The sequence below is a fragment of the Corynebacterium sp. HMSC055A01 genome (assembly GCF_001809405.1).
Taxonomy (GTDB): domain Bacteria; phylum Actinomycetota; class Actinomycetes; order Mycobacteriales; family Mycobacteriaceae; genus Corynebacterium; species Corynebacterium hesseae.
On sequence record NZ_KV797531.1, the window covers coordinates 1 to 54,510 of the forward strand.

The 54,510-nt window shown below is 62.9% G+C and carries 56 protein-coding genes, 4 tRNA genes and 1 riboswitch (1 of these 61 only partly in view); of the genes, 37 read left to right on the plus strand and 23 right to left on the minus strand.

Annotation, left to right across the window (positions count from 1 at the left end):
• Positions 1–98: 98 nt before the first annotated feature.
• Positions 99–1,334: an HNH endonuclease signature motif containing protein gene (locus tag HMPREF2604_RS01360; RefSeq protein ID WP_083299142.1), complete on the minus strand. Its 1,236-nt coding sequence runs from the start codon at positions 1,332–1,334 to the stop codon at positions 99–101.
• Between the two features lie 196 nt (positions 1,335–1,530).
• Here HMPREF2604_RS01360 and HMPREF2604_RS01365 point away from each other — a divergent pair, with 196 nt between their 5' ends.
• Positions 1,531–2,109, plus strand: coding sequence for an LURP-one-related/scramblase family protein (locus HMPREF2604_RS01365; protein WP_070562521.1), 579 nt, complete (start codon positions 1,531–1,533; stop codon positions 2,107–2,109).
• On the opposite strand, the gene HMPREF2604_RS01370 is transcribed toward HMPREF2604_RS01365, so the two are convergent.
• Entirely contained in the window at positions 2,106–3,161 is a 1,056-nt protein-coding gene (locus tag HMPREF2604_RS01370) for an HAD-IB family hydrolase (RefSeq protein ID WP_227486028.1), read from the minus strand. The genes HMPREF2604_RS01365 and HMPREF2604_RS01370 overlap by 4 nt on opposite strands.
• A 66-nt stretch (positions 3,162–3,227) precedes the next feature.
• Here HMPREF2604_RS01370 and HMPREF2604_RS01375 point away from each other — a divergent pair, with 66 nt between their 5' ends.
• The 9 genes from HMPREF2604_RS01375 to HMPREF2604_RS01415 all read left to right on the plus strand — a co-directional run bounded on the left by HMPREF2604_RS01375 (position 3,228) and on the right by HMPREF2604_RS01415 (position 12,428).
• The gene (locus HMPREF2604_RS01375; RefSeq protein ID WP_070533963.1) at positions 3,228–3,467 is read left to right on the plus strand and encodes a glutaredoxin family protein; all 240 of its coding nucleotides are present in this window, start codon (positions 3,228–3,230) and stop codon (positions 3,465–3,467) included.
• A 104-nt stretch (positions 3,468–3,571) separates the two neighbouring features.
• Positions 3,572–4,948 (plus strand): glutamyl-tRNA reductase, encoded by a 1,377-nt coding sequence (locus HMPREF2604_RS01380; RefSeq protein WP_070562528.1) that lies wholly within the window; start codon positions 3,572–3,574, stop codon positions 4,946–4,948.
• A complete protein-coding gene (gene hemC / locus HMPREF2604_RS01385) occupies positions 4,949–5,839 on the plus strand; it encodes a hydroxymethylbilane synthase (protein WP_070521096.1) in 891 nt (296 codons plus the stop codon).
• Positions 5,840–6,017: 178 nt separating this feature from the next.
• Positions 6,018–7,700 (plus strand): bifunctional uroporphyrinogen-III C-methyltransferase/uroporphyrinogen-III synthase, encoded by a 1,683-nt coding sequence (locus HMPREF2604_RS01390; RefSeq protein WP_070562531.1) that lies wholly within the window; start codon positions 6,018–6,020, stop codon positions 7,698–7,700.
• 85 nt (positions 7,701–7,785) lie between these two features.
• Positions 7,786–8,763 (plus strand): porphobilinogen synthase, encoded by a 978-nt coding sequence (gene hemB / locus HMPREF2604_RS01395; protein ID WP_070562535.1) that lies wholly within the window; start codon positions 7,786–7,788, stop codon positions 8,761–8,763.
• 10 nt (positions 8,764–8,773) lie between these two features.
• Entirely contained in the window at positions 8,774–9,472 is a 699-nt protein-coding gene (locus HMPREF2604_RS01400; RefSeq protein WP_070562539.1) for a hypothetical protein, read from the plus strand.
• The gene (locus tag HMPREF2604_RS01405) at positions 9,469–9,966 is read left to right on the plus strand and encodes a tellurium resistance protein TerC (RefSeq protein ID WP_070562542.1); all 498 of its coding nucleotides are present in this window, start codon (positions 9,469–9,471) and stop codon (positions 9,964–9,966) included. The genes HMPREF2604_RS01400 and HMPREF2604_RS01405 overlap by 4 nt, the downstream gene beginning before the upstream one ends.
• 38 nt (positions 9,967–10,004) lie before the next feature.
• On the plus strand, positions 10,005–11,045 hold the full coding sequence (hemE, locus tag HMPREF2604_RS01410) for a uroporphyrinogen decarboxylase (protein WP_070562546.1): 1,041 nt from the start codon (positions 10,005–10,007) through the stop codon (positions 11,043–11,045).
• The gene (locus HMPREF2604_RS01415) at positions 11,046–12,428 is read left to right on the plus strand and encodes a protoporphyrinogen oxidase (protein WP_070562549.1); all 1,383 of its coding nucleotides are present in this window, start codon (positions 11,046–11,048) and stop codon (positions 12,426–12,428) included.
• On the opposite strand, the gene HMPREF2604_RS01420 is transcribed toward HMPREF2604_RS01415, so the two are convergent.
• The 3 genes from HMPREF2604_RS01420 to HMPREF2604_RS01430 form a co-directional block, all read right to left on the minus strand.
• The gene (locus tag HMPREF2604_RS01420; protein WP_070562552.1) at positions 12,425–14,044 is read right to left on the minus strand and encodes an ATP-binding cassette domain-containing protein; all 1,620 of its coding nucleotides are present in this window, start codon (positions 14,042–14,044) and stop codon (positions 12,425–12,427) included. The two genes, HMPREF2604_RS01415 and HMPREF2604_RS01420, sit on opposite strands and share 4 nt — an antisense overlap.
• Positions 14,045–14,127: 83 nt before the next feature.
• Entirely contained in the window at positions 14,128–15,144 is a 1,017-nt protein-coding gene (locus HMPREF2604_RS01425) for an ABC transporter permease (RefSeq protein ID WP_070562555.1), read from the minus strand.
• Complete coding sequence (locus HMPREF2604_RS01430; protein ID WP_070562558.1) at positions 15,144–15,722, minus strand: ABC transporter ATP-binding protein; 579 nt, start codon at positions 15,720–15,722, stop codon at positions 15,144–15,146. The genes HMPREF2604_RS01425 and HMPREF2604_RS01430 overlap by 1 nt, the downstream gene beginning before the upstream one ends.
• Before the next feature lie 382 nt (positions 15,723–16,104).
• On the opposite strand from HMPREF2604_RS01430, the gene HMPREF2604_RS01435 reads away from it, so the two are divergent.
• A complete protein-coding gene (locus HMPREF2604_RS01435; protein WP_070533937.1) occupies positions 16,105–16,728 on the plus strand; it encodes a Fic/DOC family protein in 624 nt (207 codons plus the stop codon).
• A gap of 9 nt (positions 16,729–16,737) precedes the next feature.
• On the opposite strand, the gene HMPREF2604_RS01440 is transcribed toward HMPREF2604_RS01435, so the two are convergent.
• Positions 16,738–17,577 carry an NAD(P)-dependent oxidoreductase gene (locus HMPREF2604_RS01440; RefSeq protein ID WP_070533936.1) on the minus strand — a complete coding sequence of 280 codons (840 nt, stop codon included), beginning with the start codon at positions 17,575–17,577 and terminating at the stop codon, positions 16,738–16,740.
• Positions 17,578–17,602: 25 nt separating this feature from the next.
• A riboswitch (guanidine-III (ykkC-III) riboswitch) is annotated at positions 17,603–17,673 on the plus strand.
• A gap of 11 nt (positions 17,674–17,684) precedes the next feature.
• On the opposite strand from HMPREF2604_RS01440, the gene HMPREF2604_RS01445 reads away from it, so the two are divergent.
• Positions 17,685–17,999, plus strand: coding sequence for a DMT family transporter (locus HMPREF2604_RS01445; RefSeq protein WP_070521062.1), 315 nt, complete (start codon positions 17,685–17,687; stop codon positions 17,997–17,999).
• A 163-nt stretch (positions 18,000–18,162) separates the two neighbouring features.
• On the opposite strand, the gene HMPREF2604_RS01450 is transcribed toward HMPREF2604_RS01445, so the two are convergent.
• The 4 genes from HMPREF2604_RS01450 to HMPREF2604_RS01465 all read right to left on the minus strand — a co-directional run bounded on the left by HMPREF2604_RS01450 (position 18,163) and on the right by HMPREF2604_RS01465 (position 22,439).
• Positions 18,163–19,458: an ABC transporter permease gene (locus HMPREF2604_RS01450; RefSeq protein ID WP_070562561.1), complete on the minus strand. Its 1,296-nt coding sequence runs from the start codon at positions 19,456–19,458 to the stop codon at positions 18,163–18,165.
• A complete protein-coding gene (locus HMPREF2604_RS01455; RefSeq protein ID WP_070562564.1) occupies positions 19,455–20,129 on the minus strand; it encodes an ABC transporter ATP-binding protein in 675 nt (224 codons plus the stop codon). The genes HMPREF2604_RS01450 and HMPREF2604_RS01455 overlap by 4 nt, the downstream gene beginning before the upstream one ends.
• A complete protein-coding gene (locus HMPREF2604_RS01460) occupies positions 20,126–21,736 on the minus strand; it encodes a permuted SH3 domain-containing protein (RefSeq protein ID WP_070562567.1) in 1,611 nt (536 codons plus the stop codon). The genes HMPREF2604_RS01455 and HMPREF2604_RS01460 overlap by 4 nt, the downstream gene beginning before the upstream one ends.
• 223 nt (positions 21,737–21,959) lie before the next feature.
• Positions 21,960–22,439, minus strand: a complete 480-nt coding sequence (locus HMPREF2604_RS01465; protein WP_070562571.1) for a hypothetical protein — start codon at positions 22,437–22,439, stop codon at positions 21,960–21,962.
• Between the two features lie 202 nt (positions 22,440–22,641).
• On the opposite strand from HMPREF2604_RS01465, the gene hemL reads away from it, so the two are divergent.
• The 7 genes from hemL (at position 22,642) to HMPREF2604_RS01500 (ending at position 29,084) form a co-directional block, all read left to right on the plus strand.
• Positions 22,642–23,976, plus strand: a complete 1,335-nt coding sequence (hemL, locus tag HMPREF2604_RS01470; RefSeq protein WP_070521048.1) for a glutamate-1-semialdehyde 2,1-aminomutase — start codon at positions 22,642–22,644, stop codon at positions 23,974–23,976.
• Between the two features lie 31 nt (positions 23,977–24,007).
• On the plus strand, positions 24,008–24,616 hold the full coding sequence (locus HMPREF2604_RS01475; RefSeq protein ID WP_070521045.1) for a histidine phosphatase family protein: 609 nt from the start codon (positions 24,008–24,010) through the stop codon (positions 24,614–24,616).
• The gene (locus HMPREF2604_RS01480; protein ID WP_070521042.1) at positions 24,616–25,221 is read left to right on the plus strand and encodes a TlpA disulfide reductase family protein; all 606 of its coding nucleotides are present in this window, start codon (positions 24,616–24,618) and stop codon (positions 25,219–25,221) included. The genes HMPREF2604_RS01475 and HMPREF2604_RS01480 overlap by 1 nt, the downstream gene beginning before the upstream one ends.
• On the plus strand, positions 25,218–26,024 hold the full coding sequence (locus HMPREF2604_RS01485) for a cytochrome c biogenesis CcdA family protein (RefSeq protein ID WP_070561619.1): 807 nt from the start codon (positions 25,218–25,220) through the stop codon (positions 26,022–26,024). Before HMPREF2604_RS01480 ends, HMPREF2604_RS01485 begins: the two co-directional genes overlap by 4 nt.
• A 12-nt stretch (positions 26,025–26,036) precedes the next feature.
• Positions 26,037–27,668 carry a cytochrome c biogenesis protein ResB gene (locus tag HMPREF2604_RS01490; protein ID WP_070562573.1) on the plus strand — a complete coding sequence of 544 codons (1,632 nt, stop codon included), beginning with the start codon at positions 26,037–26,039 and terminating at the stop codon, positions 27,666–27,668.
• 141 nt (positions 27,669–27,809) lie between these two features.
• Positions 27,810–28,826 (plus strand): c-type cytochrome biogenesis protein CcsB, encoded by a 1,017-nt coding sequence (gene ccsB / locus HMPREF2604_RS01495; RefSeq protein WP_070562576.1) that lies wholly within the window; start codon positions 27,810–27,812, stop codon positions 28,824–28,826.
• Positions 28,827–29,084: a helix-turn-helix domain-containing protein gene (locus HMPREF2604_RS01500; RefSeq protein ID WP_070562580.1), complete on the plus strand. Its 258-nt coding sequence runs from the start codon at positions 28,827–28,829 to the stop codon at positions 29,082–29,084.
• Here the strand turns inward: HMPREF2604_RS01500 and HMPREF2604_RS01505 are convergent.
• On the minus strand, positions 29,081–29,395 hold the full coding sequence (locus HMPREF2604_RS01505) for a hypothetical protein (protein ID WP_070521026.1): 315 nt from the start codon (positions 29,393–29,395) through the stop codon (positions 29,081–29,083). The two genes, HMPREF2604_RS01500 and HMPREF2604_RS01505, sit on opposite strands and share 4 nt — an antisense overlap.
• Before the next feature lie 43 nt (positions 29,396–29,438).
• On the opposite strand from HMPREF2604_RS01505, the gene HMPREF2604_RS01510 reads away from it, so the two are divergent.
• On the plus strand, positions 29,439–29,780 hold the full coding sequence (locus HMPREF2604_RS01510; protein ID WP_070533925.1) for a DUF4229 domain-containing protein: 342 nt from the start codon (positions 29,439–29,441) through the stop codon (positions 29,778–29,780).
• Positions 29,781–29,788: 8 nt separating this feature from the next.
• On the opposite strand, the gene HMPREF2604_RS01515 is transcribed toward HMPREF2604_RS01510, so the two are convergent.
• Genes HMPREF2604_RS01515 through HMPREF2604_RS01535 form a run of 5 tightly spaced genes read right to left on the minus strand, consistent with a single transcriptional unit; the run spans position 29,789 to position 34,017 of the window.
• Entirely contained in the window at positions 29,789–30,673 is an 885-nt protein-coding gene (locus tag HMPREF2604_RS01515) for a 1,4-dihydroxy-2-naphthoate polyprenyltransferase (RefSeq protein WP_070562583.1), read from the minus strand.
• Between the two features lie 5 nt (positions 30,674–30,678).
• On the minus strand, positions 30,679–31,533 hold the full coding sequence (locus tag HMPREF2604_RS01520; protein ID WP_070562586.1) for a metal ABC transporter permease: 855 nt from the start codon (positions 31,531–31,533) through the stop codon (positions 30,679–30,681).
• Positions 31,530–32,384 carry a metal ABC transporter permease gene (locus HMPREF2604_RS01525; protein ID WP_070447970.1) on the minus strand — a complete coding sequence of 285 codons (855 nt, stop codon included), beginning with the start codon at positions 32,382–32,384 and terminating at the stop codon, positions 31,530–31,532. Before HMPREF2604_RS01525 ends, HMPREF2604_RS01520 begins: the two co-directional genes overlap by 4 nt.
• Positions 32,381–33,091, minus strand: a complete 711-nt coding sequence (locus HMPREF2604_RS01530; protein ID WP_070447972.1) for a metal ABC transporter ATP-binding protein — start codon at positions 33,089–33,091, stop codon at positions 32,381–32,383. Before HMPREF2604_RS01530 ends, HMPREF2604_RS01525 begins: the two co-directional genes overlap by 4 nt.
• Entirely contained in the window at positions 33,091–34,017 is a 927-nt protein-coding gene (locus tag HMPREF2604_RS01535) for a metal ABC transporter substrate-binding protein (protein ID WP_070447974.1), read from the minus strand. Before HMPREF2604_RS01535 ends, HMPREF2604_RS01530 begins: the two co-directional genes overlap by 1 nt.
• A gap of 107 nt (positions 34,018–34,124) precedes the next feature.
• Here HMPREF2604_RS01535 and HMPREF2604_RS01540 point away from each other — a divergent pair, with 107 nt between their 5' ends.
• Positions 34,125–34,814: a metal-dependent transcriptional regulator gene (locus HMPREF2604_RS01540; protein ID WP_070562588.1), complete on the plus strand. Its 690-nt coding sequence runs from the start codon at positions 34,125–34,127 to the stop codon at positions 34,812–34,814.
• Here HMPREF2604_RS01540 and menE read toward each other — a convergent pair.
• The 5 genes from menE to dcuC form a co-directional block, all read right to left on the minus strand.
• On the minus strand, positions 34,811–35,959 hold the full coding sequence (gene menE, locus HMPREF2604_RS01545) for an o-succinylbenzoate--CoA ligase (protein ID WP_070562592.1): 1,149 nt from the start codon (positions 35,957–35,959) through the stop codon (positions 34,811–34,813). The genes HMPREF2604_RS01540 and menE overlap by 4 nt on opposite strands.
• Positions 35,960–35,970: 11 nt before the next feature.
• Positions 35,971–36,132, minus strand: coding sequence for a hypothetical protein (locus HMPREF2604_RS14025; protein WP_158397450.1), 162 nt, complete (start codon positions 36,130–36,132; stop codon positions 35,971–35,973).
• A 26-nt stretch (positions 36,133–36,158) separates the two neighbouring features.
• Positions 36,159–37,139, minus strand: a complete 981-nt coding sequence (locus tag HMPREF2604_RS01550) for a 1,4-dihydroxy-2-naphthoyl-CoA synthase (protein ID WP_070447980.1) — start codon at positions 37,137–37,139, stop codon at positions 36,159–36,161.
• A 369-nt stretch (positions 37,140–37,508) separates the two neighbouring features.
• The gene (locus tag HMPREF2604_RS01555) at positions 37,509–37,970 is read right to left on the minus strand and encodes a DIP1984 family protein (RefSeq protein ID WP_010189741.1); all 462 of its coding nucleotides are present in this window, start codon (positions 37,968–37,970) and stop codon (positions 37,509–37,511) included.
• 260 nt (positions 37,971–38,230) lie between these two features.
• Entirely contained in the window at positions 38,231–39,640 is a 1,410-nt protein-coding gene (gene dcuC, locus HMPREF2604_RS01560) for a C4-dicarboxylate transporter DcuC (RefSeq protein WP_070562595.1), read from the minus strand.
• A gap of 98 nt (positions 39,641–39,738) precedes the next feature.
• Between dcuC and HMPREF2604_RS01565 the strand changes: the two genes are divergently transcribed.
• From HMPREF2604_RS01565 to HMPREF2604_RS01595, 7 genes are read left to right on the plus strand one after another with little or no spacing between them, the layout of a single operon-like run.
• Complete coding sequence (locus HMPREF2604_RS01565) at positions 39,739–40,749, plus strand: o-succinylbenzoate synthase (RefSeq protein ID WP_070562638.1); 1,011 nt, start codon at positions 39,739–39,741, stop codon at positions 40,747–40,749.
• A 48-nt stretch (positions 40,750–40,797) separates the two neighbouring features.
• Entirely contained in the window at positions 40,798–43,149 is a 2,352-nt protein-coding gene (locus tag HMPREF2604_RS01570) for an AAA family ATPase (protein ID WP_070562599.1), read from the plus strand.
• Between the two features lie 10 nt (positions 43,150–43,159).
• A complete protein-coding gene (locus HMPREF2604_RS01575) occupies positions 43,160–43,774 on the plus strand; it encodes a hypothetical protein (protein WP_070562603.1) in 615 nt (204 codons plus the stop codon).
• Positions 43,767–45,458, plus strand: coding sequence for a 2-succinyl-5-enolpyruvyl-6-hydroxy-3-cyclohexene-1-carboxylic-acid synthase (menD, locus tag HMPREF2604_RS01580; RefSeq protein ID WP_070562606.1), 1,692 nt, complete (start codon positions 43,767–43,769; stop codon positions 45,456–45,458). The genes HMPREF2604_RS01575 and menD overlap by 8 nt, the downstream gene beginning before the upstream one ends.
• Positions 45,459–45,902 carry a DUF3592 domain-containing protein gene (locus HMPREF2604_RS01585; protein ID WP_070562609.1) on the plus strand — a complete coding sequence of 148 codons (444 nt, stop codon included), beginning with the start codon at positions 45,459–45,461 and terminating at the stop codon, positions 45,900–45,902. It begins immediately after the preceding gene.
• An 8-nt stretch (positions 45,903–45,910) separates the two neighbouring features.
• Complete coding sequence (locus HMPREF2604_RS01590; RefSeq protein WP_070561630.1) at positions 45,911–47,110, plus strand: glycosyltransferase family 4 protein; 1,200 nt, start codon at positions 45,911–45,913, stop codon at positions 47,108–47,110.
• Between the two features lie 11 nt (positions 47,111–47,121).
• Complete coding sequence (locus tag HMPREF2604_RS01595; RefSeq protein WP_070562613.1) at positions 47,122–47,811, plus strand: demethylmenaquinone methyltransferase; 690 nt, start codon at positions 47,122–47,124, stop codon at positions 47,809–47,811.
• A 5-nt stretch (positions 47,812–47,816) separates the two neighbouring features.
• On the opposite strand, the gene HMPREF2604_RS01600 is transcribed toward HMPREF2604_RS01595, so the two are convergent.
• The gene (locus tag HMPREF2604_RS01600; RefSeq protein WP_070562616.1) at positions 47,817–49,055 is read right to left on the minus strand and encodes a geranylgeranyl reductase family protein; all 1,239 of its coding nucleotides are present in this window, start codon (positions 49,053–49,055) and stop codon (positions 47,817–47,819) included.
• A 93-nt stretch (positions 49,056–49,148) separates the two neighbouring features.
• Between HMPREF2604_RS01600 and HMPREF2604_RS01605 the strand changes: the two genes are divergently transcribed.
• From HMPREF2604_RS01605 to rplA, 9 genes are all read left to right on the plus strand, one after another.
• The gene (locus HMPREF2604_RS01605; protein WP_070520985.1) at positions 49,149–50,153 is read left to right on the plus strand and encodes a polyprenyl synthetase family protein; all 1,005 of its coding nucleotides are present in this window, start codon (positions 49,149–49,151) and stop codon (positions 50,151–50,153) included.
• A 76-nt stretch (positions 50,154–50,229) separates the two neighbouring features.
• A tRNA-Tyr gene (locus HMPREF2604_RS01610) sits at positions 50,230–50,311 on the plus strand.
• A gap of 334 nt (positions 50,312–50,645) precedes the next feature.
• Positions 50,646–50,721 (plus strand) — tRNA-Thr (locus HMPREF2604_RS01615).
• A 34-nt stretch (positions 50,722–50,755) separates the two neighbouring features.
• Positions 50,756–50,827, plus strand: a tRNA-Met gene (locus HMPREF2604_RS01620).
• Between the two features lie 127 nt (positions 50,828–50,954).
• Positions 50,955–51,030 (plus strand) — tRNA-Trp (locus tag HMPREF2604_RS01625).
• 24 nt (positions 51,031–51,054) lie between these two features.
• Positions 51,055–51,381, plus strand: a complete 327-nt coding sequence (gene secE, locus HMPREF2604_RS01630) for a preprotein translocase subunit SecE (protein WP_070561624.1) — start codon at positions 51,055–51,057, stop codon at positions 51,379–51,381.
• 139 nt (positions 51,382–51,520) lie between these two features.
• A complete protein-coding gene (gene nusG, locus HMPREF2604_RS01635; RefSeq protein WP_070533894.1) occupies positions 51,521–52,426 on the plus strand; it encodes a transcription termination/antitermination protein NusG in 906 nt (301 codons plus the stop codon).
• A 165-nt stretch (positions 52,427–52,591) separates the two neighbouring features.
• Entirely contained in the window at positions 52,592–53,035 is a 444-nt protein-coding gene (gene rplK / locus HMPREF2604_RS01640; RefSeq protein WP_070520976.1) for a 50S ribosomal protein L11, read from the plus strand.
• A gap of 97 nt (positions 53,036–53,132) precedes the next feature.
• Positions 53,133–53,837: a 50S ribosomal protein L1 gene (gene rplA, locus HMPREF2604_RS01645; RefSeq protein WP_070520973.1), complete on the plus strand. Its 705-nt coding sequence runs from the start codon at positions 53,133–53,135 to the stop codon at positions 53,835–53,837.
• A gap of 591 nt (positions 53,838–54,428) precedes the next feature.
• Here rplA and HMPREF2604_RS01650 read toward each other — a convergent pair.
• On the minus strand, positions 54,429–54,510 hold the final stretch of the coding sequence (locus tag HMPREF2604_RS01650) for a siderophore-interacting protein (RefSeq protein ID WP_070562621.1). Its footprint extends 713 nt past the window's final position; only the last 82 of its 795 coding nucleotides appear in the window; the start codon falls outside the window, past its right edge; it ends in the stop codon at positions 54,429–54,431.

Sequence of the window (54,510 nt, forward strand, 5' to 3'; positions counted from 1 at the left end):
TTTATCCACACGAAATGTCCCTTAAGCCCCCTTCTATCCGTCATTTCAGACGACCTCTCCGTCGTCTCGCACGACGTCGTTTCAGACGACGACGCCGCTTAGAACGGAATGTCTTCCTGTGGAGCGCTCGGAGTATGGGGTTCCTTGGCAGCGGCCTGCGCTTCCTTAGCTTCCTGCTGGGCAGCTTCCTCTTGGGCGCGCTCGCGGGTGGCCGTGATTTTCTGGGCTACCGTCTGCGCCCACCGCTTCGCTTTCTTTGCCAGCGGGCCGGTCGGCTCCGTCGTGGCCCACGTCCCGTCCTCGTAGAGCCACACCATATCCCCGGTGTGTGGGTCCATGATGTAGTGCGCGCGCCCATCAGTCTTCATATTGTGATGGTGTTGGCACAGGCTGGCCAGGTTGCGCGGGTGCGTGGCGCCGCCGTCGGCATAGTTGATGCGGTGGTCCATCTGGCACAGGTAGGCCGGCCGGTTGCAGCCCGGAGCGCGGCAGGTGCCATCGCGGCCTTCCACATATTTGCGGATGAGCTCTGAAGCTATGTAGCTGGCTGATTCCGGCGGCTGGGAGGACAGGTCGCGCGTGCGTGTGGCGGGCATGTCCTGCGATGTCCATCCATACCCTTGGACAAAGGTAGGAGCGTTGTCGATGTCACTAGCTTGGTAGGTGTGCAGAATGATAGTCGCCGGTGGAGAGATGCTGCCGGCGATGAGCTTCTTTAGGGCATCGGCCTGCGAGAGCCCGTTCTCCTTCGCCGCCTGTTTGATGTAGCCATCCAGAATCATCCCCGTGGCACTGTCCGTGTTGAGCTCAAGGATGCCGCGCTCGCCAGTATCGGTAAAAGTATAAGAGTCCTTCTTCGGCGAATCGCGGAAGGTAAAAGCTTTATTGATGCTCTTGCAAGTATCGCGCACCTTACGCCCAATCTGCGCCGGTGTAGGGAAGACTTGATTCGGGGAGGTAGGGGTGAAGAAGGTGACCAGGGAATCGTCGATAAGCGCGAGCGTTTCCGGAGGAAGCTTGCCCAGCTTTGTCAGGGTGCGGTCGATGGTGATGAGCGCCTTCATGTCCAGCAGAAACTGACTGTCCTGCAGGGCCTTGACCTGCGGTAGTTCCGTGAGGCGGTGCACGGCCAGGCAGCATTCGCTCACGGTGTAGTCACCGACGCCGAGCTTGGCGACGAGCCTCTGGCACGCAACATCAAAATCCTCATCGAGATCTGGCATGGCGGCTACCCATGAGCGATAGTCCGCGCGGCGGGCGGCGCTGCGCTCCACGGCGAGGGTGCAGTCAGGGTTCATATGGGAAAAGTAGGCGGTTTGAGTGGCGGTGTTCACGGTGTCCCCTAGGTTTATGGTATCGCTTGTATGTTCTACGAGCACTATAAGACACGCCCCGGACATCTACTATGACCTGGGGAATGTAGGTGTTTCCTCGAGGTATTTGAGACATACAAGCGCCCTCTTTGCATCAGGTGGGGAGTATTGTCTTCCGGCCCCACAGGAGTCCGCTGCGTACGTATGATGGCGAACTATGTTGCCTAGACTCTTGACCCTTGACAACCTGGTTATCTCACAGACAAAGTCCTTCATGCAGGATCAGTTCCTGATCGCCGATGAACAAGGCGTGCCCGTGGGCACCATCGTGCAGTCGTCGAGCATGAAGGACATGTTCTTCAATGCCTCCCGCAGCCTCGAGGTTGCCTTCACGGATGAGCAGGGCAATCCGCAGCAACCGCTCATGGTGATCAAGGATCCGCCGAACTTCGTGCGGGATACGTATGAGGTGTATTTGCCGGGCGTCGAGAAGCCCATGGCGGTGGTGACCAAGAAGTTCTCCCTGCTGAAGACGCGCCTGACCTTGGAGATGGAGGGCTTCCCAGAGATTGAGATCGAAGGCGATGTCTGGGATTGGAATATCCAGATCAACAGTCAAGGGCAGCCCTTAGCGGAAGTGCGCAACGAGTGGTCGGGCGTGGGACGGTTCCTGGCCGGGAAGAATACCTACAAACTCAGCATCGCGCCGGGGCTTGACCCGCAGCAGCATGCGGGGCTCATCGGTGCGGTCATGTGCATGGATATGCTGCGCACCAAGCAGCAGAACAGCGGCTAGCGGCGCACCATGCGCCAGCTTCCATAGGAGAAGAGAGCGGTGGCCAGCGCTGGGAGGCCATAGGTGCGCACGGCCTTGCGCACGGAGCGGTAGTCGCGGATGAGCCAGCCTTTTTCCTCCGCGATATCGCGCAGCTTGGAATCCGGGTTAATGGCCACGGGGGTTCCCACCATGGAGAGCATCGGGACGTCGTTGGAGCTGTCGGAGTAGGCGGTGCAGCGCTCAAGGTCGAGGTTCTCCAAGGTAGCCAGTGCTGCCACGGCGTGTTTCTTGCCCGAGCCGTGGAGGATATCGCCCACGAGGCGGCCGGTGAAGCGGCCATCTTTTACTTCCGCCACGGTGCCGAGTGCGCCCGTGAAGCCGAAACGCTGCGCCAGAATCTGCGCTAGCTGCACGGGGGTTGCGGTAACCAGCCATACCTGCTGGCCGGCATCGAGGTGCATCTGGGCTAGCTGTTTTGTGCCCGGGTAGGCCTTGCGTGCCATGGATTGGTCCACGATGCTCTCGCACAGGGCCACCATCTCATCCACCGAGCGGCCCTTGACGAACTCGAGCGCCTGCACGCGCCCGGCGGCTACGTCCGCGGCATTCTCCGAACCGGAGACGCGGAATTTGAGCTGCTTCCATGCGATGGGAAGGATCTCAGAAAGCTTGAAGTAGCGGCGGCGCGCAAGCCCCAGCGCGAAGGCTACGAGCGAGGAGCCTTGGATCAACGTGTTATCCACGTCGAAGAAGGCGGCGGCGCCAACGTCCTGGGGGATGTCCGGGTCGGGCTCAGTGATGGAGCGCGAGCCCGCCGATTCGAAGGAGCCCCGGACGGAATCCACGCCAGAGGAAAACGCTTCCAGGTCAATGCCAAAGAGGTGTTCCACCGCCGCGGCTGCCGACGCCTGACCTGCCGCACGTTGGTGCTCCTCACCCAGCGGGGCAAAGGCCTGTTGTTCCAAGAAGTTACGTAGGTTTCCCCTGCTTGCGGTCCAGTTGGCAAGGAACTCGCGGGGAGAATCGGGCATACCGGGAGGCAGGGGGAGGGGCACGCGTTCAGCTTTCATGGGGCGGGCAGACTAACGTGTCCATAGTAAACCGCAAACCGTTCTACGTCCTATCGAGGAGTTTCTATGTCCCACGTCGTCGAGCTGATGGTGCGTACTACGTGTGGCTCTTGCGCGCGAGTGCTCGAGCAGATTACTCCGGTGGTCCAGCAGGCTGGTGCGGAGCTTAACGTGCGCACGGTGGATGAGGATGCGGAGCTGGCCATGGAATATGGTGATCGCGTCCCCGTTGTAGTGATTGATGGGGAGGAATTCTCCTGTTGGGAAGTGGACAACGAGGAGCTAGCGCAGGCGCTGGCGCAGTAGTTTTCTTCGGCGTTCCCGCGAGTTTCGGAAACAAGCAGAAGGCTAGTAGTCTTTTGGATGATCTATGTCATCCAAAGGGATGATAAACAACTGGAGGGTAGTGCATGAGTGTGCTCGTCGTGGGCATGTCGCATCAGTCGGCGCCGGTGGCGCTGCTGGAAAAGCTGAGCATGGACGAGACCGTGCAGAACCATACGTGCCGGGCCATGGTGTCGGCAGGCTCGCTGAGCGAGGCGATGATTATCTCCACGTGCAACCGCCTGGAGGTCTACACCGTTACCAATTCCTTCCACACCGGCGTGCAGGATGTCGTGCGCAACCTCGCTGAAGTTTCCGGCGTGGGGGAGGAGGAACTGCGCTCCTACCTTTATGTTCGCTATGCCGACGCCGCCGCTGAGCACCTCATGATGGTGGCCTCGGGCTTGGACTCGATGGTGGTAGGTGAGCAGCAAATCATCGGTCAAGTCCGTACCGCCTATCAGTTCGCTGTCGAGCAGGGAACCGTCGGGCCGCGTATCCACGCGCTGGCCCAGTCCGCGCTGCGCACCGGCAAGCGGGTGCATTCCGAAACCGAGATCGATGAGGCGGGATCCTCCATGGTCTCTTTCGCTTTCGATCAGGCCCTGAGCCGCATGGGCACGGACGATCTCGACGGCAAGCGCGTGCTGATCTTGGGGGCGGGTGCAATGGCCTCGCTAGCGGCAACCCACGCGGGGCGCTTGGGAGCACACCTGGTTATTGCGAACCGCACCCTGGCTCGCGCCCAGCGCGTGGCGGAACATGCCCATGAAGCGGGCGTCTATGCGGACGTCGTTGAGTTCGCGCACCGCGCCCAGGCTTTGCACGATGTGGACATGGCGATTTCTGCCACGGGCGCCCAGGATTTCACCATTTCAGCGGCCGACGTCGAGCGTTACCACGTGGCCGACCGCGAGCTCATGCTCGTGGATCTCTCCTTGCCGCGCGATATCGATGATGCGGTAGCAGATGTCGAGGGGGTCGACCTCGTTAACATCGAGAGGCTGAGTAATTCTTTGCAGGCGGCCGATACTGACCTTGCCGCCGGCACCAGCCCCCACGCGCAGGCGCGGCGCATCGTCAATGAAGAGCTGGAAGCCTATGCTTCCGAGCAGCGCGTCCGCGACGTCGTCCCGGCGGTATCGGCGCTGCGCAAGCGGGCAGCGAACCTGGTTCAGTGCGAGGTAGCGCGGCTGGAACAGAAGCACCCAGAGCTGGATGAGCGCCAGATGGGAGACATCAACCGTGCTCTCAAGCGCGTTGCAGATAAGCTGCTCCATGAGCCCACGGTTCGTGCGAAGAAGCTCGCAGCCAACTCCGGAACGGTGAGCCACGAGACCGCGCTGCAGGACCTCTTTGGGCTCCAGCTAGAGGGCAGCGGTGTGGCCATTGACGTGGCGGAGCTGCCGGATGCCGCGCAGATGGAAGCCGCGGAAAGCACTAAGGAAGAAAAGGACGCATAGATGTTGACGATCGGCACCCGAGGATCCCTCCTGGCCACCACGCAGTCGGGGCACGTGCAGGAGTGGCTGCAGCAGGCAGGCTATGAGGCAGAGCTGCACATCGTCACCACGCAGGGGGATGTCAACATGGCGCCCGTGGAGCGCATCGGCGTGGGCGTATTTACGCAGGCCCTGCGTGAGGCCGTTGCCCGCGGCGAGTGCGAGATCGCGGTGCACTCCTTCAAGGATCTGCCCACGGCTGCCGACGAACGCTTCGACCTTGTGGTTCCGCAGCGCCAGGACATCCGCGAAGCGCTTATCGCCCGCGATGGCCTGACCCTCAAGGAGCTGCCGGAGGGCGCACGCGTAGGTACCTCCGCGCCGCGCCGCATCAGCCAGTTGCGGGCGCTGCGCCCGGACCTTGACATTCGCCCACTTCGAGGCAATATCGATACCCGCATGGGCAAGGTCACCGGTGGCGAGCTCGACGCCGTCCTCCTGGCCTACGCCGGCCTCGTGCGCGCGGGCTATGCCGATCGCGCCACCGAGGTCTTCGACCCGGAGGTTTTCATGCCCGCCCCGGCACAGGGCGCGCTGGCCATCGAGGCAGTGAAGGGAACGGAGGCTGCACAGGCCATTGCCCTGCTTGCCGACGCCCCCGCCACCGCCGCCACCCGCGCCGAGCGCACCGTGCTCTCCCGGCTAGAAGCCGGCTGCACCGCGCCGGTTGCCGCGGTCTCTCACTGGGAAGGCGAGCAACTGGTCGTGCGCGGCGGAGTCTTCGCCCTCGATGGTTCTCGTCAGCTCATCGCTCAGGCCCAGGGCGAGGCCAGCGAGGCAGAAGAATTGGGGCGCGCGGTCTCCGAGGAGCTCTTCGCACAGGGAGCTGCAGACCTCCTGGCAGCGGAGTAATCGCACGTAATTTTTGCTTTGGGGCCTTTTCCTTTAGTGTGTATCTAGCACACAATCATTGAGAGCAATGATTTAGGCCCCCTTAACTCGCGAGTGAGGGGCTTTCTTGTCTCCATTTCCCGCGCCTGCCACGCGTGGCGCCGGGGCACTCGGAATCCACAAACTAGAAAAGAACCTTATGAGCAAAGCCGTGCCGGATACCCAGCCTGAGCTGGGTAAGTCTGATCTGGGCAAAGTCGTCTTCGTCGGTGCCGGCCCAGGCAACCCCGACCTGCTGACCGTTCGCGCCCGCGAGGTTCTGGAGACGACAGCCAACGTTGTTACCGACGCTGCCGTTTCCCAAGGCGTGCGCGACATGGTGGCGCAGCAGGTGCCGGTTCCGCAGGAGCTTCTCGACGCCGCCGAGGAGGAGTACGAGCGCATCTGCGCCGCCGCGAAGGAGGCGGGTGCGCGCCGCAAGCCGCCGCGACCGGCTCCGCCGACGGCAGCGGTGTTTGAGGAGGCCGCGGGGGACGTCGTCAAGCAACTGCGTGAGGCGCTCGAGCGCGCCGAGGGCCACGACGTGATCCGCCTGGTCACCGGAAACCCGCTCAACCGCGAGTCCATCAAGGCGGAAATCACCGCCGTGGCCAATGCGGGCATGGAATTCCAGGTGGTCCCGGGCATGTCCCTGCCTTCGACGGTTCCGTCTTTTGCAGGTATTGCTCTCGGTGCGACCTATACCGAGGCCGACATCACCGAAGGTGCGGATTGGGACGCGCTGGCCACCGCGACGCAGCCGCTGGTTTTGCAGGCCACGGCAGATGACCTGCCGGTCATTTCCGCCGAGCTGGTGGAGCGCGGGATGCCCGCGGAGACGGAAGCCTACGTCACCGTCCACGGCACCACCCGCCTGCAGCGCACCCACGAGACCACTCTGGGAACGCTGGGCAAGCTCGACGCTGAGCTGCCGGGCGAGCTCGTGGTCACCCTGGGTCGCAGCTTTGATGATCGCTCGAAGTACTCCTGGTGGGAGAACCGTTCGCTCTATGGCTGGCGCGTGCTCGTGCCGCGCACGAAGGAGCAGGCCGCGGCGATGAGCGCCCGCCTGGCTGGTCACGGTGCCATTCCGCAGTCGGTGCCCACTATCTCCGTGGAACCGCCGCGCAACCCGGCGCAGATGGACCGCGCCATCAAGGGCATCGTCGAAGGCCGCTACAAGTGGGTCGTGTTCACCTCCGTCAATGCGGTGAGCGCGGTGTGGAAGAAGATCGCGGAACTCGGCCTCGATGCCCGCGACTTCGCCGGTGTGCACTTGGCGGCGGTGGGGCAGAAGACCGCCGATGCGATTCGTGCCAAGGGCATGGTCCCGGAGCTTCTGCCGCCGGCGAGGAAGCAGAATGCCGAGGGCCTCGTGGAGGTCTTCCCCAACTACGTTGAGGACATCGACGCCGTGGGCCGCGTGTTGCTGCCGCGCGCCGATATCGCCGGCGAGACTCTGGTGAACGGCCTGTTGGATTTGGGCTGGGAAGTCGATGACGTGGTGGCCTACCGAACCGTGCGCGCGGCCCCGCCGGCGGCGGAGATCCGCGACATGATCAAGTCCGGTGGCTTCGATGCGGTGGCCTTTACCTCGCCGTCGACGGTGCGCAACCTCGTCGGCATTGCGGGCAAGCCCCATGCCCGGACCATCATCGCCTGCATTGGCCCCTCCACCAAGGCGGCGGCTGAGGAGGTGGGGCTGCGCGTGGACGTGGTCCCGGAGGTCGCGGATGTGCCGATGCTTGTCGACGCCCTCGCTGACCACGTCGCCGCCCTCCGCGCCGCCGGCAACCTGCCAGCTCCACGTAAGAAGCGCCGCTCGCGCAAGAAGACGGCGTAGACCGCTTCTGGGCGGGCAGGTGAGGGGCGACTAGAGTCGGGAAGGTAGTTCAATTTTCTCGTAGCTCAAAGGAGAGTTTTTACTCATGAGCATTGCTCGCCGCCCCCGCCGACTACGCCAGAACCCGGCTTTTCGGGATTTGGTTGCGGAAACGTCGCTGCGCCCCTCCGACCTCATCCTCCCGATGTTCGTGGTCGACGGTCTGAATGAACCCCGTGACATCCCCTCCATGCCGGGCGTGGCGCAGCACAGCTTGGATTCCCTCAAGCGCGCCGCCCACGAGGCACTTGACGCCGGCGTGACCTGCGTTGACCTTTTCGGTGTGCCGCGTGAGGAAGACAAGGATGCAACCGGCTCCGTGGCTTGGGACCCGCAGGGCATCCTCAACGTTGCGATTGCCGAGCTGCGCAAAGAGTTCGGCGATGACCTCATCGTGATGGCGGATACCTGCCTCGATGAGTTCACCTCGCACGGTCACTGCGGTGTGATCGATGACAAGGGCCGCGTGCTCAACGATGAAACCGTGGAGCTCTACCAGGACATGGCCCGCTCTCAGGCCCGCGCCGGTGCGCACATGGTCAGCCCCTCCGGCATGATGGACGGCCAGATTGCCGCCATCCGCGAGGCCCTCGATGAGGCCGGCCATGAGGACGTTGCCATCATGGCCTATTCCGCCAAGTACGCCTCCGCCTTCTTCGGTCCCTTCCGCGATGCGGTGGGCTCCTCCCTGGAGGGCGACCGCCGCACCTACCAGCAGGATCCGCGCAACTTCCGCGAGTCCATGCTGGAGGTGGACCTGGACATCGAGGAAGGCGCGGACATCGTCATGGTTAAGCCTGGCTTGCCGTACCTCGACGTGTTGGCCGGTGCCGTGGAGCGCTCCTCCGTGCCGGTAGCCGTGTACCAGGTGTCCGGCGAGTATGCGATGATTCAGGCAGCCGCCCAGAACGGGTGGATCGATGGTGAGGCCGTTATGCTGGAGTCCTTGACCGCGTTCAAGCGCGCGGGCGCGGACCAGATCCTGACGTACTTCGCCACGGACGCCGCCCGCTTGCTCAAGTAAAAGGAGAATCGTGACGTTCAGCCCGAACACGGCTTCGTCGGCGCAGAAGCCGGCGAAGCAGGACAAGGAGCCGGATAAGGAGAAGGCCACTCGCACCGAAGCCGTTTCCCTCATGCTCAAGGTGTGGGCCGTTGCCTTGCTGTTTGAGGTGGTGCACCTAGTCCTGAGCATCGTGCTGACCCTTCTGAACCGGGACGAGCTCTTTGCCCAGGCCCGCACCACCGCGGAGTCCGCAGCGGAAAAGTCTGGGCAGGACGTCAGCGATGCCCTCGTGCAACTCGTGGGCTATGGCTCGGTGGCGTTCAGCTCGCTGATATCGCTCGCCATCGTCGTCCTGCTGGGCATCATGCTGGGCTTGATCCACAAGAACTCCTCGGCGGCCGGCACCGGCCGGCGCCTGTGGTTCGCCTTCTCCCTCTACTTCGCCTTCCGCGTGCTCATCGTCTTCATGAGCAGCCCCGCTGGGGCGAGCGTTCCGGACTGGCTGTTCGTTCTTGATGGCGGCGTGCAGATTCTTGTTGGCGTGGCCGCCGTCATGGGCTTGATCTTCTCCTCCAAGGAAGAAGTTCTTGAGTACACCGGCGAGATGGAACAGATGCGCCAGATGCGCAAGGAGATGGAAGAGCAGCGCCGCCAGGAACACCTGGAGGAGCGCGAGAAGAAAAACAAGGACAAGGAGAAAGAAAGAGACAAGGACGGCGAACGATGAATGACCGCCCCGGCCCCGCGGACTATAACCGCCGCCCGCGCCGCCCCAAGAAGCAGGGCGAGCAGGATCTTTCCACCTGGCCTTCCCAGTTGCGCATCTCCTATTGGGTCTTTGTGGTTGCCGCCGTTGTGATGTTGACCGCCGGAATGGTGGGGCTTTTTGGCTCCTATGGCTCGGTGACCAACCCCGAACTCAGCCCAGAGCAGGTGGGCTATATCCGTTTCAATACGCGCTTTGCTGCCATTTCTCATGTGGTGAGCGCTGTCATCATTGCGGCGTGCTCCGCGCAGTTGGCAAACGGTTCGGTGTGGGCCCGCCGCATCATTACCGCGGTTTCCGCCTATGCCATGTTCGTCAGCATTGCGGCGTTGATTGCCGGCGTGGGCGGGCTGCTCTTGTTGCTCATTCCGATGGTGCTCATGGTGGGAATCTTCTTCCTCTTTCATCCAGACTCGACGGCGTTCATTAAGGCCCGTCGGGCGCAGAATTCCTGATTGGCGCCCACTCCAACTTTTGATTCATAATGGACGGTATGTCTCGTCTGTCTGCCGCGCCGCTTATTGAGGCCGCTTCCGGCCGCACCCCGTCCCGTCCACCCGTCTGGTTCATGCGCCAGGCGGGGCGTTCTTTGCCGGAGTACCGCAAGGTCCGTGAGGGAATCAGCATGCTGGATTCCTGCTTCATGCCGGAGCTGCTGGCGGAAATCACCCTGCAGCCAGTGCGCCGCCACGACGTCGACGCGGCCATCTTGTTCAGCGATATCGTCGTCCCGCTCAAGGCTGCGGGCGTCGGCGTGGAAATCGTCCCCGGGCGCGGCCCAGTCATGGATGCGCCCGTGCGCAGCAAGGAGGATGTGGCGAACCTGCCTATCCTCGACGTCGACGTGCCCGAGGTGCGCCAGGGCATCGAGATCATTCTGAACGAGCTCACCGACAAGCAGGCACTCATCGGTTTTGTCGGCGCGCCTTTCACTTTGGCCAGCTACCTCATTGAGGGCGGCCCCTCGAAGAATCATGAGCGCACCAAGGCCCTGATGCATTCCGAGCCAGATACCTGGCACCAGCTCATGGAGCGCCTGACCCCGACGATCATCTCTTTCCTTCAGCTCCAGCTGGAGGCGGGAATCGACGCGATGCAGCTTTTTGATTCCTGGGCGGGCTACCTCAACGAGCGCGACTACCGCGAGTTTGTGCTGCCTTATTCAACGCAGATCCTTAAAGCCGCGGAGGGCCGCGTGCCGCGCATTCACTTCGGCGTGGGAACCGGCGAGTTGCTCGGCGCGATGTCGGAAGCCGGTTCGGAGGTCATGGGCGTGGACTACCGCGTGAGCATGGATGCCGCCGCGGCACGCGTCGATGCAGACATCCTGCAGGGCAACCTTGATCCAGCCTTGCTCTTTGCCGGCGAGGAGGCGGTGCGCCAGGGTGTGCGCACCATCAAGGCAGAGGTCGCCCGCGCAAGGGAGCGCGGCGACGTGAAGGGACACATCTGGAACCTCGGCCACGGGGTTCTGCCGACTACCGATGCCGACGCCATCACCCGCGCCGTCGCCATCATCCACGAGGAGGGCTAAATGAAAATCGCGATCATCGGTGCTGGGCTAGCGGGACTCACCGCCGCGTGGGAACTCAAGCACAACACTGAGGGCTCCCATGAGGTTTATGTTTTCGAGGCGGCCGGCCGCATCGGTGGCAAGCTGCACACCGTGTCGTTTAATGGCGGTCCGACGGACATGGGCGCGGAGGCCTTCATCCGCCGCCGCCAGGATGCCGTGGACTTCTTCACGGAGCTGGGCCTGCAGGATTCCTTCGTGGAACCCAACAGTCAGCTGCGCCCCCGCGTGTATACCGGCGGCGAGCTGCACTTCCTGCCACAGGGCGGTGTCATGGGTATTCCTTCCGCGCCGCAGGACTTCTTCTCTGCTGCCACCAATGAGCGCATCACCAACGAGCAGCCCTTCGAGTGGGAAGTCGGCGGGGATGTCTCCGTGGGCAAGCTCGTGCGCCAGCAATACGGCGATGACGTGGTGGATCACGTGGTCTCCGCGCTGCTCGGCGGTGTGTACTCCTGTACGGCCGATGACCTGGGCCTGCGCGCCACGGTTCCGCACCTAGCGGCCACGCTGGACTCGCTGGCGAAAGAGGGGCCGGTAACTCTATCGGCGGCAATCAAGCAGATCGAGTCTGGCCGCAGCCCGGCCGAAGGCTCCGTCTTCGGCACCTTCAAGGGCGGCTACGCCGAGCTCTACGAAGCCCTGGCTGAGAAGTCCGGCGCGCAGATCCACCTGGACACCTTCGTCTCCGGAGTGACGCGTAAGGGTGATGCCTTTGAGGTCAAGGGCGCGCCGGGGGATATCGGCCCCTTCGACCGCGTGCTCTTTGCCACCCCGGCTCCGACGACCGCGCGCCTGCTCAAGGCCGTGGCCCCGGAGGCCGCCCAGGAGTTGTCTTCTGTCCAGCTGGCCTCCTCTGCGGTCGTCGGATTCAACTTTGCCTCCGCCACAGACCCGGAGGGCAACTCCCTTCCGGAGGCCACCGGCATTCTTGTCGCCTCCGACGAGCCCGACGTGCGCGCCAAGGCCTTCACTCTCTCCTCTAATAAGTGGCCGCACCTGGCAGAGCGCGAGGGCTTCCTCGTGCGCGCCTCCTTCGGCCGCTTCGGCGATGACGCCCTCGTGCGTGCGGAGGAGGATGACCTGGTGGACTACGCCCTCGATGACCTGCAGAAGATCACCGGCTTCGACGGCCGCGCCGCCGGCGTGGAAGAGATCTACACGCAGCGCTGGTTCGGTGGCATCCCCCGCTATGACGAAAAGCACCTGGCCACCGTCGCTGCAGTGCGCGCCGCGCTTGCCGACGTCCCTGGTATCGCCACCGCCGGCGCTTGGGCCGATGGAGTCGGCGTGCCGGCCGTCATCGCCGGCGCCCGCGCTGCCGCGCAGGCGCTCGTCAGCTAGCTCTCCGTCCCTCCTTGTGGTGCCTTCAGCTCTTCGATGGAGTTACGTAGTCGCTCTGCATTGCGAGGGGAACGCAGAAGGTATTCCGTTTCACGGAGCGAGTTGTAGTCATCCATGGAAACGGTCGTTGTGAGGTTGAGCTGCTCGCACACGTGCTCATCGTGGCTGACCAGGATGAATGCCCCGCGGTAGCTCGTGAGCACCTCAACCAGCCAATCGGTGGTAGGGATATCGAGGTTGTTCGTCGGTTCGTCGAGAAGCAGAAAGCGCGGTGCCGGGTCGCTGAGCAGGACGCGGGCGATTTCGACGCGGAAGCGCTCGCCACCAGAAAGCTGGCCCACGGGCTGGTGGATCTTGTCGTTGATAAAGAGCATCTGGGCCAGCTGGTCGCGCAGGAACTGCGGGTCCGCGTTGGGATTGGCCTCCCGTACGATGTCGAGCACCGACTTCTCCTCGGGTAAGACGATGCGCTGCCGGATGTATCCACAGGGCAGCGCGTACTCGACGTCGCCGCGGGCGACGCGGTTGAGGAAGGTGGTCTTGCCGCTGCCGTTGGGCCCGGCAAGGCGAACACGCTCGGGGCCAGTAATGCTGAGCAGATCGCTGACCAGCACGCGGGTGCCCGCGGGCAGCTCAGTGCCGGGGAGATCGATGTGGACATGGGTGTCGTCGCGAAGCGCGCGCTGTGCCTTGTCGTGCGCCGACTGGGCGGCAGCGACTGCATCGTTGGCCTGTTGAGAACGCCCAGCGGCCGAGCGCTCGGAACGGTTCTTGTCCAAGCCCATGGCCATGCCGGGCTTGCGCTTCGAGGCGGCGAAGTTCTTGCCGCGGCGGGCATCGCGCGCAATGCGGGTCTGCATGGCGGCGCGCTCGCGGATCTGTTTGCGGTGCTCAGCCTTGGTCTCCCTGACCTTGGCCTGCGCGGAATCCTGCTCGGCATCAATCGCTGCGCGGTAGGAGGAGTAGTTTCCCTCGAATTCGCGCAGTGTTCCGTGGTAGAGCTCCGCGATGCTATCCGCGTGCTTGAGGAGCTCGCGGTCGTGTGAGACGACGAGAACCGGCATCGGCGCGGTGCGAATGAGTTCGAGCAGGCGCTGGCGTGATGAGGAGTCCAGGTTGTTGGTGGGCTCGTCGAGGATGAGGAAATCCGGCTTGCGGAAGAATGCGGCGGTCAGTGCCACGGTCACCGCTTCACCACCCGACAGTGTTCCGATAGTGCGCTCTAAGGGGAAGGGGATACCCGCAGCGTCGAGAGCTGCTTCAATACGTTCTGCTAAGTCCCACTGCTCACCAACAGTGGCGGCGAGCTCTTCCGAGTATTCGCCAGCCTCAATGCGGGCAATGGCGTTGAGGACTTCGGTCGCGCCAAAGACATCGGCGATGGTGCTAGACGTATGGAGGCCTAAATCCTGGTCGACATAGAGGACTGAACCCGCGGATACCGTTCCCGAAGTCGGGGCAATGAGGTCAGCAAGCACCTTGGCTAGCGTTGATTTTCCGGAACCATTCGCCCCGACCAGTCCGGTGAAGTGGGAAGAAAACGTGCCGGTGAGGTCCGTGAAACAAGGGGTGCCGTCGGGCCAGGTGACGGTGAGATGAGAAAAAGAAATAGGCATGAAGAAATCCACCTTCGAGTAGGTCGCGTAAAGAGTGACGTCGAATTAGGAAAAAATCTTCATGTCCGAAAGACTAGCCCCGACTAATACCCCAGCGCAAGGGCCGCCACGCCAAGGCCGAGGGCGCCGCGGGTGATGTAGTGCAGCACCTCGGGGGAGAAGGAGACACCGAAGCCGCCGCTGTCCAGCATGGACATGCTGTCTACCTGTGCCGGGCGGGAACGCTTAAACGACACCCAGCTAAGACCGGCGATGATGAGCACCACTGCGATGGCGGAGAGCTTCCACACCAAGAGGAGGACACCGGTACCAAGGAGTGCCGTGCCCACTGAAGCGATAAGGGGAAGGCCCCAGTCGGGCCATGCATCGTCGCTGACGCGGCCGAAGGAGGCGGCGCGCCCAACCGCCGCGCCGACGATGCTCCACGCGGACATGAAGCCGACGATGGCCAGCGCCCCGAGCTGTGGGGCGAACCCCAACGACAAGCCGAGGGCCGCGAGCGCACCGACGCCGATGTACCACCGTCGTCCCAGACGACGGAAGAAGAGGCCCGTCAACGTGGAGGGCGCATGGGCGCGACGAGGAATCCAGGCGGACTGGCTCGCAATGGCATCAGAGGTGACTTCCGAATCAAGCAGGCCAAGGCCAGAACCGCCGACTAGGCGCGTGCGCCCAGCGCTGAGAAGCGAAGCCAGCGTGAACGAGCGCCACCCCACGACGAAACGCAGGGCCGGGACTGCCAGCGCGAACCACGGGGATAGCCCGGTGGACACGCAGATGCCGAGGCCCAAGGCCCCGAACCCGATCAGCTGCGTCCATGTGATCCAGTCCGTACCGCGGAGCTTGCCGCGCGGGCGGTCAACGTACACCCAACGTTCCCGGGATAGCGCGCGCAGGGGATAGAGAACCTCGGTGAGCACCATAAGCGCGAGCAGTCCCACGACGGCGGCAATCGGGGCGACGCTAGTTAGCGCGATGCGGGCCGGGATGATAGGCAGGACTGCGCCGACTTCTTGCCAGACTGTATAACCGAAGCCGAAGACGATGCCGGCGAGGATGAGATACCAAATACCATCACCTAGCCGGGACAGTACGCGCATCACAGCTGCACCACCTCGTCGCAGGCCTGGGTGATCGTGTCGGAATGCGAGGCCACGACGATGCAGCGATTCTCCTCGTCAGCTAGGTAGCGCAATTCGCTTGCGAGGAACTCGGTCCAGGTGGCGTCGAGGTGGCGCTCGGGCTCGTCGATAAGCACTGCGCGCGCCGGCTGGTACAGCTGTGCTGCCAGAAAGACGCGCTGGCGCTGGCCCGAGGACAGACGCGAGGCGGGGTGCGGAAGGAGAGGATCGAGCGTCCAGAGTTCGCAGAGCTTGGCGACGTCCACCCCTGTTGCCTTTCCTATCAAGTCCAGGTGCTCGCCCACGGTGAGGTCGGGGAGGAAAACCGGCTCGGCCACCGTGATCACAGCACCCGGCTGCTCCTTCGTGCCGACGGGATGGCCGTCACACTCCACTGAGCCTTCGAGCGGCGCAAGCTCCCCGCCGAGCGTTGCGAGCAACGTGGATTTACCTGAACCATTAGGTCCGGCAAGGCCATAAACATGGCCCGAAGCGAAATCTTTCTCAAGGTGTCCAAGGGGCGTGGAATGCCCATAATCGGCGTCGATGGAAAGCATTGCTGGGCGGCGAGCTCCTTACATTGGGCGGCTAGACAATAGTTAAAACTTATTGATGAAGTTTAGCAAAATGCACGCCCTGAACGTTCCTCTCGAGGTGGAAAACGCCCTTGGGATTGGTGCTATGAGCTGCTAAAATGAGAGAAAATGTAGTTGAAAACTCGGGAGGATAGCAATGTCGGAGCCTGTTCAAATTGAAAGCAGTAGTAGCGACCGTGATCCGTTAGTGTTGAGTGATGCTGCGTTGCGTCTAGCAGGCCACGATGTGACTGATGAGTACGTGCGCCAGCTGGGCCGCGAGGTAGCCGCAGGGGCAATTTCTGCCGATGAAGCAATCGCTCGTGTTCGGCGAGCTTCGCTGAAGTAGAGCGCGTGGAGAAACATGAGCGGGGGCTGGGAGAGCTATTTCATTCCAGGGACCAAGGTTCTGAAGAATCGCTTGGGGTTAGATGACGCAGAAGAACTACGGATCTTGGAAGAAAAGCTTGTATTTCTTCGGATAACCGAGTTGGAGTCGGCACCTGTGGAAGGTGCTTTTGACTACGCGCACTTCAAGGCTATACATCGACATCTTTTTCAGGATGTGTATGACTGGGCGGGTGAAGAGCGGACTGCCCCTACAGACCAGTTCATGATTAAGGCTGGGCATGCCTACTATCCGGCGGGGCCGGAAATGACGAAGGCAGCAGAGAAGCTGTTTGCGGGGCTGGCGAAGGATGATTTTCTGCGTGGCCTAGAGATTGATGAGTTTGTGACCAAGCTGGCGGAGCTGTGGGGCGAGCTCAATGTGGTGCATAGTTTTAGGGAAGGCAATACCCGTACGCAGACGGTGTTCTTTGATGCGCTGGTTACGGCGGCAGGATACCAACTTAATGTGGAGCGGCTAGCGAGTGATAGCCGCGTACGCGCGGAGTTTATTGCCGCGCGCTTTCACAGCCAGGACACGGGGGATAACGCGCAGCTGGAGGAGGTGCTGCGCGGGCTCGTCGGAAAGCGCAGTGCCTAGCTCTCGAGGCTAGCCCTTGTTGCGGAAGACGAAGATGGAGGAGAAGTCCTGGTCGCCGTGGCCCATGGCCTGCTGTTCCTCAAAGCGCTCGATGGCGGCGGCCACTGCAGGCAGCGGCTTGTTGGCGGTCATCTCCATGAGCTTGGCGTCCTTGCACAGGGCATCCACGGTGAAGTCACCCGGAGTGGTGTTGCGCTCGCCGGTGATGAACGGGCCCTTCATGTTCTTCATGAAGGCCAGGCCGGTGATGTCGAGCATCTCGAGGATGACCTCGGAATCGAGGCCCTCGGACTCGCCGAGGTGGAGTGCTTCCAGCACGCCCTCCGCGGTAACGGCAAGTGCTAGGTTGGCCAGGAGCTTGCCAATCGCCGCGGTGGCGGCGGACTCCACGCCGATGAGCTTGTTCTCATCGGCCCACGGCTCGGCGATGGTCATGGCGAGCTCGCGGCGGTCGTCGTCAGGCGTGCCCACGTAAACGCCGAGCTTGCCTTCGCGTGCTGGGCCTAGCGAGCCGACGACGGGCGCGTGGACATAAGAGTCGACCGCGGCAGCGAATTCGCGGGCGGCATCGGGGGAGACGGTCGTGGTATCGATCCAGGTCACGCCCTCCGGGATGAGGTTGGCGTCAATGACTCGCTCACGGATGTCATCGGGGCCAAAGAGCGAGGTAATGATGACCTCTGCGCCCTCTACGGCGGCGGTGGGCGAATCGGCGAGGGTAGCGCCGGACTCGACCAGCGGCTGCGCGCGCTCGGCGGTGCGGTTCCAAACGGTGAGCTCATGGTTCTTGAGGAGGTGTCGGGCGAGCTCAGTGCCCATGCGGCCAGTACCTAGGAATGCAATCTTCATGCCGCCCAGTGTGCCATTATTGTGGGCAGGCTCGCCGCGATTTATGCGAGCCCCGGACGAGGGAGCCGTACCCGGTGACGCGACAAGACGGCCAGAAAGGGCTGGCCATGTCGTGGTTTGTGTTGATTTTCTCCGGCGCCTTTGAGGCTGTGTGGGCAGCGGCGCTGGATAAGTCGGAGGGCTTTAGCCGCCTGTGGCCCTCGGTGATCTTTTTCGTGGCCTGCGCCATTTCGATGGGCGGGTTGGGCTGGGCCATGAAGTCTATCCCCGTGGGCACGGCCTACGCGGTGTGGGCCGGTGTGGGCGCGGTGGTCACCGTCATTTACTCCTTCGTCGCCGGGCACGAGGCGGCAACCGTGTGGAAGGTGCTGTTCCTGGCCATGATCATTGGTGGGATCGTGGGCCTGAAGGTGGTGCATTAGGAGGCGTCGTCGTTTGAAACGACGAAGGAGAATCGATAGTTCGGTGAGTGGATGCCTATGTACTTGCGTAGTAGGCTTCTGGATATCAAGCCGCAAGGCAAATAGGCTCTGGCCCCAGCATCGCTGGGGCTATCTTTTTGTTCCGGTTCGGCTGAACGCTTTGCTATTCGTAGCGCAGCGCCTCAATCGGGTCCAGCTTCGCGGCCTTTCCGGCAGGGTAGTAGCCGAAGAAGAGGCCAATAGCCAGCGAGAAGAGCAGCGAGAGGATGACCGCCCACAGCGGCGGCGCTACGAGTGAGCCGATGGCGGCCGCACCCGCCATGCCGGCTGCGGTGCCGATGGCGATGCCGATGAGACCGCCGATGAGGCAGACCACGATGGCCTCCGTGATGAACTGGATGCGGATATCACGGCGGCGTGCGCCAAGCGCTTTGCGGATGCCAATCTCACGGGTGCGCTCCGTGACGGTGATGAGCATAATGTTCATCACGCCGATGCCACCGACGAGCAGCGAGATGCCGCCGATGGCCGCGAGTACCAGGCTCATCGTGGTGAAGATCTGGTTCAAGGACGCGAGGTCATCGCTGAAGTCAGATACCTTGACCATGTAGTCGGGGTTGTCTTTGTAGTAGCTATCGAAGACGCGCTGCAGGTTGCTGGCTACCGCGGCCTTATCCAAGTCCGGGTTGCCGCGAACGGTGACCTCGCTGAAGGCGGTGCCAGCACCCGGGGAATCGGAGAACTCGGCCTCGAGCGGGTAGGGAACGAAGGCGGTTTGGCTGGGGCCACCGCCCACCAAAGGCCCGGTTTGCGGTTCCTCAAAAACACCGATGACGGCGAGCTCGATCGGGGAGGCCTCCTGGCTTTCAAAGCTCACGTATTGGCCAATGGCGTCTTCAGGAGCGCCGAAAAGCTTGGTGGCGGTTTCCTTATCCAGCATGGTCGCTGCCCGGCTGGAATCGATATCGTCCTCGCTGAGGAAGCGCCCGGCCACGATGGAATAGGACGAGCCTGAGACATAGTCCGGGTTGGTCGGGCGGACGAGGAGGTTGGCAGTCTCCTCCCCGGATTCGCCCTCGACCACGAGGGCGCCGGAATAAGAGCTGTATTCGCCGATATTGATGCCGGCGATCTGATCTCCCAAGACCTCCTTGGCGCGGTCCAACATGTCCGGGGTGAGCATGGAGGACTCGTCTTCGACATAGCCACCGCCCATGAAGGGATCATCGGCTTCTTCCTCTTCGCCCTCCTCAGGGCGCTCCTTGACCTGAACGGTGAAGTTGTTCGCGCCGACCTTATCCAAGTCCTTCTGCACGGAAGACTGCAAGGAGTGGCCGAGCGTGACGATGGCGATGACCGCGGCGATGCCGATGATGACGCCCAAGAGTGTCAGCGCCGAGCGCATCTTGTTGGTGCGCAGGCTGGTCAGCGCCATCTTGGTGGATTCAGCAAAATTCATGACAACACCCCGTCCTTCATCGTGACGGTGCGGCTGCATTCATCAGCCAATTCCGGGTTGTGGGTAATGAACAAAATGGTCTTTCCATGCGTGCGGTGCAGTTCGTGGAAGAGGTCCATGACCATGCGGCCGGTCTGCGAATCCAGTGCGCCGGTGGGCTCGTCCGCTAGGAGAATCTCCGGCTGGTTGGCCAAGGCGCGGGCCACCGCCACGCGCTGCTTCTGACCACCGGAGAGCTCATTAGGCAGATGGTTCATGCGGTCACCCATGCCGACCATCTCCAAAAGCTTTTCCGCGCGCTGGGTGCGCTCGTGGGATGAAACGCCCGCATAGACCATGGGCATCTCCACGTTCTTCAGCGCGGACATGCGGCCGATCAAGTTGAAGTTCTGGAAGATGAATCCGATTTTTTGGCCGCGGAAGGAGGCCAGTTTGTCGTCGCCAAGCGCCAGCGCATCCACGCCAGCCAGCTGGTATTCGCCGGCGGTGGGGCGGTCGAGCAAGCCGATGATGTTCATGAGCGTGGACTTGCCGGAGCCGGACTGGCCCACGACGGCCACGAACTCGCCTTCCTCCACGCTGAAGTCGAGGCCCGGGATGACGGTCAGCTCGCTGTCGAGACCCTCGTTGAAACGTTTGACGATTCCCCGCATCTCAATGAGGCGGCTCATGCGTTCTCTTCCGCATCATCGGAGCCTTCTACGGAGGCGGACATGCCGACCATGTCCTTGTGCGTATCCGCCTGGCTGATGACGGTCTCGCCTTCCTTGAGGCCGGAGGCGATGGCGGCGGAGAAATCAGATTCGCTGGCGATCTTCACCTCGCGCGCCTGGATAGTGCCGTTGTCGACGACCAGGACGTTCTTCTTGCCGTCTTCTTCATAGATGGCGGAGAGCGGCACGGTGATGGCGTTCTTGTCCTTCTCCGTAATGATCTTCACCTTGGTGGTGGAACCAAGGCGCAGGCCCTCGCGGTTGCCATCGACGCGGATGTGCACGGGGAACTCAGGCTTGGTGGAACCAGATGGTTTGCCGGAGCCGCCACCTGCACCGGCTTCTACCTCAGGTTGTTCGGCCGTAGGGGAGATGAAGGTGACCTTGCCTTTGTACTCTTTGCCGGGGCTCGACGGCGAGGTGAACGTGACTTCATCGCCGACCTTGATGCGGGCGATGTCACCCTCCTTGACCGTGGACTTCACCAACAGCGAGGAATCATCCGCCACGGTGAGGATGGGGCCTTCGGCGGGCATGCCGGCTTCACCACTGACGGAGGTGACAACGCCAGCCAGAGGGGAGCGCAGGTCGGCCTGGGAGAGCGTGTACTCCAGAGGCCCATTCTCCTTGGCGTTGCTGGCGCTTGCCGACGCCGCCGTCTCCACCGCATGGTTCACCGCTTGGGACTGGGAGGCGATTTGGTGTTCGATGGCCAGGTTGCTGGCCTGCAGTGCACGCTCGGCATCGGAGACGGCCTGGTAGGAAGCGGCGGTGGCGCGCTGCTGTTCGCCGAGCTCGCGGTCGATGCCACGGAGGAGGCGGCCATAGGATTCCTCGGATTCCTTCAATTGGCGCTCGGAGTCTTGCACAGCTTCATCGGAGTCCAGGTAGCTTAAGAAAGCGCTGGCGGTGGTGATGCCGGAAGGGTCCTCGGTGGCGGTGCCGATGGAGGCCAGCGCGGACTGGAAGGACTTGGACTCGGCATCGCGCACCCCGGAGCGCGCCTGCTCGACGGCCGCGCGGGCTTCGGCAACCTCGGGGCGGTCGCCCTTGGTAGCGAGGGCATCGTCGAGCTTGCGCTGCGCCTCGGCGTACTCGGTCTGCGCCGAATTCACGGCGGACTGGGCGCTATTGACCTCCGGGTTGAGGCCCTGGTCGAGGGAATCCTGAAGCTGGCGCAGCTGAAGCTGGGCGTCCTCGATCTGGTGGACGGCCTCGAGCTTGCCTGCCTCTTGGGAGGTGCGCTGGGCTTCGAGCTCGCGCTCGGTTTCGGTGGTGTCCATGCGGCCGAGCAGCTGTTGGGCCTCGACGCGGTCACCCACCTTCGCGTCTAGGGACTGGATGGGTCCGGTCAGTGAGCTCGTCAGAGAAATCTCGCGCTCGGCGGAGACGGTGCCGGTGGCGGAGACGGAACTGATGAGGTCTTCCTTGGCGGTTGTCGTGACATCGCTAGCGGTGAGCTGAATGTCGGAGGAGCCGCTGGTTAGTGCGTACATTCCACCACCGCCTGCGAGGAGAACCGCAGCGATAGCGCCGGCGGTGATGCCGAGAGCTTTCTTGTTCATGAGTCCCTTACTGTCAGGTAAACGCCGTCATTGAAAATCGGGTTCAGCTTAACTCCCGGCTATGCTTCCTGTCATGTACAGCGGGGGAATATAGGAGGTAGATCAGGGTCTACCCTTAGATGGTGTGAGGCCATGAGGATTGGCGACGTTTCGATCAACTAAGGGTCCGAAAATGGGCGTTTTTCTGCCACTATTTGATCGAAACGTACTTGGTATCCGCCTTTTAGAAGGGCACATCGATGCGTATATCCTCCGCGCGCGGCAGCGGGGGAAGTGTCGGTATGCGGTCGAGGCCGGCTTGGACTTCTGGCGGGATGGGGATGGACGTGGGCACCCGCGGGGGCTCGGGCAGTTCCAGCTTGGGCTTGGGCCGCTGCGGTGGGGCCGGACGGGGTGCGGGCGCCGGGGCGGGGAGGGTGACGGTTTCTACTTCGATGCGTGGCGCGGGGGCCTCGACGGTCGTGGGTGCGGGTGCGGGCGCGGGCGCCTCGGTTTCAGATTCCGGTTCGGCCGGGGCGGGCGAGATAGAGGTGGTGTCGCCAAAGCGGTTGACCGGCTGGGGCAGGGCATTCGGCTGCCAGGACGTTGGTTGGGCCGAGGTGGTAGGGCTGGGTTCGGTTCGCGGAGCGGTTTCTGCCTGAGTGGCAGCGCAGGCAGACAGTGGAAGGCAGGCAAGAATGACAAGAAAACGGCGCGATGCCATGGGAATCCCCCTTAAGTAGTGCCTCTCCACAGCGCACCCCAGCGCTTAAATAAGGAAAGGCAGAATCAACAGTGTGCTGCCAGCATAGCGCCACAGTAGCGGGCGCGCAGCGCGAGCGATTGCTGCCGCTTAGGAGGCAGTGGAGGGAGGACGGAAGGACACAAGGGGACTCAAACTTTTGTATAGGGCTAAAACCGATACAATGTGGGCTATGCCTAACTCCAGCCAGCGAAATCAGCAGAATACGTCCCAGTCCGCCGAGTGGTTCGAGCGCGCCACGAAGGTCACCCCGGGTGGCGTGAATTCCCCGGTCCGCGCCTTCGGATCCGTGGGTGGCCAAGCCCGCGTCATCGCCCGTGGCGAGGGCTCGCGCCTCTGGGACATCGACGGCAACGAGTACGTCGACCTGGTTAGTTCCTATGGCCCGATGATCCACGGCAACGCCCACCCGGCCATCGTGGAGGCAGTCCAGAAGGCGGCTGCCGATGGCCTCTCCTTCGGCGCGCCCACCGAGGGCGAGACGTTGCTGGCGGAGCACATCGTCAAGCGCACCGCGGTGGAGCAGGTGCGCCTGGTCAATTCCGGTACCGAGGCCACCATGTCCGCCGTGCGGCTGGCCCGCGGTTTCACCGGCCGCGCCAAGGTCCTGAAGTTTGAGGGCTGCTACCACGGCCACGTGGATGCGCTGTTGGCGTCGGCTGGCTCCGGCGTGGCCACCTTCGCGCTGCCGGATTCCCCGGGCGTCACGGGTGCCTCGGCCGCGGACACCATCGTCGTCCCGTACAACGATCTCGACGCCGTCCGCGAGGCCTTCGCCGCGCACCCGGGAGAGATCGCCTGCATCATCGCCGAAGCCGCGGCGGGCAACATGGGCACCGTGGCCCCGGAGGAGGGCTTCAACGCGGCACTCAAGGAGATCGCGCATGCCGACGGCGCCCTGCTCATCCTCGACGAGGTCATGACCGGTTTCCGCACCTCCTACAAGGGCTGGTTCGGCGTCGATGGGGTAGCGGGTGACCTGGTGACCTTCGGCAAGGTGGTCTCCGGTGGCCTGCCGGCAGCTGCCTTCGGCGGCCGCGCCGACGTCATGGCTTCCCTCGCCCCCGCCGGCCCTGTCTACCAGGCGGGCACGCTGTCCGGTAACCCGGTGGCGATGGCCTCCGGTCTGGCCTCTCTGGAGCTGGCCAACGAAGAGTTGTACCCGCGCCTGCAGGCCAACGCGGACTGCCTGACCAGCCTGATAACGGCGGCACTTGATGCCGCCGGAGTGGCACACCACATCCAGCGCGCGGAGACGATGTTCTCCATCCGCTTCGCCGAGGGCCAGGGCCGCAACTTCGCCGATATGCAGGCGGCCGATACCTGGCGCTTCGCACCCTTCTTCCACGCACTGCTGGAGGGCGGCGTGTACGTTCCGCCGTCAGCCTTCGAGACCTGGTTTGTGTCTGATGCGCTCACGGACAATGATTTTGAGGTAATCGAGGCAGCTCTCAAGCCTGCCGCCCAGGCCGCCGCCAGCGCGCAGCGCCCGCAGTAAACCAACCATTTGAGGGGATAGACACAGGTATATGTCCACCACCATCGTCCACTTCGTCCGCCACGGCGAGGTTTATAACCCGGATAAGATCCTTTACGGACGCATCCCGGGCTATCACTTGTCCTCCCGTGGGCATTCCATGGCCGCACGCACAGCGAAAGCCTTCGAAGGCCATGACGTGACCTACCTGGCGGCCTCGCCGCTGCAGCGCGCGCAGGAAACCGCGCTGCCGATTGCGCAGGTGACGGGCTTGGAGGTGGACGTCGACAAGGGCGTCATCGAGTCCGGCAACCGCTTCGAGGGCTTGCGCACCAAGGGCTGGAATTCGCAGCTGTGGAATCCGCAGCGCTGGCCGCTCATGGTCAATCCGCTTGAGCCCTCGTGGGGCGAGCCTTTCGAGGAGATCGCCGCGCGCATGATGGACGCCGCCGAGCGCGCCCGCGCCAAGGCCGAGGGACACGAGGCCATCGTGGTTTCCCATCAGCTGCCCATCGTCATGGTGCAGCGCACCGTGTTGGGCAAGCGCCTGGCCCACGCGCCGTGGGACCGCACGTGCGCGCTGGCTTCGGTGACTTCGCTGGTCTACCGTGACCGCGAGATCATCGATATCTTCTACTCCGAACCGGCGCAGGACATCTAATGGGACGCAGAACTATCCGCGCCGCCGCGGCCGGTGTCCTTGCTGTGTTTGCCTTGGCTGGCTGCTCGCAAAGCGAGGAAAACGCGCAGAACGCCGTGGCTTCCGGCGGCACCTTCGAGTTCATCTCGCCCGGCGGGCAGACCACCATCCGCTATGCGGAGGAAGACCGCAAGCCGCTCAAGGATTTCTCCGGTGAGGACCTGCGGGATGAGTCCACGACGATCAAGCTTTCGGATTTCAAAGACCAGATCGTCGTCCTCAACTCCTGGGGTCAGTGGTGCGCGCCGTGCCGCTCCGAATCGGATGACCTCCAGGCCATCCACGCGGAGCTGCAAAAGCGCAAGGTAGGCACCGTACTGGGTATTAACGTCAAGGACTTCAACCCGGAGATTTCCCGGGACTTCCTCACCGATAACGGCCTGGAGTACCCGTCCATCTACGACCCGCCGTTTAAGACGGCCGCAGCGCTCGGCGGCGTGCCCACCTCCGTGGTGCCCACCACCATCGTGTTGGACAAGCAGCACCGCCCGGCCGCGGTCTTCCTCACGGAGATCACGGAGCAGGACGTCCTCGACGTCGTGGACGAGCTGGAGAAAGAACAGTGATCCTTGCCGCTGACGGCGTGGGACAAAGCTTTGCCGATGCCGCCGTGTCGGGCCCACTCCTTCTCGGAGTGCTCGCCGCCGCTGTGGCCGGGTTAGTCTCCTTTGCCTCGCCATGTGTGGTTCCACTGGTTCCGGGTTATATCTCCTACCTCGCCTCCGTGGTGGGCGGTGAGGTCAGTTATGACGAGGAGCTGGGGGTGGGCGTCGGCAAGCACCGGCGTTGGGCCGTGGTCGGTGCCGCCGCACTCTTTGTGCTGGGCTTTACCGTTGTGTTTGTGCTGGCCACCGTGTCGGTTTTCGGCGCCATTTCGGCGCTCACACTCAACGCGGATACCCTCATGCGCGCCGGCGGCGTCATCACCATCCTCATGGGCATCGTGTTCATGGGCGTGGTGCCGGTGTTGCAAAAGGACACCCGCATGGCGCCGCGGCGCTGGACCACGTGGCTGGGCGCGCCCCTGCTTGGCGGGGTTTTCGCCCTGGGCTGGACCCCGTGCCTGGGCCCCACGCTGGCCGCCATCCTGTCCGTTTCTACAGGCACCGAAGGAACCACCGCGCTGCGCGGCACGATCCTGATCATCGGCTACTGCCTGGGGCTGGGCCTGCCCTTCCTGCTCGTGGCACTCGGCTCCGCCAAGGCCATGCGCACCGTGTCCTGGATGCGCAAGCACTCCCGCGCCATCCAGATCGTTGGCGGCATCGCCATGATCCTCGTCGGCCTGGCTCTGCTGACCGGGCTCTGGGGAGATTTCATCAACGCCATCCGCCAGTGGACCGTGTCCTATGGCGCGAGGCTGCTCTAAAGGAGAATTTTCGTGAGATATATCCGCAAGGCCTGGCACTGGTTGACCAGCATGCGCACCGCGCTGGCGCTGCTCTTCCTGCTGGCCATCGCCGCCATCCCCGGATCACTTTTGCCGCAGCGCTCGCTCAATGAATCCAACGTCAATGACTTCATTGAGACCAACGGCAAGGTTGCGGAAATCTACGACAAGCTGCAGCTTTTCGACGTCTTCTCCTCCGTCTGGTTCCAGGCCATCTACGTCCTGCTCATGATTTCTCTGGTGGGCTGCATCATCCCGCGCTCCTGGGATCACTACAAGGCCTACCGCACACCGCCGACGCGCGCGCCGAAGTACCTGGAAAAGATGCCGCTCAACGCCACCGGGCACTCGGAGAAATCCCCGGAGGAGATCGCCGCGGCCACCAAGGCGATGCTGAAGAAGTGGCGCGTGAGCGAGGTTTCCCCGGAGAAGGACCGCGCGGGTGCTCAGTCCTTCTCGGCGGAGCGCGGCTATGCCCGCGAGCTGTGTAACCTCATCTTCCACATCGCGCTCGTGGCCATCCTGCTCACCATGGCAGCCGGGCGCCTGGTGCATTATGAGGGCCAGGTCATCGTGGTGACGGAGAAGAACTCCCAGGGTCAGACCCAAGAGCAGCCGCAGTCCACGGAGTTCTGTAATACCTCAACCTCCGTCTATGACTCCTTCCGCGCCGGCCCGCTTTTCGACGGCACCGGTCTCCACCCCTTCTGTTTTAAGGCCCACGACTTCACCGCGGACTACCTGCCTAATGGCCAGGCGGAGATGTTCACCTCCGATGTGTCCTATGCCGCTGGCGATGATATCTTCACGGACCCGGAGACCTGGGAGGACTATCAGCTGCAGGTCAACCACCCGCTGCGCATTGATAACAACCGCGTCTACCTGCAGGGCCATGGTTTTGCGCCGACGATGACGGTGGAGTGGCCCAACGGCGAAAAGCGCACGCAGACCATCCAGTTCCAGCCCAATGACACCACGTTCTTCCTCTCCTCGGGCGTGATGCGTTTCGATCCGCCGTCGGGCATGTACCCGGACCTGTTTGAGCGCCGCCAGAACCAGATCGCCATCCAGGGCCTGTTCGCCCCGACCGCCGAGTGGTCCGGTGAGAACGGTAAGCTCTTGCAATCTTCCTACCCGGCGATGCTGGATCCGGCGGTGGCTATCGATATCTACCGCGGCGATGCCGGCCTGGACACGGGCAAGCCGCAGTCCTTCTTCTCCCTCGATTCCAGCCTGGTCCACTCGGGGCAGCTGCAAAAGATCGACCGCGTCAACCTGACCCAGGGTGAATCGGTCACGCTGGACGACGGCACCAAGGTCACCTTCGACGGTGCCTCCGAGTTTGCGAACTACCAGGTTTCTTATGACCCCTTCCAAAGCTGGGTTCTGGTGTCCGCGCTGGTCATGCTGGTATCCCTGGTCGGCTCGCTGGTGATCAAGCGCCGCCGCGTCTGGGTACGCATCCGCCCGGGTGCCAACGGCGGCACCGATATCGAGATGGGCGGGCTTGCCCGCACCGACCGCGCGGGCTGGTCCGAGGAGTTCCACAAGCTGCACCGCGAGCTTTTGGAATTGCCGGATCCCGATGACGTGGAGGAGGACGAACTCTACTCCGCCGACTAAAGGCGCGGACCGTATCCTTCAAAAGTTGGATACAGCTGGGAAAAGGGGGTAGCCTTATGGGCACCATAAATCTCTCCGTTCATGCAGCCTCGTGCGTGGCGCACGGGGTAGGCACGATTGTGAAGGCAAGGTTTCCCACTCATGCAGGTTGATCAGAATCTGTCCAACTTCTCAGACATCGCGGTGCAAACCGCGTTCGTCGTTTATGCACTCGCCTTGGTGTTGTCCCTGGTGTACTACGGCCGGATGCAGAGCATCATTGAGGCCATGCGCGCCCGCACCGCAGCTGCACCGCAGCAGCGTGAGCTCGCCACCGTGGGAGCCTCGGCAGATGGCGCCGTGCTTGGCGACGTCCCCCCAGCGTCCAGCACCGCAGACGATGATTTGGCGAAGAAGCAGGAGAACGCCGACAAGCTCGGCGGCATGACGCAGATGCTGCTGTGGCTGGGCATCGCCCTGCACCTGGCGGCCATCGTGCTGCGTGGTTTGGCTACCGGCCGCTTCCCATTTGGCAATCTCTACGAGTACATGCTCATGGTGACCGCCGGCGCGATGGTGGTGGCGACCATCGCCATGCAGCGCAAGGAGTGGCGCACCCTGTGGCCGTGGCTGCTCACGCCAATCCTGGCGCTGATGTTCTATGGCTCCACCAAGCTCTATGCGGAATCCGCTCCGGTGGTTCCGGCACTCCAGTCACACTGGCTGCCCATCCACGTCACCGTGGTTTCGCTGGGCGCATCCATCGGCGTGGTCTCCGGTATCGCTTCTTTGCTCAGCGTGCTGCGTGAGTTCCAGCCGAAGCGAGGCGAGTCCGGTTTCTTCGGCGCGCTTGCCCGCCCGCTTCCTTCAGCTAAGAAGCTGGACCGCCTGGCCTACCGCTTGGGCGTAGTGGCGCTGCCGACCTTGGGCCTGGGCATCGTGCTGGGTGCTATTTGGGCCGAGTCCGCGTGGGGCCGCTACTGGGGTTGGGACCCGAAGGAGACCGTGTCCTTCGCCACCTGGATACTCTACGCGGCCTACCTGCACGCTCGTGCGACTCCGGCCTTCCGCAAGGCCGCGCCGTACATCAACATCGCGGCGATGCTGCTCATGGTGTTCAACCTGTTCTTCATCAACATGGTTGTTTCCGGCCTGCACTCCTACGCGGGGCTGAACTAAATGACGGATATCCATAAGCCACGGCACAAGCCCGGCAAACCGGCGGGCGATAACCCTCAGCTCATCGCCCTTGGTGAGGGCTTTGCGCAGCGCCGCCGCGAGCTGGGCATCCTGCAACAGGACCTGGCTGGGAAGGCCGGGATTTCGCGCTCCACGCTGCATACCATTGAGCACGGTGGCTCTGGCGTGCGCTGGGAAAAGGTCGTTGCGGTGGCCGAGGCCCTCGGCCTCGAGATGACCTTCGTGCCGAAGGACTAGGCTTCTTTCCCCTTAGAGTCTTTGCCTTCAATGTCCTTGTCCTCGGGGGCCTTGGGCTCCTGCTGCCCCTGTGAGCGCCGCCGGCGTTCTTCCTCTTTGCGCTGGGCCTCCCGCTCCTTGGCGCGGCGCTCCTTGAAGCGCTGCTTCTCTAGGTTCCACAGGAATTCCTCGTCATCATCGGGGCCCTTGATTGCCGGGCGCTGCGGCTGCTGCGCCTGCTGCACCTTCTTATTCCAACTCGACGGACCAAAAGCCTTCCAGACGAGGACTGCCGCGAGGACAAACAAGAGTAGTAGTATCAATCGACCCATGCGTTGTATTCTACGGAATGCCCGCGAAGCAAAAGTGAGAATTATGAGCCAGACAGAAAACACCACCAACGCCTCCCAGAACCCCGACCCGCCCCAGCCGGACCCCGCGCTCAAGCGCCGCTCCCGCGTCGCTTTGTGGAAGTATGGCGCGGCCCGTGTGGTGCTGTTTATCGTGTTGACTGTAGTGATTCAGCTACTGGCGATGGCGGTGCTCCAGACCTTTCCGCTGCTGGTTTCCGCGCTGCTGGCGTTGTTCGTGGCGCTGCCACTGTCCATGCTGCTCTTTTCCACGTGGCGCGTGGAAGCAACCCAATCCCTGGCGGAGTACTCCGCGCAGCGCAAGGCCCACAAGAAGTGGGTCCAGGAGGAGCTGGCTGGCCGCTAAATCAGAGGCTAAACCAGAGCCAGCGCTACTGCGTTGACAACCGCCCATACCAGCATCGCGCGGCCAGTCATACCGAGCACCGGGATGAGTTTGGGTCCGCGCGCACCGCGGTTGACGGTGCGGATAGCGCCCAGCGCGAGGGGGAAGTAGAGCAGGGAGGCCAGCGCCGCCCAGGAATCGAAGGCCAAGCCCACGGTGAGCAACACCGGGAGCAGCAACAGGGTCATGAATAGCGTGCGGGACTTCTTATCACCCAGGCGCACAGCCAGGGTGATCTTGCCGGTGGCCTCATCGGAGGGGATGTCGCGGATGTTGTTGGCCAGGTTTACCGCGGCACTCATACCGCCGATGCCCACGGCCAAGGCAAGGCCCGTCCATGTGATGCGGCCGGCCTGCGTGTACTCGGTGCCGAGGACTGCGACGAGGCCGAAGAAGATGAAGATGGCAACCTCGCCCAGCCCACGGTAGCCGTAGGGGTTCTTGCCGCCGGTATAGAACCAGGCGCCAGCGATACACACGGCGCCGACGAGGATGAACCAGGCCGCGTTGGCAGCTAGGGAGAGCGAAATGCCGGCGATGGCCGCCACGCCGAAGCAAGCGAAAGCAGCGAACTTGACGTGCTGCGGCTTGGCCAGTCCGCCCCCGGTAAGCCGCTGGGGGCCGGTGCGGTCATCATCGGTGCCGCGGATGCCATCGGAGTAATCGTTGGCGTAATTCACGCCGATGATAAGCGCCCAGGCCACGATGAGCGCCAGCAACGCCCGGCCCCAGTGCAGGCCGTGGGCCGCGGCAGCGGCACCGGTACCAGCGATAACGGGAGCAAAGGCATTGGCCCAGGTGTGCGGGCGAGCACCCTGGAGCCAATCGGCAGGAGTGGCGGAATAGGCAGACATGCTCACTATTGTGCCACTGGTGTGGTGTGCTGCGGCAATGAGCTGGTGCGTTGGCGAAAGCGGTAGATGATGAGCACTGCAACGAAAATAACGGCATTGGTGACTGTCATTGCGGCAGAGGTAGCCGCGTCAAGGACATAGGCAACCCAAAATCCCACGACCGCGCTGATAGCGGCAACGCCACAGGCGGTCAACACCAGCGTGGGCACGCGCTGAGTAAGCAGCCGCGCGGTCATCGTCGGGAATACCATGAGAGCGATGACCAGCATGGCACCGGCAGCGTGAAAGGCGGCGGTGGCGGTGCAGGCAACCACGGTCATAAATATGATGTGAAGAACGCGCGTGGGCACCCCGCGTGCGGCACAAAAATCGGCGTCAAAAGTCGTGGCGGATAAACGCGGCAGTGTAAGGGCGAGGAAGAGAGCATTGATACCCAGCACTGCGGCCATGATGTAGCAATAGTTGGGATTGGAGAAGGCCGCGAGGTTGAGATCACCGACGAGAACGGCGTGGACATCAAGGTGCACGTGGCTCATGTGCGTAGAAATCAGGATGACTCCGGCGGCAAACAGGGCGGGAAAGACCAATCCGAGGGCGGAATCAGCAGTCACCAGCGGGCTGCGCTGTAGTGCGTCAGTTCCCAACGCCACCACCAAGGCGCCAGCGGCCGCGGTAACGAGCAAGATGGGTGAATCTAGATCTGCGGTAAAGAGGTAGCCGATGGCAATCCCGGGGAGGACGGCATGGCCGATGCCGTCGATAAGCATGGCCTGGCCTTTGAGGACAACAAAGGTGCCGGGGATAGCACAGGCCAAGGCGGTCAGGACGGCAAGGAGACAAGCGGTGGCGGCGAGGGTCATGAGGCGAGCTTTCTGCTGAGGAGGCTGATGGTGACGAGCGCTGCCTGAGCCAGGACGATGACCGGACCGGTGGGCAGCGGGCCATGCGCAATGGAGACATAGCAGCCGAGAGCAGCGGTCGCCGCGCCGAGGAACCCGGAGAGCGCGATGAAAGGTAGCAAGCGCGTGGTCCAGGGGCGGGCAGCGGCGGCAGGGCTGATGACTACGGCGACCATGAGTACCACGCCGACGACTTTGACACCGAGCACCGTGATGGCGGTGAGGGCGAAGAAACTAGCCGCGTTGAGGAACGAGGCGCGAATGCCGGCTACCTGGGCAAAACTTGAGTCAAAGGTGACCGCGGCCTGCCGGGTGTGAATGAGGAAAAGAAAAAGCAGCACGCAGCCACCGATGATGAGTGTGGAGCGCACATCCGCGCGAGTGAGCGTGGAGGCATTTCCCAGCAAATAATCCTGGATTCCGGCCTTGCCAGGCAATGGTCGGCGGGAAATATACTGCATGAGCAGCATGCCTACCGAGAAAAACGTGGTCAGCGTGGCCGCCATCGCAGTGGTTTGCCCCAGGGGAGTCAACCGCGGGATGAGGTGAATACAGACCACCGCAAGCGTTCCGGTGAGCAGGGCTCCACAAGCAAGGAGCCAGACGTTTCGCCCGTCCCAGCCAATGGCGGTGGCCACGAGGAAGGCGGTGAGCAGGCCGGGCAGGGAAGAATGCGAGATGGCATCGGCCAGCAGGCTGGTGCGGCGAACATATACCAATGGGCCGAGCGCGCCGGCGCAGCCACCGATCAGCACGGTACCCAGGAGTGCCTGGGTATAGGTGTAGTTCTGAAGAAGCTCGAGTGGGTTCATGATGGCAGGGAAAACATATCGGCAATGGCGGACTCTGTGAGCACCTGTTCGGTGGGGCCAGCAGCAATGAGCCGGCCGTGGCCGACCATGAGGACCTCATCGCAAAAGTCGGCGACTTCCGCCAGGTTGTGGTGCACCAGCAGGATGGTCACGCCGTTGTCGCGCAGTTCCTTGAGTACATCCATGATGGCGCGCTGACTTGCGGCATCAACACCAGCGAAGGGCTCGTCAAGGATGATGAATTCCGGATCGCTAACGAGCGTGCGCGCCAACAACACGCGCTGGCGCTGACCACCAGATAGCGCGGAAATTGGCAGTTGCGCGTGTGCCTGCATTCCGGTGCGAGCAAGTGCTGCGTGGGCGGCGTCTTTGTCAGCGCGGCTGGGCCACTGCCACCAGCGCAGCCCGGCGGTGCGGCCCATCAGGGCAACGTCGAAGGCGGTGGCAGGGTAACTCCAGTCGATATTCGCATGTTGTGGCATGTACCCGAGCCGCTGCCGAAAATGCGCAAGATCGACGCCATCGAAGGTCATCGACCCGCAGGCTAGTGGCGGAAGGAGCCCGACCAGCGTGCGGACCAGAGTGGACTTTCCCGACCCATTCGCGCCTACCAGTCCGGTGATGGTCGCGGGGGTGAGGGTGAAGGTGGCGTCGTGAAGCACCGGCGTGCGTGGATAGCCGGCGGTGAGTTTTTCAACGTGGAGCATTAGCTCAGTGCTTTCGCCACGGCGCTAGCATTGTGCTCAAAGGCTCCGAGGTAGGTATCGGTGGGGGCTTCCGGGCCGAGGGTATCGGCAAAAAGCTCCTCATCCGAGATGGTGACTGTCCAGTTGCGGGATTCTACGGCTTCCTTGAGAGAAGTGATGGCCTGTGGGTTCGCCTGGTTATCTTGGAAGATAACGGGGACCTTCTTCTCCGCGATGGTATCCGCGAGCTCGGAGATCTCAGTGGCGGACTTGGTGGCTTCGGTGGTGACGAAGTCGGTGGCTTGGACTTCAAAGTCGAAGGTCTTGCCGAAGTAGTTGAAAGCGTCATGGCCGGTGATGAGAACGCGCGGGGAGGCGTTTTCGAGTTCCTTAGCGGCCTTGTCGTGCGCGGCTGCAATCTTGTCTTCATATGCATCGGCGGCCGCGGCATAGTCTTCGGCATTGTCAGAGTCGATTTCACCGAGTTTGGTGCCGATGTGATCGACGACCTGGCTCCACAGCTCGGGGCTATTCCAGATGTGCGGGTCGTAGAGTTTTTCGCCCTTGTCGCCTTGCTCGGGCCACGGCAGGAGGTCAGCAGTATCGAGCTGTTCGCCGACAGCTAGCTGCTTCTCACCGAGGGAGGAGAGCTGGTCCACCATTTGCGCCTCGAGGTGAAGGCCATTCCAGAGGACGAGGTCGGCGTCCTGCATCTTTTCAATATCGCGCGTGGTGGGCTGGTAGGTGTGTGGATCGCCGCCGGGGCCGACCATGGTGGTGATGTCGGCGTCCGGGGCGATGTTGGCGGCCGCATCAGCCAAGTAACCGGTCGTGGCGAAGATCGTCAGATTGTCGTCCTGGGCTTCGGCGGAGTCGCTGCTGGTGCAGGCAGTCAGCGCGGTGGCAGCCACGAGGGAAGCGAGGGGAAGCGCAATAAGTTTCTTCACGGGAAACCTCTCTTATTAAAAGTGAATGTCGATGTTCAATAGAGTGAACTTGAAAGAGCATAAGTCCTGAAACCTTTGGAAGCGATAGGCTGAACTACGATGGGGGTATGCACATCAGTGAGCTGCCCGAACGCACCCAGGACTACCTCAAGATCCTCTGGACCTATGAGGAGAAAGAGGGCGCTAATACCGCGATGCCGCTCGGGGATCTAGCCAAAGCGGCGGGGCAGAAACTGCCCACTACTTCGGAGGCGGTCAAGCGCCTGGCCGCGAAGGGGCTGGTGGAACACGAACGCTACTTCGGTGTTCGGCTTGTTGAGGAAGGCCGGCGGCTGGCTGTGGCAATGGTGCGCCGGCATCGACTCCTGGAAACCTTCCTCGTGCGCACTCTGGGCTATACCTGGGATGAGGTGCACGATGAGGCAGAAATGCTAGAGCACGCGACGTCCGACAGGCTCGTTGAACGTCTTGATTCTTTCCTGGGCAACCCCGCCCGCGATCCGCATGGTGATCCCATACCTGCCCCGGATGGCACTGCCGAGCCGGTCTCGCGCATTACGCTTATCGACGTCCCCGCGCAGACCCCCGTCACCGTGGAGCAGGTCACTGACGCTGATGGCGAGTTTCTGCGCTACCTGGATAAATATGGAGTGCGGCCGGGGGTGGAAGTGACCGTCGTTGCCCCCTCGGTCGCGGGTGTGCTCGAGGTTGCCGTCGACGGCGGTTCGAGTTTCCCGATCGGGGAGTCCGCTGCGCAGGGTATTGCCGTACGCAGCATTGGCGAAGCGGAGGATTAGCTGTCCCACATGCGGGCGACGGCGAGGCGGTCAACCTTGCCGGGGCCGGTGGTGGGGAGCTGGGCCAGGCGCTTGAAGTCCTTGGGGATTTGCCACCGGGGAAGGCCACTATCGTCGAGAGCCACAAGGATATCGCCGACATCCGCCCATCCGGTATAGGCAGCGACGATCATCTGTCCCAAGCGTGGGTGGGGGATGCCGACCACGCACACGCCGTCCACTCCCGGCACGTGCAGGATGTGCTGCTCGAGCTGCTCTGGGTGGAGCTTGAGCCCGCCGGTGTTCAGGATGTTGTCGAGGCGCCCGGTGACGGTGAGGTGGCCGTCGTGAAGCGCGCCGGCGTCGGAGGTAGCAAACCACGAGGTGCCGGACTCATCGGCCACGAAGGCATCTGAGTCCACGTTTCGGTAGCCCTGCGCAATCATGGGCCCGCCAAGGTAAATGCGCCCCTCGTCGCCGAGGCGAACACGAGCGCTATCCAGTGGCTGTCCGTTGTAGACGCAGCCACCGGAAGTCTCCGAGGAACCGTAGGTGGTGACGATGGTGATGCGCAGCTTCTTCGCTGACTCCAACAACTGTGGGTGGGTGGCAGCACCTCCGACGAGGATGGCGTCAAAGGTGCGCAGGGCCTCGATTCCCTCTAGCGAATCCATGGCCTTGGCCAGCTGCATGGGGGTCAGGCCCGTGTATGAGCGATCCCCGGTGGCGGCCAGCTCGTGCGCGGCGCAGGCGAAGTCGGGGATGGAAAAACCTTCCGACAGGTCAAGACAGAGCGGCTCTACACCCGCGACGAGCGAGCGGATTAATACCTGGATTCCCGCGATATGGGCGGCGGGCATGGCTAGCAGCCACTGACCGGTGCCGCCGAGAGCGCGGTGCGTGGCATCGGCGCTGGAGACCAAGTTGGCGGCCGTGAGTTGCGCGCCTTTCGGCGTGCCCGTGGACCCGGAGGTGGCCACGACCAGCGCGATGGAGGAATCAATAGGTTCTCCTGCGCGCATGTGGTTGCGCAGGAGCTGCGCGCGGGTGCGGTCCTCCGCCGGGACGGGCAGGAAGGTGGCTTGTCCTGCGATGGCCGCTTCCAGATCAGGGAGGATGGCGGCGGGGTCATGTGGATTGACAGGCAGAGGAGAGAGGATGGTCACGGTTAGCTAGGTTACCGCCCGCGGTGCTCGTAAGGGTTGATGAGCTCATCCTCCTGATCGAAGGGGCGCTCACCGTCCCTCTGAGCCTGCTGGATGCGGCGTAACATCCACACTCGCGATGCGATGACGGCAATGAGCGCGATGGCCGCGAGGGTAATGGCGAAATACAGCACTGTGGATCCTCCTCGAGGAATGACGATTAGTAGTAGTACGGGAAGTCATCCCAGTTGGGCTCGCGTTTTTCCAAGAAGGATTCCTTGCCCTCGACGGCCTCGTCTGTCATGTAGGCCAAGCGGGTGGCTTCGCCGGCGAAGACCTGCTGGCCCATGAGGCCGTCATCGGTGAGGTTGAAGGCGAACTTGAGCATGCGCTGGGCGGTGGGGGACTTCATGTTGATTTCGCGCCCCATCTGGATGGCGGCGTCCTCCAGATTGGCGTGGTCAACTACCTCGTTGACCGCACCCATCTCATACATGCGCTGTGCGTCATAGGTGCGGCCTAAGAAGAAGATCTCGCGGGCGTACTTTTGGCCCACCATCTTGGCCAGGTAGGCCGAGCCATAGCCGGCGTCGAAGGAGCCGACGTCGGCGTCAGTCTGTTTGAAGCGGGCCTCCTGGCGGGAGGCAATGGTCATATCGCACACCACGTGCAGGGAGTGCCCGCCGCCGGCGGCCCAACCGTTGACCACGGCGATGACCACCTTGGGCATGGTGCGGATGAGGCGCTGGACCTCCAAGATATGCAGGCGGCCGCCCTCAACCTTCTCGCGGGCGGTGTCCACGGTGGATTCATCGGCAGTCGCGTCATCATGCGCGTGCTCCGTGGCGTAGCGGTAGCCGGAGCGGCCGCGGATGCGTTGGTCACCGCCGGAGCAAAACGCCCAGCCGCCGTCCTTCTGGGAGGGCCCGTTGCCGGTCAGCAATACCGTGCCGACATCCGGGGTGCGACGCGCGTGGTCCAGCGCGCGATAAAGCTCATCCACCGTGTGCGGACGAAACGCATTGCGCACCTCGGGGCGGTCGAAGGCGATGCGGACGATGCCGTCCTTGCGCTGGGGCTTTGGACCGTCACTGATGAGCCGGTGATAGGTGATATCCGTCAGGTCTTCAAAGCCCTCAACGGGGCGCCAGAGTTCCGGCTTGAAAGGATTATCGGTGCTGTAGTTTTTCTGCTCGCTCATGGCACACCAGCTTAATTGGAAAGCGGTGCGCCGGAAGTATAGTCCCCATTCCCAAACCCTCACCCACACTCTCCGCCCAGCGCGGCGGTGATAAACAATAAACAATACTGCGGGATTATCCCCGTCAATGTGCACGTGTACTCCGTACCAGCGCGGTACACCATACAGTGGGACGGAATCGAACCTCCCTGCCTTCTTGCGCTACGAAGGCGCCTGAGAAGCACTGGGCTCTTCCCTGCCCAGTAAGGGTTGCGCTCGCTGCGAAGGGTGTGGGCTACCGTCGCGCGCTTGACGCGCGACATGACGTGCCGCAAAAATGCGACACAAAGCGAAAGCGCCGCAAAGATGCGGCACAACTAGCGGCAGACCTTATTTAGTTATCAGTTCCGTATTCCAGTTCAGCTGCTGGATGCGGGTATCTAGCTCGCGGTACTGGCGGGCCAGATCATCGGCGCGCTCGCGCAACTTCGGCACGGGCACCGTGGCCACGAACTTGATCTCCGAGCGGGAGTAACGGTCGTGGCGCGCACCCGCACGCTCTGCCAATCCCTGGTAGATGCGGCGCTTGCGCAGCAGACCATCACGCAGCGCCAGCGCTTCCATGAGCGTGATCTCATCGTCGAACGCGGTGGCCGTGTTCGTGGCGTTGATGGCGATGACGAGCTCATCGATGCGCTTGGTCACGCCTTCCAGCTCACGGAGGAGATCCGTCGGGTTCTCATCCGGTTCATCGCCTTCCTGAATGCGGACCGTCGCCGCGAGCCGGTCACTCAGCGAGTTGAGGCGCTCCTGCGCCTGGGCGCGCTCGGCCAAGGCTTCAGCCAGTAGCATGGTTCCTCCTTAACGCTTAATGGGATTCATTGTTTGGGCAATTGTACGGCAGACAGAAGGCTTCGCCGTGTGGTCGTGACGCTTCTAACAAATAGTGGCCTAAAACTTCAAGGCGGGCCTTATTTGATCGATGTGTACGTCTGCACGGTTGGTTGGTACGTTTTCGTAAATATGCCCGCAGATTTTCGGATTTGGGGGACCTTATTTACCAAAACGTACCGCGGGCTCCGTGATTAACGTTGAGCCCGCGCGAAAAACCGCTACCCAATAAACATGAACGCAAACAGCGTATTGAGCACCGTCGCCACGATCATGGGCACGGAGGTGCGCTTGACCAGTTGGATGGGGTTGACCTTGATGGCGCCGGAGACAATGAGCACCGCGGCGTTGACCGGGGAGACCTGGCGCATCAGGTTGGAGGTACCCCAGATGGCGGTGAGCATCTGCGGGGCGTGGATGGAGGTCTGCGAAGCCAGGTTGGGCACCACCTCAGAGAAGGCGAAGTAGGGCGCGGTACCGGAACCGGTGAGTGCTGCCATCGCGGCGGTGGCAGCGACGAAGACGAGGACGATGAGGACGGCGGCGCCGGAGGAGCTCTCGGCGGCGTCGATGAGCATGTCGATGACACCCATCTGCGTGATGCCCTCCACGAGGACGGCGGCGGCGACCAGCAGGGCCACGACGCCCGCAGCACCTTCGCCCATGCCTTTGAAGAAGCTGGAGATGGAATCCACAGCACCGGTGACGGTGCGCTTGCGGATGGACTCGATGATCATCGCGATGAACAAAGAGACCACGGTCACCGGGAGGATGCCGCCCTCAAAGGGGATGACACCCAAGCGGTTAAGAATGGCGGAGACGATGATGAGTAGCAGCGGCATGAGCGGAAGCACGGCGTAGTAGCCCGGCAGGGAAGCGGCGCGGGCGATAGCTTCCTCGGTAGCGTCATCGTGCATCGAATCGGCGCTGACCTCACCGGAGCTTTCAGCCTTGCGGGCATCCACCTTATCGCAGTGGCGCTGCCACCACATGTGGACGAAGGCCGTGATGAGGAGCGTGGGAACGGTGGCATAGGCGACAGCACCGTAGACGAATTCCGTCGGCGTCATGTTGGTGAGATCGGCGCCCTGAATGAGGCCGGCCTCAAGTGGGGTGGGCACAATGGTAGAGGAGGTCACCACGATGGCGCCCACGGTCAGCGGGGTCAGGCCCGCAGCGATGAGCGCTGGCAGGAGAGTGGCCACAAGAAGCAAGGACAGCGCTGCGGCCGAGGGGATCACCAGCGAGAGCAGCGTGCCCAAGATGAAGCCCACTGGAACCAGCCAGTAGGAACCTTTGAAGCGCTTGAGCGGTGAGGAGAGCACCACGACCGTCTTGGCATCAGCACCAATGTGCCGCATATAGGACACGAAGCCGAAGAGCACCATAATCGCCATGCCGATGCCGGAGAAGCGTGCCTTGAATAGCGCGTCCACGACAAGCAACTGATCGTAGAAGGCATTACCGGTGGCTTCGATTTCGGTGGTGCGGAAGTCCGCGCGCCCGGTGAGGGCGGCGAGCATGAGCAGGACTACGCCAACGGCGAAGATGGAGGCCGCGGCGTGGACTTTCTTATAGATGAGGTAGACAACTGCGGCGATGGCCAGCAGTGCGATGAGAAGGTAAAGCATCTGAGGATCCTTCTTCTGGTTATATCCACTTACTGTTATAAGGTAACACCGGCTATGACAGGTGTCGCGCTCAACCCCCCACACGTACGATGAACCTCATGCACATTGATGACGTCCTTGACCGCGCCCACGTGGTCTCCCTTCCACTCGCCGTGAAGTTCCGTGGCATTACGACCCGGGAAGCATTGCTTATCGATGGCCCCGCGGGCTGGGGTGAGTTCGCCCCCTTCCTGGAGTACGGGGCGGAGGAATCCGCCCGCTGGCTCGCCGCCGGCCTGGAGGCCGCCTACGAAGGCTTCCCGGAACCCGTACGCGAGTGGGTAGAAGTCAACGGCACCATCCCCGCGGTCCCCGCCGAGCAGGTCCCGGAGGTCATGGAACGCTACCCCGGTTGCCGCACCTTCAAGATCAAGGTGGCGGAGAAGGGGCAGACGCTAGAGGATGACATCGCGCGCGTTCACGCTGTCCGTTCCCACATCGAAGCCCAGGGCCGCGTGCCGGTCTTGCGCGTCGACGCCAACTGTGGCTGGAGCGTCGAAGAAGCCGTCACCGCGGCCAAGGAGCTCATGCCGCTGGACTATATGGAGCAGCCGTGCCAGACCGTCGAGGAACTCAAGGAAGTGCGCACCCAGCTCATGCGCGCCGGGATTTTCGTGCGCGTGGCGGCAGATGAGTCCATCCGCAAGGCCAGCGACCCCTACCGGGTGGCGGAATTGCAGGCGGCGGATGTCGCCGTGGTCAAGCCCGCGCCGCTGGGTGGTGTGCGCAAGGTGCTCGAGGTGGCTTCCCATCTGCGCGAGCGCCACATGGACATCACGGTGGCCTCCGCCCTGGATACCTCGGTGGGAATCTCCATGGGGCTTGCCGCCGTGGCCGCCTTGCCTCAGATCTATGACGACGAAGACATCGACGTCACCCCGGCCGCTGCGGGCCTGGCTACCGGGTCGCTGTTCCTGGAGGATGTGACAGCACCACGCGAGCTTGTCGACGGTCACCTGCGCGCCGAATCCCTTGCCCCCGATCCGGATCGCCTCAGCGCGCTCGCCGCGCCGGGCGAGCGCCGCGAGTGGTGGTTCGAGCGTGTGCGTCAGTGCTGGCCGCACCTTTAAAAGCACAGCTCACGGTCCATGTCCGGAGGTCAGCGTAGGCTGGCGGGCATGACGATTTCCGTGAGAGACGCGCACCTGCACAACCTTCGCAACGTGGATGTGGACCTTCCACGCGGCCAGCTCGTGGCCGTGACGGGGGTGTCCGGTTCCGGCAAGTCCTCGCTGGCCTTCGGCACCATTCATGGCGAAGGCCAGCGCCGCTACCTGGAATCCGTCGCGCCCTTTGCTCGACGCCTCATCGCCTCCGCGGTGGACCCTCAGGTCGGCCGCATTGAGGGGTTGCCGCCGACGGTGGCGTTGCAGCAGTCGGCGTCGGCAAGCAGCGCGCGCTCCACCGTGGGCACGATCTCCGCCATGTCTAACTCCGTGCGCCTTCTTTACTCGCGCTGCGGTGACAACCCGGAGGGCCTGTACTCCGATTCCTTCTCCCCGAATACCCCAGAAGGCATGTGCCCGGAGTGCCAGGGCACCGGCGTGGTCCACGAACCCACGGAGGCGTCCATGGTGCCGGACCCCAGCCTGAGCATCGAGGAAGGCGCGATTGCTGCGTGGCCCGGAGCCTGGGCGGGCAAGAACTTCCACGACATTCTGCAAGAACTGGGCTATGACTTGGATTCACCGTGGGAGGATTTGCCGAAGAAAGACCGCGAGTGGATCCTCTTCACCGAGGAGCGCCCGGTGGTAACCGTCAAGCCGCGCCGCGGGGCGGATCAGATCCAGCGCAATTACGAGGGCACGTGGCGCTCCGTGGCCAGCTACCTGACCAAGACCTATGCGGAGACGAAGTCGGATACGCTGCGTGCCCGCGTCTTGAGCTTCATGGAAACCCGCCGCTGCGATACCTGTCAGGGGCGCCGGCTGACGGCGAAGGCGCTCAAGGTCACCTACGCCGGGCTGCCGATCGACGAATTCAATGCCCTTCCGTTGAGCGAAGCCCACGAGCTGCTAAGCGCTCAGAAGCCACAACCGAATGATGCCGAAGACCTGCTCCTCAAGGCCCTCCTTCCGGCCTTTGAATCCGCACTGGAACTCGGCCTGGGGCACCTCAGCCTGGATAGGCCGACGGACACGCTCTCGGGCGGTGAGGTGCAGCGCCTGCGCCTGGCTGCGCAGCTGCGCTCTGGACTCTATGGCGTGACCTATGTCCTGGATGAGCCCTCTGCGGGCCTGCACCCGGTGGAGCGGGGCGCGGTGCTTGATATGTGCCGGCGCTTCATCGCGGAGGGGAACTCGGTGCTGCTGGTGGAACACGACATGGAACTGGTCAAGCAGGCCGATTGGATCGTGGATGTCGGCCCGCTCGCCGGTGAGCGCGGCGGCCAGGTGGTGTACTCGGGTCCCGTCGCCGACTACATAGAGGCGGCGGACTCCGCAGATACTCCCACCGCGCGTGCCTTAGCCCGCCCGCGTCCCACGCCCAAGGCCGAAGCGCGCCCGGCGCACGGTGATATCGCGCTGTGCCGGGTGCACTCGCACACCATCGATGGCCTCGACGTGGACTTCGGACTCGGCCAGTTTACGGCCATTACTGGGCTTTCGGGTTCCGGCAAATCCACGTTGCTGGCCGCACTCCATGACATGCTCACGGGGCCGGACTGTCCGAAGCAGGTCAAGCGCGTGGTCTCCATTACCCAAAAGCCAATCGGCCGAACCCCGCGCTCCACGGTGGCGACGTACACCAACCTCTTCGACAACGTGCGCAAGCTCTTCGCGGCCACCCCGGAGGCCAAGAAGAAGAAATGGACGGTCTCGCGCTTTTCCTACAACGTTAAGCAAGGCCAGTGCCCCACCTGCGGTGGCGCCGGCCAGATCGAGGTCGAGCTGGTCTTCCTTCCAGGCTCCTATACCCAGTGCCCGGATTGCCAGGGACAGCGCTATAACGATGACACCTTGTCCATCCGCTGGCAGGACAGGACCATCGCGGACATCCTCGACCTTACGGTGGAAGAGGCCCTGGAGGTCTTTGCAGATGAAGCGCCGATCCTCCACGCGCTGCAAACCTTGGAAGCGGTGGGGCTAGGTTACCTGCGCTTGGGCCAGGGCGCTCCGGAGCTTTCCGGCGGTGAAGCGCAGCGCATCAAGCTTGCCACGGAGCTGCAGCGCTCCCGAAACTCGCGCCGGGGCCATACCGTCTACCTGCTGGATGAGCCCACCGTCGGGTTGCACCCGGCCGATATCGACCTGCTCATCGCTGAGCTGCACTCGCTGGTGGAGGCCTCCCATACTGTCGTGGTGGCAGATCATGACCGTCACCTCATTGCCGGCGCTGACCGGGTTATTGAGATGGGCCCGGGCTCTGGTTCGGAGGGCGGACAGATCGTGGCGGATGGCACGCCGAGTCAGGTCGCCACGGGTCTAACGCCCACCGGGCGGGTGCTAAGTGGCGCGGGTGCACGATAAGGTAAATCCCATGACCAACAACAACGGTGACAACGAGACGCGGCAGTTCGGCCGCGTCACCGGTGAGAACGAAACCCGTCAGTTCGGCGCGCCACAGCAGCAGCCGCCACAGCGTCCCCAACAACACTTCCCGGAGCCCGGCTCCCAGAAGACGCAGGCCTATGGTCAGCCCTATCAGCAGGGCTATGACCAGAATTATCAACAGCCGCAGTATGACCCGGTCCCGTCCAGCTACCAGGTGGAGCAACCAAAGAAGGGTGGGGGAGCCCTGTCCTATGTCTTCGCGGCCATCGCTGCTCTCGCCGTCGTTATCGCCGGCGTGCTGTTCTTCCTGTGGCGCGGTGCGGCAGCGGATGCTGACAAACCCGCCCCGGAGCCGGTTACCGAGACCGTGACCACCGAGGTTCCCACCACGGTGACCACCACCAAGAATTCGCCGCGGGATAACCTTCCCACCGACATCCCCACGGAGATCGCACCGGAGATTCCAACTGATCTGCCGCCGGAGATCCAGGATCAACTGGACCAGGGAGAATCCGATCTGGATGGATTGCTCAATGATCTCTTCGAGCAACTAGATTCGGGCAACGGCGAACCCGGTGCGGGCGGTGCAGACAATGCCTAATACCGAGCCGCATGCTGAGAACTCGGCAGCCTCACAACCGGAGTCGATGCAGCTGGCCGAAGCTCTGGCAGCCCAGCTTTCGCGTCACCTGACTGACGTGGTTATCTGCCCGGGTTCGCGCAACGCACCGCTGTCTTTGGCGCTTCTCGCGCGCAGCGATATTCGCGTGCATACCCGCCTGGATGAGCGCTCCGCCGCCTTCGCTGCCCTAGGCCTCGCCCGCGTCCAACGCCGGCACGTCGGCATCGTGATGACCTCCGGCACCGCGGTGGCCAACGCGCTGCCCGCGATGGTGGAGGCGCATTACTCGCATACCCCGCTGGCCGTCATCAGCGCGGACCGCCCGGCCCGCTTGGTGGGCACGGGGGCCTCCCAGACCATTGAGCAGCCTGGGATCTTCGGTGTGTATGCAGAAACCACCCAGGTGGAGACCACGAGTGATATCCCGCTTATCGCGGAGCGCTTTTTGAATGACCGCCAGGTGCACATCAACGTGGCTCTCGATGCCCCGCTGGTAGGCGAAGAGCTGCCCGGTACCCCGACGGATTACACGCAGCACCGCGCTCGTACCCCGCGGTGGTCGAATCACGGCGAAGTGGCCGTTGATCTCAGCCGCAACACGCTCGTCATCGCGGGCGATGAGGCCTGGGAAGTCGAAGGCTTAGAGGATGTCCCCACCATCGCCGAGCCCACCGCGCCTGCGCCCTATCACCCGGTGCACCCGGCCGCGGCGCACCTCTTCCGCCGCGCCCAAGTTTCCGCCAACGACTACGTGGTCAACACCAAGGTGGAGCAGGTCATCGTCGTAGGCCACCCCACCCTGCACCGCGGGGTTATGGCCTTGCTGAGTGATCCCGATATCGATCTCATCTGTCTGTCCCGCACGGAAGATTTCACCAACCCCCGTGGTGAGGCCGCGCAGCTGGGTACCACCGTCAAAACCAGCGGCGAACCCACGCGCGAGTGGATGAAGATTTGTGAAGGTGCGGCCCAGATGGCGGCCGACGGTGTTCGCGAAGTCCTAGCGGAGACCATCGGTGAGGACGCCACGAAGCCTGAGATCGGCTTTACCGGCCTCCACGTCGCCGCCGCGGTCGGGGACACCCTCGCCGTCGGCGACACCCTCGTGCTCGGAGCTTCCAACGCAGTGCGGGATGCCTCCTTCATCGGCCTGCCTTTCGACGGGGTGGAGACCTACTCGCCGCGCGGGGCCGCCGGTATCGACGGCACCGTCGCGCAGGCCATCGGTATCGCCCTGGCCACCCAGTCCCGCGAAGCCGACGCCCCGCGCGCCCCGCGCACCGTGGCGCTCATGGGGGATGTCACCTTCCTCCACGACGCCACCTCCCTCATCCTCCCCGAAGACAATCCGCGCCCGGAGAACCTCACCATCGTCGTCTCAAACGACGACGGCGGCGGCATCTTCGAGGTGCTTGAACAAGGCCGTGAGCCCCTGCGCCCCTCCTTTGAGAGGGCCTTTGGGACGCCGCATGGGGTGGGTGCTGCCAAGCTGGCGGAAGCCTGCGGCGCTGAGCACCGCGAGGTGAGCTCGGCGCAGGAGCTTCTCGACGTTTTGGCAGAACTCAAGGAATACTCCACCGGCATCACCGTGGTGGAGGCACATACCACCCGGTCTTCGCGCCGTGCGCTACAGGAAGCGCTGAACGCCAAGGTAGGTCAGTAAATGCCGCGGCGCCGTGTGCGCCAGCTGATCCTGGTGCTGTATGCCGCAGCTTTAGTGGGCATGGCGGGAATGGTCATCGGTCCTTTCCTCAATGACCGCACCATCGGCGCCAACCCCGGGCGCGCCCTGGCCACGGTGACGGATGTCGGTACCTTACGCACCTTCGTGGATTTCCAGGATTCGAAAGGGATTTATCACACCCCGCCCACCGGACTGCTTTATCCCACCGGGCTGGGGGAGGGGCAACAGGTGTGGGTGCTCTATGCCAAGAGCAACCCGGACCTAGTCAAGGTGGAAGGCCGGGAATGGACGCTATCGATCATTCCGGCGTTGTCCTCTGCGGCCGTGGCCACCTTGATCGCCGGGGCATGCTGGTGGGCAAGCGGGAAAATTAACCGGAATTTAGCGCGTGCTTTACCAGCTGAGCACTCAGGAAAGGAATGATGGGGTGCATGCGTGTAGCCATCGTCGCGGAATCCTTCTTGCCTAACGTCAACGGAGTGACCAACTCCGTGCTGCGTGTCCTCGAACACCTCCACGAGCACGGCCATGAGGCCATCGTCATCGCCCCCGGCGCCCGGGATGGGCAGGAGGAGATCCCCGATTATCTCGGCTTCACCATCGTGCGCGTGCCCACCGTGCGGGTGCCGCTGGTGGATTCGCTCCCGGTCGGGGTGCCCACCTCCGCAGTGGACGAGGCGCTGCGCGAGTTCAAGCCGGACATCATCCACCTGGCCAGTCCCTTCGTTCTCGGAGCTGCGGGAGCATTCTCCGCACGTCAGCTGCGCATTCCTGCAGTGGCGCTGTACCAGACGGACGTCGCGGGATTTGCCACCAAGTACCACGCCTCCGCGCTGGCCTATGGGGTGTGGGAGTGGCTGCGCACCATCCACAATGCGTGCCAGATGACTCTCGCGCCCTCCTCACTGACCATCAGCGACTTGGAGAAGCACCACATCAAGAACGTACGCCACTGGGGTCGCGGCGTGGACTCGGAGCGCTTCCACCCCTCGAAGCGCTCGGCCGCACTGCGCCGCGAGTGGGATCCCACAGGAAGCAAGAAGATCGTCGGCTTTGTGGGACGCCTGGCCGCGGAGAAGGGCGTGCACCGTCTGTCGGCCCTTAACGGTCGCGAAGACATTCAGCTCGTCATTGTTGGCGATGGCCCCGAGCGCCCGCTGCTGGAGGCCCAGCTGCCGGACGCGGTGTTCACCGGCGCGCTGGGCGGCGAAGAACTCGCCGCGGCCTATGCATCCCTCGACATCTTCGTCCACGCCGGCGAGTTCGAGACCTTCTGCCAGGCCATCCAGGAGGCGCAGGCCTCGGGCGTGCCCACCATCGGCCCCCGCGCGGGCGGCCCGGTGGACCTCATCGAGGAGGGCTATAACGGGCTGCTTCTCGACGTCCCCACGTTCGTCGAGGATCTCCCCAACGCAGTGGACGCTCTGCTCAACTCGGAGATCCACGAGGAACTGCGGGAGAACGCCCGGAAGTCTATTGCCTCCAAGACCTGGCCGGCTCTCTGCGAGCAGCTGCTGGGCTACTACGAGGAAGTTCTGGAGGGTGTCCGCGAGGTGCCGCTGACCATTTTGGGCCAGCGCCCGGAGCTGCCGCGCTGGGCCGCTCGCGCCCTGGGGGCGCGCGTGGCCTAGACTAGGCGCTTGTGTCTAAGGCAGATCTGGATAAGAAGCCCTTCGATGTTGCGCGCATGTTTGACGCGGTGGGCAAGAAGTACGACATCACCAACACGGTGCTGTCCTTTGGTCAGGACGCGCGCTGGCGCCGTTTGACGCGCGAGCGGCTCAACCTGAAGCCGGGGGAGAAGGTCCTCGACCTGGCTGCCGGAACGGCTGTTTCCACGGAGGAGCTGTCCAAGTCCGGCGCGTGGTGCGTGGCCTGTGATTTTTCACTCGGCATGCTCGCGGCTGGCGCGGAGCGCGATGTGTCCAAGGTGGCCGGCGATGGAATGCGCCTGCCTTTTGCGGATAACACCTTCGATGCGGTGACCATCTCCTATGGTCTGCGCAATATCCACGACTTCGAGCTGGGCCTGCGGGAGATGGCGCGCGTGACCAAACCCGGCGGGCGCCTGGCGGTAGCGGAGTTTTCCAAGCCGGTCATCCCGGTCTTCGGCACCGTGTACAAGGAGTATTTGACCCGCCTGCTGCCGCCGATTGCCAAGGTGGTCTCCTCCAACCCGGAGGCCTATATCTACCTCGCAGAATCCATCCGCGCGTGGCCGGAGCAGCACGAGCTAGCCGCCGCCATCAACCGCAACGGCTGGGAACAGGCGGGCTGGCGCAACCTGACGTGTGGCATCGTGGCGTTGCACTCCGCGGTGAAGCCGGCCTAAAGGCCTTAGGCCCAAAGGGGAGTATCGCGGCGCAGCGTGGAGACCGCCCCGCCCGCCAGCCGCCAGGCGCGGGCAAGCAGGTCCTTGTCCTCGTCGGTGATGAGGTTGCCCATGAGGCGTGCGGCGGCCGGCATGAGCATGCGGCCGATGGGGCCGCGCATGGCCACAGGTCCGGCCAGCGGCAGGAATTGTGGGTAGGTCAGCAGGCGCGCGGCGGTGCGGGCAAGTAGGAAGGCCTCGCCATACTCGGCGCGCAGCCGGTCTGGCCACGCCAAGGTGAGGTCCTTGGTGCCGAGCATCTCCACGGCGAGTGCTGCCGTTTCCAGGCCATAGTCGATGCCCTCGCCGTTCAGCGGATTTACGCAGGCCGCAGCGTCACCGATGAGCATCCAATTGGCGCCGGCCACCCCGGACACCGCGCCACCCATGGGCAGCATCGCCGAGGTGACGTTGCGCAGCTCGCCCAAGCCCCACTCCGAACGCTGCTGCTCAGCGTAGAAATCAAGCGCCTTCTTGGTGTTGAGACGAGCCGGGCGGGCGGCGGTGGACAGCGCACCCAAACCGATGTTGACCCCCTGTCCCAGCGGGAAGATCCAGCCATATCCGGGTTGTACGACCCCCTCGGGGTCCTTGAGCTCCACGTGGGAGTGCATCCACTCCTCGCCGTCGTGGGGCGAATCGGTGTAGGCGCGCGCGGCGATGCCGTAGACCTCCTCGCGGTGCCAGGTGCGGCCCAGCTGCTTGCCAAAGGTCGAGCGCACGCCATCGGCCACGATGACCCACCGCGCGCGCACGCGGCGCTCGCCCACGGAGAACTCCACCAGCCGGTTGCCCTCGAGCTGCGGGGCTGTTGCCGTGCCGGTGAGAAGCTGCGCGCCGGCTTCTTGAGCGGCCCCAACGAGCAGCGCATCGAATTCATAGCGCGGCAGAGCCGTTCCCACCTGCGAGGGGTATGTCGACGGCCACGGGGCGGTTACGGTGCCGCCGAAGCCGTGCAGCTTGAGCCCGCGGTTGCGGTAGGAAGCGTTGACCTCGATGCCGAGGAGCTCCAACTGGTGCATGGCGCGAGGAGTCAGCCCATCGCCGCAGGTCTTGTCGCGGGGGAAGGGGGAGGCGTCGACAAGCAGCGTGTCATGGCCAGCGCGCGCGGCGTGGATAGCGGCGGCAGCGCCAGCGGGCCCGGCACCGACGATGGCGACGTCAACAAGGGTGGAATCGATCTGCTCCGACATGGGGACTATCATTGCACGGGATAGTGGCCACAAGTGTGTTGAGGGCCGTGCCATGGGCTACGGTAAGTAAACACTAGGATTTTTGAGCTTAAAGGAACACGTTTAATGTCACACGGCCAAACTCACGCCAAGCACGTGGACTTGGGGGATGCGCAGCTCACCGAGCGTATCAACGCCGGGATGGCTGCTGTAGAGGACCTGCTGAATACGGAGCTCGACCGCGGGCAGGACTTCATCAAAGACAAGGTGCGCCACCTCTCCCTGGCTGGGGGCAAGCGTTTCCGCCCGATGATGGCGTTGCTGGCTTCCGAGTTTGGTGAACGCTCGCAATCGCCTGAGGTGATTAAGGCGGCAACCGTGGTGGAAATGGTCCACGTGGCCACGCTCTATCACGACGATGTCATGGATGAAGCGGAGCGCCGCCGCGGCGTGGATTCTGCAAATTTCCGCTGGACTAACTCGGTGGCGATTTTGGCGGGCGATGCCCTCTTGGCGCACGCTTCGCGGCTGATGAGCCAGCTGGATACTCACACTGTGGAGCACTTCGCGGAGACCTTCGAGGAGCTCGTCACCGGCCAGATGCGCGAAACCATCGGTGCCGGCGAAGCTAATGCTGTGGAGCATTACACGGCGGTCATCCGGGAAAAGACCGCCGTGCTCATCGCCTCCGCCGGCTATCTGGGTGCTTACCACGCTGGCGCCGGCCCGGAGCAGTGCGAGGCGCTGCGACAGATCGGTGCGGCCGTGGGCATGATTTTCCAGATCGTCGACGATGTCATCGACATCTTCTCCGATCCTGAAGAGTCGGGGAAGACCCCGGGCACGGACCTGCGCGAGGGCGTGTTCACCCTGCCGGTGCTCTATGCCCTGGAGGAGGAGGGTGAGGTTGGCGACGAGCTCCGTGCTCTCCTGACGGGCCCGCTGACCGACGACGCCTCCGTGAAGCGCGCCATCGACCTGCTGTGGAAGTCGGGCGGCCGGGACAAGGCGCTTGCCGACGTCAACGCGTACCTGCGCGTGGTCGAAGACCAGCTATCACTTCTGCCCGAATGCACGGCCAGCGAAGCCTTGCGCCAGTTGGCGGACTACACGGTCCAGCGCGTGGGCTAATAGGTGCTCCTGCCAGGCGATTTGCATGTCGGGCGGGACTTCGTAGTAAAGTACATAACCGCACTCAAGAGTGCATGCCAGGTTGCCCGAGCGGCCAAAGGGAGCGGACTGTAAATCCGCCGGCATTGCCTTCAGAAGTTCGAATCTTCTACCTGGCACAGAATGAATCCCGCAGACGCAGAGATGCGTTTGCGGGATTTCGCGTTGTGCGGGGTGGGTTAAGGGTCATTTCGATCAAATAAGGGGCCCGAGCACCGAGGAATTGGGACGCTATTTGATCGAAATGTCGCTTCGTCGGCCAAACGGGCGCACACTCGGCTTAGTTGTCGTCTGCTCGGCACGGTGGTTGCTGTGGTGTGTTCTTGGAGCGTTTAAAGGCCCTAAAAACACGTCCCATCCTGGCGATTTGTGTTGTTTAAGCGTTTCGGGTTAATCTTTTCAAGGCTTCAACGAGAGCACAGCGGATGAAAGTCCGTTACTCAAAGAGGCTGTGCCCCCTTAGCTCAGTCGGCAGAGCGTTTCCATGGTAAGGAAAAGGTCGACAGTTCGATTCTGTCAGGGGGCTCCATTCATGTTTCTGGAAGGTTCCAGAAGGTGAATATGGCGGTGTAGCTCAGTGGTAGAGCAAGCGACTCATAATCGCTGTGTCGCGAGTTCAATTCTCGCCATCGCTACCGGGAAAGAAAAGCGCCCGCACACGGGCGCTTTTTCATTACCGACTCCCAGCCTTATACGGCACGTGGTTTCCATGGGGAATCACCGTTCTGGTAGGGTTGTGCGTTGTCCCAAAAGGGCACGCAAAGGGGCGTGGCGCAATTGGTAGCGCAACGGTCTCCAAAACCGTAGGTTGCAGGTTCGAGTCCTGTCGCCCCTGCCACATCACTTTAAGGAGGGAATCGCCGTGAGCGATGAAAAGCAGCCGAGCACCGGGGCCCCGCGCCCAACCGGCAAGCGTCAGCTCTCTGGCGCAGCGACCACCTCTACCGATTCCTACACCGACAAGCGCGTCGTGCGCGTCGAGGATAAGAAGGAAGATTCCTTCGGCGGATCCGTCGGGTCCTTCCCGGGCGAGGTCGTCTCTGAGATGAAGAAGGTCGTTTGGCCTACCGGCAAGGAAATGGTTCAGTACGTTCTCGTGACCTTCGCCTTCCTCATCGTCCTCACCGCCTTGGTGTGGGGCGTGGACACGCTGACCGGCCTCGGAGTTGAAGCAATCCTCGCGCCTTAGTAAACTAATTTCATACTTTCATCCCGCCGCCTTCCCGCTAGCTCGACTAGGGGAAACGGCGGGATACTTTTTGCCCTAGTCCCGCCGGGTAACCTGGTTGGGGACTAGAAGAATGAACACAATTTTGGAGTAGCAGACAATGAGCGAAGAAAACACTGGCACCTCCCTCGAGCAGGCAATGATTGATAACGTCCAGGAACAGGCCGCGGAAGCGGTCGAGGCTACTGAGGAAACCCAGCAGCCGCAGGAGGAGCTTTCTGCTGAGGAGAAGGAAGCCGCCGAGAAGGAAGCTGCTACCAAGGCCGCGGAGGCCGCCCTCGGCGGCGGCTCGGACGAGGCTGAGGCTGAGGGAGCGGGGGAGGCGTCGCCAAGCGCTGAAGCAGATGCCGCTGCCGCCGATGCCGAGTACAAGACCCGCCTGCGCGCATTCACCCGCGAACTGAAGAAGCAGCCGGGCAAGTGGTACATCATCCAGTGCTACTCCGGCTACGAGAACAAGGTGAAGACCAACCTGGACATGCGCGCCCAGACCCTTGAGGTGGAGGATTCCATCTTTGAGGTCGTCGTGCCGGTCGAGCAGGTTCTGGAGAAGAAGGACGGCAAGAAGAAGGTTGTTAAGCGCAAGCTGCTTCCGGGCTACGTGCTGGTGCGCATGGAGCTTAACGACGCCGCCTGGTCCGTCGTCCGCGATACCCCCGGTGTGACCTCCTTCGTGGGCAACGAGGGCAACGCCACCCCGGTGAAGATCCGCGACGTGGCCAAGTTCCTCATGCCGAATGACACGACGGTCTCCCCGGAGGCTTCCGCCGCAGACTCCGAGGGCGAGCAGGTTGTTGCCATGCCGGAGAAGGAGGCCGCGAAGGCTTATGCTCACGACTTCGAGGTGGGCGAGGCCGTTACCATCCTGTCCGGCCCGCTGGCTTCCGTGTCCGCCACCATCTCCGAAATCGATCCGGAGACCGGCAAGATGCAGGGCCTGGTGTCTATCTTCGGCCGCGAGACCCCAGTGGAGCTGTCCCCGACGGAGATCGAGCGCATCTCCTAAAAAGCGATTTTGAGCTGGGCGCACGGTGTTCTAAACTTGAACGCCGTGCGCTTTTGCGCATGTTCAAACGTTCATCCTCCGGTGGCCCACAACGCGTGAGCATCCGGACGGGGCGCCGTTATTCATCGTGGCGGCACTCCGGTACCACAGGAAAGAGGTAATTCGATGGCTCCCAAGAAGAAGGTCACTGGCCTGATCAAGCTCCAGATCGAGGCAGGCGCCGCTAACCCGGCTCCGCCGGTCGGCCCGGCACTCGGTGCCCACGGCGTCAACATCATGGAGTTCTGCAAGGCTTATAACGCTGCGACCGAGTCCCAGCGCGGCAACGTCGTGCCGGTGGAAATCACCGTCTACGAGGACCGCTCCTTCGACTTCAAGCTGAAGACCCCGCCGGCAGCGAAGCTCCTGCTCAAGGCCGCTGGCATCAAGAAGGGCTCCGGCGTTCCGCACACCGATAAGGTTGGCTCCGTGACCTGGGATCAGTGCAAGGAGATTGCACAGACCAAGTTCGAGGACCTCAACGCTCGTGACATCGAGAACGGCGCCCGCATCATCGCTGGTACCGCTCGCTCCATGGGCATCACCGTTGACGGCATCCCGGCTAAGTAATAATTCAATTTAATGCGCGATACGTTCTGTATCGCGCGTGGCAGGGCCAGCTTCGGCCCGCTATCACCACATCAATCCAAGAAAAGGAATTGCACTTATGAGCACCAAGTCCAAGGCATACAAGGCTGCCGCTGAGCTGGTAGACCGCTCCCGTCAGTACCGTCCGATCGAGGCCGCCAAGCTGGCCAAGGAGACCTCCTCCAAGAACTTTGACGCTACTGTCGACGTTGTCTTCCGCCTCGGCGTTGACCCGCGCAAGGCTGATCAGCTGGTTCGCGGCACCGTTTCCCTGCCGCACGGCACCGGTAAGGACGTCCGCGTGGCCGTCTTCGCCGAGGGCGACAAGGCTGAGGCCGCTAAGGCTGCTGGCGCCGACATCGTGGGCACCGAAGAGCTGATCGCTGCCATCAACGAGGGCAACATCGACTTCGACGTTGCTATCGCCACCCCGGATCAGATGGCCAAGGTTGGCCGCGTTGCCCGCGTCCTGGGCCCGCGTGGTCTCATGCCGAACCCGAAGACCGGCACCGTGACCGCTGACGTGACCAAGGCTGTGGCCGACGTCAAGGGCGGTAAGATTTCCTTCCGCGTTGACAAGGCTTCCAACCTGCACGCCATCATCGGCAAGGCTTCCTTCGACGCTGAGAAGCTGGCTGAGAACTACGGTGCGCTGTACGACGAGATCCTGCGTCTGAAGCCGTCCTCCGCTAAGGGCATCTACGCCAAGAAGATCACCATCTCCACCACCTCCGGCCCGGGCATCCCGGTCGACGCTTCCGTGGAGAAGAACTACACCGACTAATTGATGTCTGTGTTAACGGCGTAAAGGTCCCGGCTCATTCACGAGCCGGGATTTTTTTTATTGCCATTTTCCTTGCGTGTCGAATTATTTGTACAGGTCAGAGGGCTAAAAACCACTGACAGGTAAAACACAGGCAGGTTCGATGGGCTTTCAAGGAATGTATCGCATAATAATCCTTGTGCGTTTGAGAGAGGCGCATGAGAGATAGAGAGAACACCCTGAGTCTTGCAGGGCGGGCGGCGTGAGAAACCGCCTGATAGTCAAGACCCCTTGCAACGCGGGTTCCGGAATTATCCGGGGCCCGCGTTGTGCTGTGTGTGCCCCAAGCCAGGTGCTCCCTGCTTGGATTCGGGACATGGGCTTGAGCGGAGATGCATCAGGCCTGGGGCAAACGCGGGCGCTGGATGTAGATGGTTCTAGTCACAAGGTTCTCTTGGGGGCAAACAAACCATCTGGGGGAGCGAAGAAGGTTCGTTTGGGGGCAAGTGAACCTTCTGACTGAAACCTCTTGACGGGAACTTTCTGATGGGAACCAAGTGGAAGCGCACCGAGGCCCACTGCCGGTTAAAGGACTAGATGCGTGCGAAGGATTTAAGGCCGCGGCTTGCCGTTCATCCAGTACACGGACCAGATGACGTCCTCGCGCGGCACTCCCCAGTCGTGCACCGCCAAA

What these genes read in the sequence shown, in the direction of transcription:
- HMPREF2604_RS01540 (WP_070562588.1), top strand. Translation starts at nt 34,125, where the DNA reads ATGCACATCAGTGAGCTGCCCGAACGCACCCAGGACTACCTCAAGATC.
- HMPREF2604_RS01390 (WP_070562531.1), top strand. Translation starts at nt 6,018, where the DNA reads ATGAGCAAAGCCGTGCCGGATACCCAGCCTGAGCTGGGTAAGTCTGAT.
- HMPREF2604_RS01570 (WP_070562599.1), top strand. Translation starts at nt 40,798, where the DNA reads ATGACGATTTCCGTGAGAGACGCGCACCTGCACAACCTTCGCAACGTG.
- rplA (WP_070520973.1), top strand. Translation starts at nt 53,133, where the DNA reads ATGAGCACCAAGTCCAAGGCATACAAGGCTGCCGCTGAGCTGGTAGAC.
- HMPREF2604_RS01455 (WP_070562564.1), bottom strand. Translation starts at nt 20,129, where the DNA reads ATGAGCCGCCTCATTGAGATGCGGGGAATCGTCAAACGTTTCAACGAG.
- menD (WP_070562606.1), top strand. Translation starts at nt 43,767, where the DNA reads ATGCCTAATACCGAGCCGCATGCTGAGAACTCGGCAGCCTCACAACCG.
- HMPREF2604_RS01575 (WP_070562603.1), top strand. Translation starts at nt 43,160, where the DNA reads ATGACCAACAACAACGGTGACAACGAGACGCGGCAGTTCGGCCGCGTC.
- hemE (WP_070562546.1), top strand. Translation starts at nt 10,005, where the DNA reads ATGTCTCGTCTGTCTGCCGCGCCGCTTATTGAGGCCGCTTCCGGCCGC.
- HMPREF2604_RS01460 (WP_070562567.1), bottom strand. Translation starts at nt 21,736, where the DNA reads ATGAACAAGAAAGCTCTCGGCATCACCGCCGGCGCTATCGCTGCGGTT.
- HMPREF2604_RS01500 (WP_070562580.1), top strand. Translation starts at nt 28,827, where the DNA reads ATGACGGATATCCATAAGCCACGGCACAAGCCCGGCAAACCGGCGGGC.
- HMPREF2604_RS01475 (WP_070521045.1), top strand. Translation starts at nt 24,008, where the DNA reads ATGTCCACCACCATCGTCCACTTCGTCCGCCACGGCGAGGTTTATAAC.
- rplK (WP_070520976.1), top strand. Translation starts at nt 52,592, where the DNA reads ATGGCTCCCAAGAAGAAGGTCACTGGCCTGATCAAGCTCCAGATCGAG.
- HMPREF2604_RS01600 (WP_070562616.1), bottom strand. Translation starts at nt 49,055, where the DNA reads ATGATAGTCCCCATGTCGGAGCAGATCGATTCCACCCTTGTTGACGTC.
- HMPREF2604_RS01405 (WP_070562542.1), top strand. Translation starts at nt 9,469, where the DNA reads ATGAATGACCGCCCCGGCCCCGCGGACTATAACCGCCGCCCGCGCCGC.
- ccsB (WP_070562576.1), top strand. Translation starts at nt 27,810, where the DNA reads ATGCAGGTTGATCAGAATCTGTCCAACTTCTCAGACATCGCGGTGCAA.
- HMPREF2604_RS01515 (WP_070562583.1), bottom strand. Translation starts at nt 30,673, where the DNA reads ATGTCTGCCTATTCCGCCACTCCTGCCGATTGGCTCCAGGGTGCTCGC.
- nusG (WP_070533894.1), top strand. Translation starts at nt 51,521, where the DNA reads ATGAGCGAAGAAAACACTGGCACCTCCCTCGAGCAGGCAATGATTGAT.
- HMPREF2604_RS01420 (WP_070562552.1), bottom strand. Translation starts at nt 14,044, where the DNA reads ATGCCTATTTCTTTTTCTCATCTCACCGTCACCTGGCCCGACGGCACC.
- HMPREF2604_RS01375 (WP_070533963.1), top strand. Translation starts at nt 3,228, where the DNA reads ATGTCCCACGTCGTCGAGCTGATGGTGCGTACTACGTGTGGCTCTTGC.
- HMPREF2604_RS01365 (WP_070562521.1), top strand. Translation starts at nt 1,531, where the DNA reads ATGTTGCCTAGACTCTTGACCCTTGACAACCTGGTTATCTCACAGACA.
- HMPREF2604_RS01380 (WP_070562528.1), top strand. Translation starts at nt 3,572, where the DNA reads ATGAGTGTGCTCGTCGTGGGCATGTCGCATCAGTCGGCGCCGGTGGCG.
- HMPREF2604_RS01430 (WP_070562558.1), bottom strand. Translation starts at nt 15,722, where the DNA reads ATGCTTTCCATCGACGCCGATTATGGGCATTCCACGCCCCTTGGACAC.
- HMPREF2604_RS01370 (WP_227486028.1), bottom strand. Translation starts at nt 3,161, where the DNA reads ATGAAAGCTGAACGCGTGCCCCTCCCCCTGCCTCCCGGTATGCCCGAT.
- HMPREF2604_RS01605 (WP_070520985.1), top strand. Translation starts at nt 49,149, where the DNA reads ATGTCACACGGCCAAACTCACGCCAAGCACGTGGACTTGGGGGATGCG.
- HMPREF2604_RS01465 (WP_070562571.1), bottom strand. Translation starts at nt 22,439, where the DNA reads ATGGCATCGCGCCGTTTTCTTGTCATTCTTGCCTGCCTTCCACTGTCT.
- dcuC (WP_070562595.1), bottom strand. Translation starts at nt 39,640, where the DNA reads ATGCTTTACCTTCTCATCGCACTGCTGGCCATCGCCGCAGTTGTCTAC.
- HMPREF2604_RS01520 (WP_070562586.1), bottom strand. Translation starts at nt 31,533, where the DNA reads ATGACCCTCGCCGCCACCGCTTGTCTCCTTGCCGTCCTGACCGCCTTG.
- HMPREF2604_RS01480 (WP_070521042.1), top strand. Translation starts at nt 24,616, where the DNA reads ATGGGACGCAGAACTATCCGCGCCGCCGCGGCCGGTGTCCTTGCTGTG.
- HMPREF2604_RS01565 (WP_070562638.1), top strand. Translation starts at nt 39,739, where the DNA reads ATGCACATTGATGACGTCCTTGACCGCGCCCACGTGGTCTCCCTTCCA.
- HMPREF2604_RS01585 (WP_070562609.1), top strand. Translation starts at nt 45,459, where the DNA reads ATGCCGCGGCGCCGTGTGCGCCAGCTGATCCTGGTGCTGTATGCCGCA.
- HMPREF2604_RS01550 (WP_070447980.1), bottom strand. Translation starts at nt 37,139, where the DNA reads ATGAGCGAGCAGAAAAACTACAGCACCGATAATCCTTTCAAGCCGGAA.
- HMPREF2604_RS01425 (WP_070562555.1), bottom strand. Translation starts at nt 15,144, where the DNA reads ATGCGCGTACTGTCCCGGCTAGGTGATGGTATTTGGTATCTCATCCTC.
- HMPREF2604_RS01555 (WP_010189741.1), bottom strand. Translation starts at nt 37,970, where the DNA reads ATGCTACTGGCTGAAGCCTTGGCCGAGCGCGCCCAGGCGCAGGAGCGC.
- HMPREF2604_RS01445 (WP_070521062.1), top strand. Translation starts at nt 17,685, where the DNA reads ATGTCGTGGTTTGTGTTGATTTTCTCCGGCGCCTTTGAGGCTGTGTGG.
- HMPREF2604_RS01525 (WP_070447970.1), bottom strand. Translation starts at nt 32,384, where the DNA reads ATGAACCCACTCGAGCTTCTTCAGAACTACACCTATACCCAGGCACTC.
- HMPREF2604_RS01415 (WP_070562549.1), top strand. Translation starts at nt 11,046, where the DNA reads ATGAAAATCGCGATCATCGGTGCTGGGCTAGCGGGACTCACCGCCGCG.
- hemC (WP_070521096.1), top strand. Translation starts at nt 4,949, where the DNA reads ATGTTGACGATCGGCACCCGAGGATCCCTCCTGGCCACCACGCAGTCG.
- HMPREF2604_RS01440 (WP_070533936.1), bottom strand. Translation starts at nt 17,577, where the DNA reads ATGAAGATTGCATTCCTAGGTACTGGCCGCATGGGCACTGAGCTCGCC.
- HMPREF2604_RS01435 (WP_070533937.1), top strand. Translation starts at nt 16,105, where the DNA reads ATGAGCGGGGGCTGGGAGAGCTATTTCATTCCAGGGACCAAGGTTCTG.
- HMPREF2604_RS01530 (WP_070447972.1), bottom strand. Translation starts at nt 33,091, where the DNA reads ATGCTCCACGTTGAAAAACTCACCGCCGGCTATCCACGCACGCCGGTG.
- HMPREF2604_RS01510 (WP_070533925.1), top strand. Translation starts at nt 29,439, where the DNA reads ATGAGCCAGACAGAAAACACCACCAACGCCTCCCAGAACCCCGACCCG.
- hemL (WP_070521048.1), top strand. Translation starts at nt 22,642, where the DNA reads ATGTGGGCTATGCCTAACTCCAGCCAGCGAAATCAGCAGAATACGTCC.
- HMPREF2604_RS01505 (WP_070521026.1), bottom strand. Translation starts at nt 29,395, where the DNA reads ATGGGTCGATTGATACTACTACTCTTGTTTGTCCTCGCGGCAGTCCTC.
- HMPREF2604_RS01450 (WP_070562561.1), bottom strand. Translation starts at nt 19,458, where the DNA reads ATGAATTTTGCTGAATCCACCAAGATGGCGCTGACCAGCCTGCGCACC.
- hemB (WP_070562535.1), top strand. Translation starts at nt 7,786, where the DNA reads ATGAGCATTGCTCGCCGCCCCCGCCGACTACGCCAGAACCCGGCTTTT.
- HMPREF2604_RS01590 (WP_070561630.1), top strand. Translation starts at nt 45,911, where the DNA reads ATGCGTGTAGCCATCGTCGCGGAATCCTTCTTGCCTAACGTCAACGGA.